This window comes from Microcystis sp. M061S2 (assembly GCF_020245605.1).
Classification (GTDB): Bacteria; Cyanobacteriota; Cyanobacteriia; order Cyanobacteriales; family Microcystaceae; genus Microcystis.
The window spans coordinates 1-57,671 of record NZ_JADBUP010000099.1; the positions used below are offsets into that span (position 1 = coordinate 1).

At 42.2% G+C, this 57,671-nt stretch carries 49 protein-coding genes, 3 pseudogenes and 1 CRISPR repeat array; of the genes and pseudogenes, 23 read left to right on the forward strand and 29 right to left on the reverse strand.

Annotation, left to right across the window (positions count from 1 at the left end; genetic code table 11):
* Positions 1 to 126, forward strand: a pseudogene (locus IM475_RS16815) (IS982 family transposase); the annotation flags it as partial.
* A gap of 13 nt (positions 127 to 139) precedes the next feature.
* Here IM475_RS16815 and IM475_RS16820 read toward each other — a convergent pair.
* Positions 140 to 403: pseudogene (locus tag IM475_RS16820) on the reverse strand (Uma2 family endonuclease); the annotation flags it as partial.
* Between the two features lie 315 nt (positions 404 to 718).
* On the opposite strand from IM475_RS16820, the gene IM475_RS16825 reads away from it, so the two are divergent.
* Positions 719 to 1,216 (forward strand): HNH endonuclease, encoded by a 498-nt coding sequence (locus tag IM475_RS16825; RefSeq protein ID WP_004163691.1) that lies wholly within the window; start codon positions 719 to 721, stop codon positions 1,214 to 1,216.
* Here IM475_RS16825 and IM475_RS16830 read toward each other — a convergent pair.
* The 3 genes from IM475_RS16830 to IM475_RS16840 all read right to left on the reverse strand — a co-directional run bounded on the left by IM475_RS16830 (position 1,213) and on the right by IM475_RS16840 (position 3,172).
* Positions 1,213 to 1,566, reverse strand: coding sequence for a hypothetical protein (locus IM475_RS16830; RefSeq protein ID WP_287728366.1), 354 nt, complete (start codon positions 1,564 to 1,566; stop codon positions 1,213 to 1,215). The genes IM475_RS16825 and IM475_RS16830 overlap by 4 nt on opposite strands.
* An 88-nt stretch (positions 1,567 to 1,654) precedes the next feature.
* The gene (gene hypD / locus IM475_RS16835) at positions 1,655 to 2,767 is read right to left on the reverse strand and encodes a hydrogenase formation protein HypD (protein WP_287728368.1); all 1,113 of its coding nucleotides are present in this window, start codon (positions 2,765 to 2,767) and stop codon (positions 1,655 to 1,657) included.
* Between the two features lie 141 nt (positions 2,768 to 2,908).
* A complete protein-coding gene (locus IM475_RS16840; RefSeq protein ID WP_004163694.1) occupies positions 2,909 to 3,172 on the reverse strand; it encodes a HypC/HybG/HupF family hydrogenase formation chaperone in 264 nt (87 codons plus the stop codon).
* 1,123 nt (positions 3,173 to 4,295) lie between these two features.
* Here IM475_RS16840 and IM475_RS16845 point away from each other — a divergent pair.
* Positions 4,296 to 4,469 carry a hypothetical protein gene (locus IM475_RS16845; RefSeq protein ID WP_002800478.1) on the forward strand — a complete coding sequence of 58 codons (174 nt, stop codon included), beginning with the start codon at positions 4,296 to 4,298 and terminating at the stop codon, positions 4,467 to 4,469.
* A gap of 166 nt (positions 4,470 to 4,635) precedes the next feature.
* Positions 4,636 to 4,953, forward strand: coding sequence for a 2Fe-2S iron-sulfur cluster-binding protein (locus IM475_RS16850; RefSeq protein ID WP_287728370.1), 318 nt, complete (start codon positions 4,636 to 4,638; stop codon positions 4,951 to 4,953).
* An 81-nt stretch (positions 4,954 to 5,034) separates the two neighbouring features.
* Here IM475_RS16850 and pyrG read toward each other — a convergent pair whose 3' ends face one another.
* Entirely contained in the window at positions 5,035 to 6,675 is a 1,641-nt protein-coding gene (gene pyrG / locus IM475_RS16855; RefSeq protein WP_287728371.1) for a glutamine hydrolyzing CTP synthase, read from the reverse strand.
* Positions 6,676 to 6,930: 255 nt separating this feature from the next.
* On the opposite strand from pyrG, the gene IM475_RS16860 reads away from it, so the two are divergent.
* Both IM475_RS16860 and IM475_RS16865 read left to right on the forward strand, forming a co-directional pair.
* Entirely contained in the window at positions 6,931 to 7,284 is a 354-nt protein-coding gene (locus IM475_RS16860; protein WP_287728372.1) for a hypothetical protein, read from the forward strand.
* Between the two features lie 230 nt (positions 7,285 to 7,514).
* On the forward strand, positions 7,515 to 8,873 hold the full coding sequence (locus IM475_RS16865; protein ID WP_287728373.1) for a serine/threonine-protein kinase: 1,359 nt from the start codon (positions 7,515 to 7,517) through the stop codon (positions 8,871 to 8,873).
* On the opposite strand, the gene IM475_RS16870 is transcribed toward IM475_RS16865, so the two are convergent.
* From IM475_RS16870 to IM475_RS16880, 3 genes and pseudogenes are all read right to left on the reverse strand, one after another.
* Positions 8,865 to 10,304, reverse strand: coding sequence for an aminotransferase class I/II-fold pyridoxal phosphate-dependent enzyme (locus IM475_RS16870; RefSeq protein ID WP_287728374.1), 1,440 nt, complete (start codon positions 10,302 to 10,304; stop codon positions 8,865 to 8,867). The genes IM475_RS16865 and IM475_RS16870 overlap by 9 nt on opposite strands.
* Positions 10,305 to 10,580: 276 nt before the next feature.
* Positions 10,581 to 10,783, reverse strand: a pseudogene (locus IM475_RS16875) (zinc ribbon domain-containing protein); the annotation flags it as partial.
* Between the two features lie 43 nt (positions 10,784 to 10,826).
* Entirely contained in the window at positions 10,827 to 11,408 is a 582-nt protein-coding gene (locus tag IM475_RS16880; RefSeq protein ID WP_287728375.1) for a hypothetical protein, read from the reverse strand.
* Positions 11,409 to 11,613: 205 nt separating this feature from the next.
* Between IM475_RS16880 and pyrH the strand changes: the two genes are divergently transcribed.
* The 9 genes from pyrH (at position 11,614) to IM475_RS16925 (ending at position 22,648) form a co-directional block, all read left to right on the forward strand.
* Positions 11,614 to 12,336: a UMP kinase gene (gene pyrH / locus IM475_RS16885; RefSeq protein WP_287658056.1), complete on the forward strand. Its 723-nt coding sequence runs from the start codon at positions 11,614 to 11,616 to the stop codon at positions 12,334 to 12,336.
* A 13-nt stretch (positions 12,337 to 12,349) separates the two neighbouring features.
* Entirely contained in the window at positions 12,350 to 12,871 is a 522-nt protein-coding gene (frr, locus tag IM475_RS16890) for a ribosome recycling factor (protein WP_002746738.1), read from the forward strand.
* Positions 12,872 to 13,218: 347 nt separating this feature from the next.
* Positions 13,219 to 13,509, forward strand: coding sequence for a nucleotidyltransferase family protein (locus IM475_RS16895; RefSeq protein ID WP_043996335.1), 291 nt, complete (start codon positions 13,219 to 13,221; stop codon positions 13,507 to 13,509).
* The gene (locus tag IM475_RS16900; RefSeq protein WP_287728377.1) at positions 13,506 to 13,844 is read left to right on the forward strand and encodes a HepT-like ribonuclease domain-containing protein; all 339 of its coding nucleotides are present in this window, start codon (positions 13,506 to 13,508) and stop codon (positions 13,842 to 13,844) included. The genes IM475_RS16895 and IM475_RS16900 overlap by 4 nt, the downstream gene beginning before the upstream one ends.
* Positions 13,845 to 14,035: 191 nt before the next feature.
* The gene (gene cbiD, locus IM475_RS16905) at positions 14,036 to 15,163 is read left to right on the forward strand and encodes a cobalt-precorrin-5B (C(1))-methyltransferase CbiD (protein WP_287728379.1); all 1,128 of its coding nucleotides are present in this window, start codon (positions 14,036 to 14,038) and stop codon (positions 15,161 to 15,163) included.
* 140 nt (positions 15,164 to 15,303) lie between these two features.
* A complete protein-coding gene (guaA, locus tag IM475_RS16910) occupies positions 15,304 to 16,929 on the forward strand; it encodes a glutamine-hydrolyzing GMP synthase (protein ID WP_287728382.1) in 1,626 nt (541 codons plus the stop codon).
* 249 nt (positions 16,930 to 17,178) lie between these two features.
* Complete coding sequence (locus IM475_RS16915; RefSeq protein WP_287728384.1) at positions 17,179 to 18,438, forward strand: DNA cytosine methyltransferase; 1,260 nt, start codon at positions 17,179 to 17,181, stop codon at positions 18,436 to 18,438.
* Between the two features lie 222 nt (positions 18,439 to 18,660).
* Positions 18,661 to 19,203: a hypothetical protein gene (locus IM475_RS16920; protein WP_287728386.1), complete on the forward strand. Its 543-nt coding sequence runs from the start codon at positions 18,661 to 18,663 to the stop codon at positions 19,201 to 19,203.
* A 382-nt stretch (positions 19,204 to 19,585) separates the two neighbouring features.
* Positions 19,586 to 22,648: a patatin-like protein gene (locus IM475_RS16925; protein ID WP_287728387.1), complete on the forward strand. Its 3,063-nt coding sequence runs from the start codon at positions 19,586 to 19,588 to the stop codon at positions 22,646 to 22,648.
* Between the two features lie 156 nt (positions 22,649 to 22,804).
* On the opposite strand, the gene IM475_RS16930 is transcribed toward IM475_RS16925, so the two are convergent.
* From IM475_RS16930 to IM475_RS16950, 5 genes are all read right to left on the reverse strand, one after another.
* Positions 22,805 to 24,424, reverse strand: coding sequence for a S8 family serine peptidase (locus IM475_RS16930; RefSeq protein WP_287728388.1), 1,620 nt, complete (start codon positions 24,422 to 24,424; stop codon positions 22,805 to 22,807).
* 44 nt (positions 24,425 to 24,468) lie between these two features.
* Positions 24,469 to 25,554 (reverse strand): calcium/proton exchanger, encoded by a 1,086-nt coding sequence (cax, locus tag IM475_RS16935; RefSeq protein WP_287728389.1) that lies wholly within the window; start codon positions 25,552 to 25,554, stop codon positions 24,469 to 24,471.
* Positions 25,551 to 26,012, reverse strand: coding sequence for a cupredoxin domain-containing protein (locus IM475_RS16940; RefSeq protein ID WP_190719633.1), 462 nt, complete (start codon positions 26,010 to 26,012; stop codon positions 25,551 to 25,553). The genes cax and IM475_RS16940 overlap by 4 nt, the downstream gene beginning before the upstream one ends.
* 251 nt (positions 26,013 to 26,263) lie before the next feature.
* A complete protein-coding gene (locus IM475_RS16945; protein WP_002757875.1) occupies positions 26,264 to 26,572 on the reverse strand; it encodes a DUF6679 family protein in 309 nt (102 codons plus the stop codon).
* A gap of 344 nt (positions 26,573 to 26,916) precedes the next feature.
* Complete coding sequence (locus tag IM475_RS16950; RefSeq protein ID WP_287728390.1) at positions 26,917 to 27,768, reverse strand: alpha/beta fold hydrolase; 852 nt, start codon at positions 27,766 to 27,768, stop codon at positions 26,917 to 26,919.
* Positions 27,769 to 28,000: 232 nt separating this feature from the next.
* Here IM475_RS16950 and IM475_RS16955 point away from each other — a divergent pair, with 232 nt between their 5' ends.
* Positions 28,001 to 28,453 carry a hypothetical protein gene (locus tag IM475_RS16955; RefSeq protein WP_287658078.1) on the forward strand — a complete coding sequence of 151 codons (453 nt, stop codon included), beginning with the start codon at positions 28,001 to 28,003 and terminating at the stop codon, positions 28,451 to 28,453.
* 192 nt (positions 28,454 to 28,645) lie between these two features.
* Positions 28,646 to 28,918 carry a lipopolysaccharide assembly protein LapA domain-containing protein gene (locus tag IM475_RS16960; protein WP_287728392.1) on the forward strand — a complete coding sequence of 91 codons (273 nt, stop codon included), beginning with the start codon at positions 28,646 to 28,648 and terminating at the stop codon, positions 28,916 to 28,918.
* Positions 28,919 to 29,015: 97 nt separating this feature from the next.
* Here the strand turns inward: IM475_RS16960 and cmr6 are convergent, their stop codons facing one another.
* The 7 genes from cmr6 to IM475_RS16995 form a co-directional block, all read right to left on the reverse strand.
* A complete protein-coding gene (gene cmr6, locus IM475_RS16965; RefSeq protein WP_287728394.1) occupies positions 29,016 to 30,986 on the reverse strand; it encodes a type III-B CRISPR module RAMP protein Cmr6 in 1,971 nt (656 codons plus the stop codon).
* Positions 30,987 to 31,049: 63 nt separating this feature from the next.
* Positions 31,050 to 31,445 (reverse strand): hypothetical protein, encoded by a 396-nt coding sequence (locus IM475_RS16970; protein WP_287728396.1) that lies wholly within the window; start codon positions 31,443 to 31,445, stop codon positions 31,050 to 31,052.
* Positions 31,446 to 31,465: 20 nt separating this feature from the next.
* Positions 31,466 to 32,029, reverse strand: a complete 564-nt coding sequence (locus IM475_RS16975; protein WP_287728398.1) for a Uma2 family endonuclease — start codon at positions 32,027 to 32,029, stop codon at positions 31,466 to 31,468.
* A 9-nt stretch (positions 32,030 to 32,038) separates the two neighbouring features.
* A complete protein-coding gene (cmr4, locus tag IM475_RS16980) occupies positions 32,039 to 32,818 on the reverse strand; it encodes a type III-B CRISPR module RAMP protein Cmr4 (RefSeq protein ID WP_287728399.1) in 780 nt (259 codons plus the stop codon).
* 58 nt (positions 32,819 to 32,876) lie between these two features.
* Positions 32,877 to 34,016 carry a type III-B CRISPR module-associated Cmr3 family protein gene (locus IM475_RS16985; RefSeq protein ID WP_287728400.1) on the reverse strand — a complete coding sequence of 380 codons (1,140 nt, stop codon included), beginning with the start codon at positions 34,014 to 34,016 and terminating at the stop codon, positions 32,877 to 32,879.
* Positions 34,016 to 37,027, reverse strand: coding sequence for a type III-B CRISPR-associated protein Cas10/Cmr2 (gene cas10 / locus IM475_RS16990; RefSeq protein WP_287728401.1), 3,012 nt, complete (start codon positions 37,025 to 37,027; stop codon positions 34,016 to 34,018). The genes IM475_RS16985 and cas10 overlap by 1 nt, the downstream gene beginning before the upstream one ends.
* Before the next feature lie 119 nt (positions 37,028 to 37,146).
* The gene (locus IM475_RS16995; RefSeq protein WP_287728402.1) at positions 37,147 to 38,400 is read right to left on the reverse strand and encodes a helix-turn-helix transcriptional regulator; all 1,254 of its coding nucleotides are present in this window, start codon (positions 38,398 to 38,400) and stop codon (positions 37,147 to 37,149) included.
* 320 nt (positions 38,401 to 38,720) lie between these two features.
* Positions 38,721 to 39,858: a CRISPR direct-repeat array (repeat unit 36 nt; unit sequence CTCTCTACTCGCTAGAGAAATTAATTGAATGGAAAC).
* Positions 39,859 to 40,045: 187 nt separating this feature from the next.
* On the opposite strand from IM475_RS16995, the gene IM475_RS17000 reads away from it, so the two are divergent.
* Entirely contained in the window at positions 40,046 to 41,065 is a 1,020-nt protein-coding gene (locus tag IM475_RS17000; protein ID WP_287728403.1) for a methyltransferase, read from the forward strand.
* 44 nt (positions 41,066 to 41,109) lie between these two features.
* Here IM475_RS17000 and IM475_RS17005 read toward each other — a convergent pair whose 3' ends face one another.
* Both IM475_RS17005 and IM475_RS17010 read right to left on the reverse strand, forming a co-directional pair.
* The gene (locus tag IM475_RS17005; protein ID WP_287728404.1) at positions 41,110 to 42,543 is read right to left on the reverse strand and encodes a phosphoglucomutase/phosphomannomutase family protein; all 1,434 of its coding nucleotides are present in this window, start codon (positions 42,541 to 42,543) and stop codon (positions 41,110 to 41,112) included.
* A 67-nt stretch (positions 42,544 to 42,610) separates the two neighbouring features.
* Positions 42,611 to 42,955, reverse strand: coding sequence for a hypothetical protein (locus tag IM475_RS17010; RefSeq protein WP_287728405.1), 345 nt, complete (start codon positions 42,953 to 42,955; stop codon positions 42,611 to 42,613).
* 457 nt (positions 42,956 to 43,412) lie between these two features.
* Between IM475_RS17010 and IM475_RS17015 the strand changes: the two genes are divergently transcribed.
* Complete coding sequence (locus tag IM475_RS17015; RefSeq protein ID WP_287728407.1) at positions 43,413 to 44,246, forward strand: photosystem II manganese-stabilizing polypeptide; 834 nt, start codon at positions 43,413 to 43,415, stop codon at positions 44,244 to 44,246.
* Between the two features lie 227 nt (positions 44,247 to 44,473).
* Here IM475_RS17015 and IM475_RS17020 read toward each other — a convergent pair whose 3' ends face one another.
* The 3 genes from IM475_RS17020 to IM475_RS17030 form a co-directional block, all read right to left on the reverse strand.
* Positions 44,474 to 45,256, reverse strand: a complete 783-nt coding sequence (locus IM475_RS17020; RefSeq protein ID WP_287728408.1) for a DUF3226 domain-containing protein — start codon at positions 45,254 to 45,256, stop codon at positions 44,474 to 44,476.
* The gene (locus IM475_RS17025) at positions 45,253 to 46,437 is read right to left on the reverse strand and encodes an AAA family ATPase (protein ID WP_287728409.1); all 1,185 of its coding nucleotides are present in this window, start codon (positions 46,435 to 46,437) and stop codon (positions 45,253 to 45,255) included. Before IM475_RS17025 ends, IM475_RS17020 begins: the two co-directional genes overlap by 4 nt.
* 244 nt (positions 46,438 to 46,681) lie before the next feature.
* Positions 46,682 to 47,809 carry a type I restriction endonuclease gene (locus IM475_RS17030; protein WP_287728410.1) on the reverse strand — a complete coding sequence of 376 codons (1,128 nt, stop codon included), beginning with the start codon at positions 47,807 to 47,809 and terminating at the stop codon, positions 46,682 to 46,684.
* Positions 47,810 to 48,008: 199 nt separating this feature from the next.
* Between IM475_RS17030 and IM475_RS17035 the strand changes: the two genes are divergently transcribed.
* Together IM475_RS17035 and IM475_RS17040 are read left to right on the forward strand one after the other, a co-directional pair.
* Complete coding sequence (locus IM475_RS17035) at positions 48,009 to 48,458, forward strand: DUF29 domain-containing protein (RefSeq protein ID WP_287728411.1); 450 nt, start codon at positions 48,009 to 48,011, stop codon at positions 48,456 to 48,458.
* A gap of 12 nt (positions 48,459 to 48,470) precedes the next feature.
* On the forward strand, positions 48,471 to 49,220 hold the full coding sequence (locus tag IM475_RS17040) for an amino acid ABC transporter ATP-binding protein (RefSeq protein WP_002784428.1): 750 nt from the start codon (positions 48,471 to 48,473) through the stop codon (positions 49,218 to 49,220).
* An 18-nt stretch (positions 49,221 to 49,238) separates the two neighbouring features.
* On the opposite strand, the gene IM475_RS17045 is transcribed toward IM475_RS17040, so the two are convergent.
* From IM475_RS17045 to IM475_RS17060, 4 genes are all read right to left on the reverse strand, one after another.
* A complete protein-coding gene (locus IM475_RS17045) occupies positions 49,239 to 50,804 on the reverse strand; it encodes a cation:proton antiporter (RefSeq protein WP_287728412.1) in 1,566 nt (521 codons plus the stop codon).
* Between the two features lie 57 nt (positions 50,805 to 50,861).
* Positions 50,862 to 54,164 carry an efflux RND transporter permease subunit gene (locus tag IM475_RS17050; protein WP_287728413.1) on the reverse strand — a complete coding sequence of 1,101 codons (3,303 nt, stop codon included), beginning with the start codon at positions 54,162 to 54,164 and terminating at the stop codon, positions 50,862 to 50,864.
* A 6-nt stretch (positions 54,165 to 54,170) separates the two neighbouring features.
* Positions 54,171 to 55,370 carry a hypothetical protein gene (locus IM475_RS17055; protein ID WP_287728414.1) on the reverse strand — a complete coding sequence of 400 codons (1,200 nt, stop codon included), beginning with the start codon at positions 55,368 to 55,370 and terminating at the stop codon, positions 54,171 to 54,173.
* Between the two features lie 248 nt (positions 55,371 to 55,618).
* Positions 55,619 to 56,752 (reverse strand): glycosyltransferase, encoded by a 1,134-nt coding sequence (locus IM475_RS17060; RefSeq protein WP_287728416.1) that lies wholly within the window; start codon positions 56,750 to 56,752, stop codon positions 55,619 to 55,621.
* A gap of 292 nt (positions 56,753 to 57,044) precedes the next feature.
* Here IM475_RS17060 and IM475_RS17065 point away from each other — a divergent pair, with 292 nt between their 5' ends.
* Positions 57,045 to 57,224 (forward strand): hypothetical protein, encoded by a 180-nt coding sequence (locus tag IM475_RS17065; RefSeq protein WP_002798263.1) that lies wholly within the window; start codon positions 57,045 to 57,047, stop codon positions 57,222 to 57,224.
* A 75-nt stretch (positions 57,225 to 57,299) separates the two neighbouring features.
* Positions 57,300 to 57,647, forward strand: a complete 348-nt coding sequence (locus IM475_RS17070; RefSeq protein WP_287659277.1) for a DUF4359 domain-containing protein — start codon at positions 57,300 to 57,302, stop codon at positions 57,645 to 57,647.
* The last annotated feature ends 24 nt before the right edge of the window (positions 57,648 to 57,671 follow it).

Consider the following 57,671-nt stretch of genomic DNA (forward strand, 5'->3'; position numbering starts at 1 on the left):
GAACATTCCCGCCACCGCAGCCCTGTTAATTTTTGCGTTAATCTTCTCTGTGGTTTGATTGCTTACTGTCACCAGCCGAAAAAACCCTCCTTGAAGATGGAATGGGCTTTACCCCCCGCTGCTTAACCCGAACTGGGGTTTGATACCATAACCAACCGCGGTGGTCGGGAATAATTTCTTGATAGCATTGATTTTGGTCTAACGCCCAACCTCGCAGGGAAGTGGCATCAAAGGGATTATAAACGAAGTATTGGGAACAGCGAAAAGTCCGCTCATAGAGGTCTTTTTTGGTAGTTAAATCGATTTTTGCGGTGCTTTCTGACATTAATTCCACGATCACATCGGGATAACGTCCGTTTTCGTTCCAAACCACCCATCCTTGTCGTTTATAACTACCATCGATAATCTTTATTAGAGTTCTTGCATAATTAATTTTCGAGAGTTCATTATAACTAGCCTAGACATTAGTAGCTTTGAATCGGCGATAACCTGTGTGCGCTGGTATAGTTATCGCCAGTTGGATGAAGTATGAGGGGATTTGGCATCATCCCCAGAGCACAGACTACTGTTCCCCACAAATAGCCTTAACAGTGCTGTCTTTTCACTGTTTACTGATCACTGAAAAAAGCTCCCCACTTCCCCAACACTGAATAATAGGTTCCCATCTCAGTGATCTGTGCTACCATGCGGGGTAAATTCAAGCGATCTCCAGACACCTATGAGCAAGGTTCTCGTGTTGAATGCCTCCTACGAACCGCTAAATATTACCAGTTGGCGGCGAGCGATCGTTTTATTGTTGAAAGGAAAAGCTGAATCCCTAGAACATAACGGAAAAGTGGTTTGTCGTGACTTACCCCTACCTTCTGTTATCCGTCTTAGGCAATACGTCCGTGTTCCCTACAAGGAAATTCCTTTAACCCGTCGTAATATTCTGGAACGAGACCATCACACCTGTCAATACTGTCTCTACCGAGGTGAACAATTAACCATCGATCATGTGATTCCCCGTTCTCGCGGAGGGGGTGATACCTGGGAGAATTTAGTGGCGGCTTGTGTGCGTTGTAATGTGCATAAGGGCAATCGTACACCAAAAGAGGCCAATATGTCCCTACGCGCCCAGCCGCGTCGTCCCTACAGCAGTCTCCACTTTGAGCTATTAAAGCACACCAGGGAGAATCACAATCAGGAATGGCGTAAATATGTCATCGGCATTTAGGGTGAAAAGGGCATGGTGAAACCAAGACCAAAATTGATTCCCATGCCATTATTATTAGTCTGGGTGCGAGGATTGGCAACTCCCGTGCCTAGATAAACCGCACAACCGCGACAGGGGGTATTGACTCGGTAGCGCACCGCCATGGGATCATTGGGATCAGTGATAGTTACTCCCTGATGGTTTAAATCTTTAATTAGATTGGTAACGGGTTTGAAAAAATCGGCGCTGGGGGGTTGACTTGGTTGCAGTTCTAGGGTTTGTTCTTGGGAAGCAAGAACGATTTCCGAAGCGATAATTAGCAGCACAGAGGTAGTTAAGCCAAATAAACCCAGATTATTTTTGATCTTCATTTTTTTTTATCACCGAGAGATTGTTAATTTCTTCTGGTGAGAATTCTAGCGTTTTCTCACCAGAAAGGAACCTAATCAGTAAAAAAATTTACTGATTTCTACCATACTTATAATAAGCGGCACAAGCACCTTCACTAGAAACCATACAAGTGCCGATGGGATGTTCGGGAGTACAAGCAGTCCCAAATACTTTACATTCCCAGGGTTTTAAAACACCTTTAAGAATTTCGCCACACTGACAAGCTTTGTGATCTTTAACGCGCTGATTGGGTAAAGTAAATTTCTTCTCCGCATCAAAATTACTGTACTCATCTCGCAGTTTTAAACCTCCTTGAGCGATTTCTCCTAAACCTCGCCATTCAAACTGATCCCGCAGTTCAAAAACTTGGTCGATTGCCGATAAAGCGACTCTATTTCCTTGATTTTGTACCACTCGATCATACTGATTTTCGATCTCACATCTCTGCTCATCTAATTGTTTTAATACCATCCAAATTGATTGGAGAATATCCAAAGGTTCAAACCCAGAAACTACCACAGGTTTATGATATTCTTGGGCAATAACTTGATAGGGTTCTGTGCCAATTACCATGCTAACATGACCAGGACCAACAAAACCGTCTAACTGTAAATCTGGGTTATCTAACAAAGCTTTCAGAGCGGGAATAATCACCACATGATTAGAAAATAAACTAAAATTAGTGATACCATCTCTTTGGGCTTCTAAAACAGTTAAAGCTGTGCTAGGAACGGTTGTTTCAAAACCTAATGCTAGAAATATTACTTCTTTATCGAGATTTTCTCTGGCAATTTTTAAGGCATCGCGAGGAGAATAAACCATGCGAATATCATCACCTTTTGCTCGTGCTTGTAGCAGACTTAAATGGGAACCGGGGACACGCATAGTATCGCCAAAAGTTGTCAGAATTACGTTCGGTTGTTTTGCGAGAAAAATTGCATCATCTAAACGACCTCGCGGCATCACACAAACGGGACATCCAGGACCGTGAATTAATTCGATAGTTTCGGGAAGTATTGCCTCGATACCGTATCTAAAAATTGAGTGGGTATGACCTCCACAAACCTCCATAATTTTAGTAACTTTTTCCCGCTTTTCAGAGATTCTTATCGATAATTGTTCAATTTGTTGAATTAATCCTGCCGCTTTAACTGGATCACGAAATTCATCAACGTATTTCATAACAAGCTTTCTCTCTATAAGTGGTTGGACAAAAGTAAAGTTAATTGTGGAGCCGGTCGTCGGTTGTCAGTAATAATTGCCGTAATTTACATTTCTTAAGATAGACAACAGAATTAATTTATGGGTGACTACTTAAGAACATTAATTATGATTAAATTCTTCCTCTAATTTCGATAATTGTGTTAATAAATTTAGGGTTTCTTGAGCCTCATCTTCATCAATTCGATTCATGGCAAAACCCACATGAACTAATACCCAATCCCCTACACAAGTATTAGCAGGATGGTCTTCATCAACAATGCAAGTGATATTTACTTCTCTTTTTACACCCCCCACATCGACGAGAGCGAGATGATGGTTTTCATCAATAATTGCTGTAATTTGTCCTGGTATGCCTAAACACATAGTTTTTACCTTGAAAAATCTAGTTTTTGTTAATTATGGTCCGATTTTTTGGGTAGAGATTGCAGTAATATCAACTGAGAATCAGGTCATACTTCATCCCTCTAAGAAAGGCTATACAGTCAAAGGTTATCCTTTTTACTTTTTCCTTTCCTCTTTCCCCTTTTTACTCGGTCTTACCTGCCATTCTGGACTATTGCCCTCAAGAACAGCTTTTTTTCCCGTATCTTTTTTAAGATTTCCCCTGTCCCGGACCGTGGACAATATCCCAGCAAGGGTAAAACTTTTGTATTAGGGACTACATCGCTTTACTAAATTGTCCGTCAAAAGTTGATAGAGGAGCCTAGTCTCATAAAATAGCAAGCGACACAGCCCATCCTTACCCAATGCCTTAAAACTTGGTAACTCTTTCTTTTTTTCGATTCTTTGACCATTTTCCTGGTCGTAAGGTGATTTCTGATCAAGAAGATACCTGATAGATTAAAATAGGGGAAATGGCGAGTAGAAAAGAAAAAAATGGTGTCTATGCCAGAAGATACAGCCTTAACCCCCTCTCAAATCGAAGACTTACGTTTTGCAGCTAAAAAGATGACGGGGGCTTCTCGGCGAGCCTTTCAAGGGAGGATTTGTCAAAAGTATTTTGAAGGAAATGCCAGAAAAACGGAAAAAATCTTGGGTTGGGGGCGAAGAGCAGTCCAATTGGGATTAGAAGAACAAAGAAGCGGCATAATATGTGTTGGGCGACATTCAACTCATAGTGGAGCGAAAAAATGGAAGAGAAACAAACCGAAGCTTCCGAGTCTTTAAGAAAAATAGCCGAGTCATACGCACAACAAAATCCAACATTTAATAACCCCATTGCTTATACTCGACATGAGTGGAAAAGGTCAATAAAGTTGAAGTTAGTCAAGTTTAATTAGTGGAATTTATCTGCTAATATTTGTCTTTTATTTACTTGTCAAAAAACCATCATTAGAACTTGAAAATAAAGTTAGGTTAGCGGAAGGTGTTCGCTAACTATTTTCCCCTTATTTTTTAAGTTGATTAGATTAGGTAAACTCTTTGTCAGAAATCACCTTATGATTTTTATTTTGTTAGCCATTATTCTTCCTTTATTTTGTCAAGAATGTCTCAGAAGAACAAAATCGCTTTAATTTTCATTGAATTGGGATTAATTAGCGCTATTGCTTTAAGCTTAGTTCTTCCAGAGGAGAAATTAATCCTTGCTTTATCTTTGCCTAGTGCTTTAGTCGGAGCGGGGTTAGCTCAATGGTCATCTTCTTCTAAGGACAATCAATGACTTTATGGCAAAGGGTGGCGAGCCGGTGGTCAAAAAGGACCACGATGGAATTATTAGGGTCGTTGTCAGTTTAAAAATTAATTGATCGCCATCGGAGTGATCGATTTTTTGGGGGGGGTATCTAGAATGATAAAATAGGTGAAGTTCAAAGCATCATTCATTAGCTATGACCACAACCTACAAAGTAGAAATTTCTCATTTAGGAAAAATACAAACGATCGAAGTTAGGAAAGATCAAACTATACTACAGGCGGCCTACGATGCGGGGATTGACTTACCCAGTTCTTGCAATGCGGGCGTATGTACTACCTGCGCCGCTCAACTTTCCCAGGGTAGCGTTGAACAAGGTGAGGGCATGGGATTATCCCCCGACCTGCAAAAAGAAGGCTATGCTTTGTTATGTGTGGCCTATCCTCGCTCGGATATTAAACTGGAATCTAGCAAGGAAGAAGTAGTTTATCAACGTCAATTCGGAAAACCCTAGGCCAAACTGGGGTTAAGATGAGAAATTTTCGGGGGTTTCCCCCCAAAAAACCAGATTTTGAGCCAATAGAACCGGCAAACCCTAACTGATAGCCGAATGCTGACTACTAAGGGAGAACTTTTCCTCTCTACCCTTAAGGGCTGCTTTCATGAAACCATAAAAGAGAGGATGAGCTTTATTGGGACGAGAGCGAAATTCAGGGTGAAATTGGGTAGCAATAAAGAAAGGATGTTTTGGTAGTTCGATAATTTCCACCAAACGACCATCAGGAGAAGTGCCACTCACCAGATAACCGGTCTCGAAAAAGAGACTACGATAGGCATTATTGAACTCGTAACGGTGACGATGGCGCTCATAGATAACCTCTTGACCGTAGAGGGAGAAAGCCAGACTATCGGGATTTAAACGGCAGGGATAGAGACCTAAGCGCATTGTTCCCCCTAAATCCACCACATCTGCCTGTTCTGGCAGTAAATTAATCACCGGATTGGGTGTATCCTCTTCAAATTCGGAACTATTGGCCCTTTCTAATCGGGCCACATTGCGACCCCATTCGATAATCGAACACTGCATCCCTAAACAGAGACCCAAGAAAGGAATATTATTGACCCTAGCATACTCGATCGCCTTAATTTTGCCATCCACACCCCTAATACCAAAACCACCTGGTACCACAATACCGTCAACACCGCTTAAATGAGCTTCGGCCGAATCGTTATCCACATCTTCGGCACTTACCCAACGCAATTCTATCTCGCTATTAAGGGCAATGGCAGCGTGTTTGAGGGCCTCCACCACCGAGAGATAAGCATCCCCCAACTGCACATATTTACCGACGATAGCTATCTCTAATTTTTGACCGGGGGATTGCATCTGTCGGATGAGATTTTCCCACTCCTCCAGATGGGGGTATCGGGGACCGAGGTTTAATAATTCTAGGGTTTGTTGCGCTAATCCCTCTTTTTCCAGATTGAGGGGAACTTCGTAGATACTGCTGGCATCCTGAGCAGTAATCACCGATTCCACCGGCACATCACAGAAAGCTGAGAGTTTTTCTTTTAACCCCGGTTGTAGGGGTAGATGACAACGACAGACTAACACATCCGGTTGAATACCGATCGATCTTAATTCCTTGACCGAGTGTTGCGTCGGTTTCGTTTTCATCTCCTTCGCGGCCGGAATCCAAGGAATTAGGGTAACGTGCATATAAACCACGTTATTTCGACCCACATCCTTCCTAAATTGCCTAATTGCTTCTAAAAAGGGCAAAGATTCGATATCCCCCACCGTACCACCAATTTCTGTGATGACAATATCGGGGTTGGTATCTTTGGCCACCCGGAGAATCCTTTCCTTGATTTCGTTGGTAATATGGGGAATTACCTGCACGGTTCCCCCCATATAAGCACCACGGCGCTCTTTATTCAATACCGCTTGATAAATCGAGCCAGTAGTCACACTATTGAGACGGGAGAGTTCCGTATCGGTAAAACGTTCGTAGTGGCCAAGGTCGAGGTCGGTTTCGGCCCCATCATCGGTGACAAATACCTCTCCGTGTTGAAAAGGACTCATCGTACCCGGATCCACGTTGATATAGGGGTCTAATTTCAGAATTGAGACGGAATAATCCCGACTTTTCAACAATCTTCCCAAACTAGCGGCGACAATTCCTTTCCCAATACTGGAGACGACTCCCCCAGTGACAAAGACAAATTTACTCATAAAATTTTTCCTGCGATCGATTATACCTAGCAAGGGGTGAGAGTTTTCGGGATGCGGTTGACCCTGAGAGAAGCCGAAGGGCGGTGTCATTTTCCCAGATTTCATTATAACCGGAGGATCTATACCCCGATCCTCGTTTTAGCTCCCTCTCGAAAATCTATTGCACCACAGCCTTTAGTCACCTTCATCCCAATCATCTAAATTTTCCGCTACAATCGAGAGTACTAAGACTCAGGCAATTGTAAAGTAATATTAATGATAGATTTTAATACCCTCGCTGAATTTTCCCGCAACTATTGCGTCTCGATTTGTGCCTTTTTAGTACCCGCTAACTTAGTAACCACCGTTTTAACAGTTCTTTTTCTCTATTTCGGTCGTCCTACCCGTCAAATCTTCCCCATTGCTTCCCTAGCTTTGTTGTTCGCTATCACCATGTTTCTCCACGTCGCCACCTGGTTGATGATTGGTGTGGTTATGGCCCCCACTTTTATCCTCTTTGGACTGGGTTTAACCTGTTTTCTGATCAATCTTCAAGCCATCAGCGATCGCCAAAGCTTGGAACAGTTATTACACACCGGGGTTAATCGTCTGGCACGCTCATTCAACTAAAGAAAAGCGCCGAGACTTCCCACTCCACCATGAAGATAACCGCTAGATCTGGCTGAATTTTTTTCAGCCAAAGACTTGACAAACTCCAAAATTTCTGCTAACCTTGTAGTATAATGGGAATCCGTGTCGGCCTACGAACGCTCTTTTTAACTCTTTCTTAAGAATAAAAATTTTAACCCGAATTGCCGGTAGTAGCTAAACTAAGAGCAGTACCACGGGAAACGGTGATTATGGAAGTTATTTGCACGCGTCCCCACTGTCCGAGACCGCGTAATCAGTGCCTAGACCTAGACGATAGCAATCGCTTAACCTCGATCGAGCAGAAATATTGTACTACTTGCGGGATGCCATTAATTTTAGGGGGACGTTATTTGCCAGAACGTCTATTGGGACAAGGAGGATTTGGGTCGGCATTTTTAGCAGTAGATCGTTATAGTCCCAAAAAAGCTAAATGTGTACTCAAACAATTTCAACCCTCCGGTAATTTAAGTCCCCAAGCTTTAGAAAAAGCGAAAAATTTATTTTTTCAAGAAGCGCACGTTTTAGAAGATTTAGGACGAGAACATCCTCAAATACCCGATCTCTATGCTTTTTTCCCTTTAAAAGTCAAGAATCAATTAACGGGAGAAGAAGAGCAATTTTTCTATCTAGCCCAGGAATATATCGACGGTAAAAACTTAGAAGAAATTCTCCAACAGCAACAAAAACCCTTTCAAGAAAGTGAAGTTAAAAACATTCTCAAAGAATTACTTCTTATCCTCAAATTTATCCATGAAAATGGTTCCATTCACCGGGATATAAAACCATCTAACATCATGCTATCCAAAAATGGCCGCCTCTATTTACTCGATTTTGGGGCAGTAAAACAGGCTACTAATAATCCCAATAATACACAAGAGAAATCCACAACAATTTACTCAGCTGGATTTGCTCCTCCCGAACAACAATTAGGCAATCAGGTATCAGCAGCCACAGATTTATATGCCCTAGCAGCTACCTGTGTTATACTCTTAACTAATCGTGATCCTGATGATATATACGATCCGCAAAAACAGGTCTGGAATTGGCAAAATTATGCCCCTAATATCAGTGCAGATTTAGCCCAAGTATTCAATAAAATGTTACTAGCAAATCCCCAGGATAGATTTCAATCCTGTGGAGAAGTTTTAACCGCTTTAAATCCTCCTCCCCCACCTTCCCCAATTCCCCCATCTTCCCCATCTTCTCCAGTGATGAGAAAAACTTCCCGCTTTTCTCTTGGGGAAACTTTCGCTAATGCTGCCTTTACAGGGTTTGAGGGGACATTATTAGTAATTGCCTTCAATAGTTTAGTCCCCTCGGTAGGAATTGTCATCGCCTTTATGATCTTAGGTGGCTTAGTTTTGGCATTATTTAAAAAAGTAATTGAAGGGAAAGATATACCAATTATCGCAGCAATTACCCTCACCCTCCTCTTCTTTCTTTCGCGACTGCAAGGAAGCCTAAATTTTCCTGAAATTGCTATCATTGCCGTGATGGCTGCCATCGGGGCCATTGCTATTACCGCCTTTTTCCGGTTAATATATCAGATAATTTTGCGATTATTTTAAAACCCTAAAAGTTGCAAAATTATCATCACTACCGCCGGTAATCGTGCCACCGAGGTCTAAAATAGTTTGCAGATAGTCGAGGATTTCCTGAGAAATTAACTCTCCCGGCATCAAAACGGGAATACCGGGGGGATAGGGACAGATAACATCGGCACTAAGACGATCGAGGGCATTTTTCCGGGATACTATCTCTGTAGGGGCAAAAAAAGCCTTTCTAGGAGAAATAGCCAGATTTCCCGTGACTGGAGCAGGAGTCAGGGCTAAACTGGTAGAGGAAGGGGATTGAAGGGATTGAAAAGCAGTAATGAGGCGATTAATGTGTTCGCGATGGTTGCCGATGGAGATAATAAAAGTAATTTGGCTTAAAGTCGGTAATTCTGCGGTGACGGCGTATTTTTCTCGCAAAATATCGTCTATTTCGTAACCAGTTAAGCCAAAATCTTTGACGATTACCGTTAAACGAGTGCGATCGAACCAGTGACAACCCGGGATAGAATGGGGAAAGTCTAAAACAGAGATATTAGGGATTTTATTGAGTTCTTTTCGGGCCGAAGCGGCTAAATCGAGGGTTTTAGTCAGTAAATCTAGTCCTTGCGTCGCCATTTGCTTTCTAGCACTATCAAGGGAAGCGAGAAGCAAATAACTAGGGCTAGTGGTTTGAACTAATTGTAAGGCTCGATCGACTTTTTCGGAACTAATGCGATCGCTTTTTAAGTGTAACATCGATGCTTGAGTTAAGGCCCCTAAAACCTTATGGGTGGACTGAATAGCCATATCAGCGCCGAGAGACAGGGCAGCCGGAGGTAAATCGGGATGAAAGGCAAAATGCGCCCCGTGAGCCTCATCGACGAGCAGCGGGATAGAATAATGATCGGTAATCTGGGCGATAGTTTTTAAGTCACAGCAAACCCCTTGATAGGTGGGAGAGACTACCATCACCGCTTTAGCGTCGGGATGGAGTTTCAGGGCATTTTCGAGGGATTGGGGGGTTATATTTAAATTTAGATCGATAGTGGGATTATATTCGGGATTGATAAAGATAGGCTGCGCCCCAGAGAGAATTAAGCCCGAAATTGCCGATTTATGAATATTTCTCGCCAAAATAATTTTATCTCCCTCGCCGCAAGTGGCTAAAATCGCCGCAATAATGCCACAACTGGAGCCATTGACTAAAAACCAGCTTTTATCTGCCCCAAATGTCTCGGCTGCTAAAATTTGCGCTTCTTTAATCACCCCCGTCGGGGCAAACAAATTATCAAGGTCGGGTAATTCGGGTAAATCGGCTTTAAAGACGCTTTTTCCCAGTAAATTACTTAAATCTTCCCCGATTCCTTCCCCCTGCTTATGCCCTGGTGCGTAAAATGGTACATCTAAACTATTGACTTTTTTTTGCAGTTGTGCTAATAGGGGAGCGGATTCTGGCGAAGGCATTTTGGGAAGGAATTATGAATTATGAATTATGAATTATGAAGTGGGGGGCGAGGAGGCCAGGAGCAGGGAGAATAAATAAAAGCTGATACTAAATCCGGTTATTAAAAACTGATTATTTATTCTCCGTTTTGCATGAGTGCATGAGTAGAAAACGGGTTTCTCCGAGAAACCCGTTTTCTGTGCGTTACTCAACGGATTTAGTATGACTCTCCAAAAGGAAAACTTCCTACCTCACCATTAAGATAACTGCTCTAACATCTCTAGGGACATTTAAGGCTTTTTGGTCCCTATGTCCTGGCAACGGTCAGACTTTTGGCTTGTTGGTTCCCATCGAGAAATTAACCGAAAATCCCGACCATATTAAGCGGATTTCGCCGATAGCATATCTCTAAAAGAACGCCATCCTAAGTCTGATATAGCAAGGGATAGCTTACGGTTTTAATCATTCCTGATGTGTTTAAATCTTCTAGAACTATCGTAGTGAAAAAGCCCTAGAAATCTGGCAATCTTCATCGATTCCAATTAGGCGAGCGATTCTCCCACTTCTAAGAGGGGACAAAAGGGAAAATAGGGAGAAACCGTCCAACGATAGAATTTTTTGCTGCTGGTGGACTGAAGATTAAAACGCAGGGAAACAAAGGGGAAAAAGGGAGATACGGAACAATTCCAACTGAAAGCCGGCTTAGAAGTGGTATTATCGCCCTGCAAAGACCAAGCAGGGTATTGAAAAACCTCGCGGACGAGGGATTTTCCTTCATCGGTAACTTGGGCGCAGCTGCGACTAATGCCCGAAACCAAACAGAGACTATTACTGACACAATTGTCATTAGAAGCCACGATCAGCAGCTCTTCCCCGGTGGTGGTTAGTTCAAAAGCGATAAAATCTCCAGCTTGCCAACGACTAAGGACTTGTCCCTGGGCATTCTGGTAGATAGCGCTGCAGTTTTCGGGATCGAGAAGACGATTACTATCGGGATCTAAGTAACCGCAAACCTTGCCCATCAGAAGGGTTCCATCCTGAAACCCATACACCCAATCAAAGGTATCGATGTTAGCGGCCCCTTGATTGCTTTTGTTGACCAATAGTAATCGATCGTTGACCACGGTTATTAATTCTCAATCAAACTAAGCTTCCCTTAATAACAAAGGTATCACTAAATACTAATTTCCCAAGGAAAAGATTTATTAAGTTTAACTTCTCGTCCCTCTGGGAGAGTGGACTGGTCAGCTTAAATCAAGGCCAAAACCTGCTATCTTATGGGGAGACAAAAATTATCTAGATATTGTTTTAGCGAGTGGTAGTAAGGGCATGGCGTACAAGCGGGTATTATTAAAACTGAGTGGGGAGGCCCTGATGGGCAATCTCGGCTATGGGATCGACCCGATGGTGGTTTCCGCTATCGCCCAGGAAATCTCCGAAGTGGTTGCTCAAGGCATCCAATTGGCGATCGTGGTCGGTGGGGGCAATATTTTTCGGGGGGTGAAAGCCGCCTCGGCCGGCATGGATCGGGCCACGGCCGATTATATTGGTATGATAGCAACAGTCATGAACGCCATGACCTTGCAGGATGCCCTAGAACGAGCGCAAGTACCGACTAGGGTATTAACGGCGATTGCGATGCAGGAATTAGCTGAACCCTACATCCGCCGGCGAGCAATCCGTCATCTGGAAAAAGGTCGGGTGGTGGTTTTCGGTGCGGGATCGGGTAATCCTTTCTTTACCACCGATACCACGGCAGCCCTACGCGCTGCCGAAATTGATGCGGAAGTGGTGTTTAAAGCGACGAAAGTGGATGGGGTTTATGATTCCGATCCCTCTCACAATCCTAACGCGCGACGCTTTCAAAGTCTCACCTACGGTCATGTGCTGACCCATGATCTGCGGGTGATGGACGGGACTGCGATCGCTCTGTGCAAGGAAAATAATATCCCGATAGTCGTTTTCGATCTGTCGGTAGCAGGTAATATTGTTCGCGCTGTCAAAGGTGAACCCGTTGGAACATTGGTAGGAGGATTCTGTGAAGTTAGCTGAAGTTCAAGACCATATGCAGAAAACCGTCGAATCAACCCAGAGAGCTTTTAATACGATTCGTACCGGCCGGGCAAATGCTTCTCTTTTAGATCGGATCGTGGTGGAGTATTATGGCATGGAAACTCCCCTCAAGTCCCTGGCGACGATTAGCACTCCCGACGCAACCACGATCGCTATTCAACCCTTCGATCGTACCAGTATGGGGGCGATCGAAAAGGCGATTTCTCTCTCAGACGTGGGTTTAACCCCCAGTAATGACGGTCAGACCATTCGTTTGAATATCCCTCCCCTCACTAGCGATCGCCGCAAGGAATTGGTCAAACTAGCGGCGAAATTGGCCGAAGAGGGAAAGGTGGCTGTCCGCAATATTCGCCGGGATGCGATCGATGCTATCCGTAAACAGGAGAAAAGTCACGAGATTTCTGAGGATGAATCCAGGGATTTACAGGATCAAGTGCAGAAATCCACCGATAAATTTATCGCCAAAATCGAGGATTTATTAACGACAAAAGAAAAAGATATCATGACGGTTTAAGTTTTTTTCTCCTCAGGGATAGAACAGGCTTTTTGTCTGTTCTATTTAGGTTTTTATCTCTATTTAAAAGGTATAGAGGAGTGAGAAGGTTTGGGGATGAAGTCTTTCAGTATTGCGGCATCTCAGGTTATCGAAAATTCTGGTTTAAAACCCCCTAGTTTTATGATGGGGTAGTGTGCTTTTGCTTACACTGATTTTTGATTTTTGGGAGTCATATAAGACAAGACAGTAATTCCTGGTAAAGGTCATCGAGCAAAGAATTTATAGATTAGTAAGAAAGAGTCCATTTTTCTCTAAAAATAGGAAAAACTCATCTTGCTTAAAAAAATATTCGGGAAATTATGAAAATGAAACGCTATCAACTTCTTCAAGAAAAACGAGAGAATATTATAAAAATTGCTCGAAAACATGGAGCATTTAATATTCTAATATTTGGATCAGTTGCCAGAGGAGAAGACGGTAATGACAGTGATATTGACTTTTTAGTAGAAATGGAACAAGGGCGCAACTTATTAGATAGAATTGGTTTAATTCAAGACTTAGAAGATTATTTAGGCTGTAAGGTTGATGTGGCTACTATTAACAGTTTACGAGATTGTTTTCGGGAAAGAATCATGAAAGAGGTGATTCCTTTATGAATGATGACTTAATTTATTTAGGTGATATTTTAGACAGAATTGAACGAATCGAATCTTATACACAGGAGGGAAAAGACAGATTCTATCAATCTTTATTAATTCAAGATGCTGTGATTCGCTGTTTTGAAGTCATTGGAGAAGCTGTTAAACAACTCTCTCCTGAGATTAGAAAAAAATATCCTGAAATTACTTGGCGTAAAATTGCAGGGTTTCGAGATATTTTAATCCATAGCTACACGGGAATCAATGTAGATGAAGTTTGGGGAGTTGTTAAAGATAATTTACCTAAATTAAAACAACAAATTCAGCAAATTATTGCTAATGAAAATAATTAAAATCAGTTGACAACATGGAGGTAATATCTAAGCGATTAGGCATTTTTTGGGTCAAGCATCAAACCCATTCAGCCACTATCCTTAAAAAGATAGCGTGGTGAGGATGTCAAAGAATGATCAAAAATAGCAGCGGTTGCCCCCTAGTTCTATAATCAGATCACGGCTAATTTGATTGGCTATCGATCCTATTCATGTCTATCTCCCCACCCCGTTCAGGTTACACTTTACCGGTTTTTGCCTGTGCCAGTGCGATCGCATCTCTCCAGCATCTCCACGGCGAAAATGAGCTAAATTCCGTTACTTTTAATCTTTTAGAACCGCCAGAAGCCGTTACAATTGCCATCGAACAAGTTGCCCGACTCAACCCCGATGCTGCCCTAGCCATCACCCGCAGCGATCCGGGGGATAATTTAGATTTAACTAGAAATACCCCTATATGGGCGTTAGTAGAAAGAAAAACGGGTAATCAAGAGATAGAGATTCAAGGCGGCGAAGGAATCGGCCTACAGGTTGATAATAGCGGAAAATCAGCTATTTATAGTTATGCCCAGCGTCTGCTGCAAGAAAACCTCAGACCCCTCTTACTGCCCCAAGAAAGCATCAAAGTGACGATTATCCTGCCGGAAGGCAAAAAATTGGCCACAAGGACTTCTAACGCCGCTTTTGGCGTGGTAGAGGGATTATCTTTGTTGGGTACCACTGGCATTTCCCAACCCCTGAGCGCCCCCGGACAGTTGGAAATCTTTCGCGAGCAATTAAAAATTTTATCTCTTCGTTTTGATCGCTTGGTGTTTTGTATCGGGGAAAATGGCTTAGATTTAGCCCCTCAAATGGGTATTAATCCTGATATTTTGGTAAAAACAGCCAATTGGATCGGGCCGATGTTATTAGAGGCACAATTACAGGGAATCTCTGAAATTCTTTTGTTTGGTTATCACGGTAAATTAATTAAACTTGCCGGGGGAATCTTTCAGACTCACCATCATCTCGCCGATGGTCGTCGGGAAATTCTCACCGCCTACGCCGCTAAAATGGGTTTAGCTACCCCCCATCTCCAGCAAATTTTTGACAGTAGCACCAGCGAAAACGGTCTGGAATATCTGCGTCAATTAGACCGGCAAACGGGAGATAATTGGGTGGAACGCATCTATGGAGAAATGGCTAATACTATCGATCGCCGTTGCCAAGAATACGTTTATAACCACAGTAACGGTCATCTTGGGGTCGGTTGTATTTTATTCGATCGCTCTCGTTCTTTGATCAGCAAAAGCGAAAATGGCCTTAAATTTTTGCAAAATCTACAAGTTACCCCCCAGTGACCGTGCTATGATCGTGGGAATATTTAGTCTTAAAAAATGAAACTAATAAGGCTAGACTATTGTAGCTTATTTTCAGAACAATAGCCGATTTAGTTTACAAATCTTTAACCTTTTCCTGCCAGTTTCTTTTTTTGATCGCAGTGACAACTCAAACCCCCCTTCCCACCCCCCAAGAGACTTTGCCCTCAGAGTCCTTCACTAATAGCCTTAATCGTCAAATAATCATCATTCTTGACTTTGGCTCCCAGTATTCTGAATTAATCGCCCGCAGAATCCGGGAAACGAACGTTTACTCCGAAGTTCTCTCCTATCGTACCAGTGCCGAACAATTGGCCCAAATCAACCCGAAAGGAATAATTCTTTCGGGCGGTCCCAATTCCGTCTATGATCCTGGAGCGCCCCACTGTGATCCCGAAATTTGGAATTTAGGTGTACCCGTCCTCGGAGTTTGCTACGGGATGCAGTTGATGGTACAGCAGTTAGGGGGCAGGGTAGAACGGGCAAAACGGGCCGAATACGGCAAAGCATCCCTATTTATCAACGATCCTACCGATTTATTAACCAATGTCGAGGACGGTTCCACCGCTTGGATGAGTCACGGGGATTCCTGCGTGGAATTGCCTGCGGGTTTTGAAATTCTCGCTCATACCGATAATACCGATTGTGCGGCCATTGCCGATCACCAGAAAAAACTCTTTGGAGTGCAGTTTCACCCGGAAGTTGTCCATTCTGTGGGAGGAATCGCCTTAATTCGCAATTTCGTCTATCATATCTGCAAATGCGAACCCACTTGGACCACGGAAGCTTTTGTCGAGGAATCGATCCGAGAAATTAGGGCAAAAGTGGGCGATAAGCGAGTTTTATTGGCTTTATCCGGCGGTGTGGACTCCTCTACCTTAGCATTCCTGTTGCATCGAGCGATCGGTGATCAACTAACCTGTATGTTTATCGATCAGGGATTCATGCGTAAGGGTGAACCAGAACGATTAATGCAGATATTTAACGAGCAATTCCATATCGGAGTCCAGTATGTCAACGCTAGAAAACGATTTTTAGCGCAAGTTGCCGGTGTCACCGATCCCGAAGAAAAGCGCCGTCGTATCGGCCATGAATTTATTCAGGTGTTTGAAGAAGAATCAAATCGTTTGGGACCCTTTGATTATCTGGCCCAAGGAACTTTATATCCCGATGTGATTGAGTCGGCCGATAGTAATGTGGATCCCAAAACCGGGGAAAGAGTCGCGGTTAAAATTAAAAGTCATCATAACGTTGGTGGACTGCCGAAAAATCTCCGGTTTAAATTAGTCGAACCCCTGCGAAAATTATTTAAGGATGAGGTGAGAAAATTAGGTCGATCGATCGGTCTTCCGGAAGAAATTGTTCGTCGTCAACCTTTCCCCGGCCCTGGTTTAGCAATTCGCATTTTAGGGGAAGTCACCGCAGATAAATTAAATATTTTGCGCGATGCAGATTGGGTAGTGCGCGACGAGATTAATAAGCAGGGAATGTATCACGATTTCTGGCAAGCTTTCGCGGTTTTATTGCCTGTCCGCAGTGTGGGAGTAATGGGAGATCAACGCACCTACGCTTATCCTATTGTCCTACGTTTAGTCAGCAGTGAAGACGGAATGACTGCCGATTGGTCGCGGGTTCCCTATGATTTATTGGAGACAATTTCTAATCGCATTGTCAATGAAGTTAAGGGAGTTAACCGCGTGGTTTATGATATTACTTCTAAGCCGCCCGGAACTATAGAATGGGAGTAGTATTTAATTATTGATTGATTGTTATTCCCGTCCAAATACTGGGGCGGGATTTTTTATAAGCTATTACTATTGAAGTAAAGATAATTGAACAAATGATCCAAAAATTGATGAAAAAGAATTGCTCAAATAATTGCTTAATAATATAGCACAATTGCCTTTATTTACCAGACTGTTAATAAAACGTAAAGCCTTAATTTTATCAGAAATACAGTATAATAAAAGGCAGACAATAGAGAGCTAATCATCAAAGTGAAACATAGACCAATTGCGATCGATTTATTTGCCGGCTGCGGTGGGATGTCCCTTGGTCTAGAAGCGGCGGGATTTGATATTGCTGTAGCGGTGGAGTTTGATGCAGTCCATTCCTTGGTTCATCATTTTAACTTTCCCTATTGTCAAACTATTTGCCGGGATATAGCCAAAGTAACAAGTAGAGAAATATGGGAATTATTAAAACTAAAAGGCTATGCCACCGATGTTAGTTTAATTGCTGGTGGTCCCCCCTGCCAAGGTTTTTCACTGATTGGTAAACGACAAATAGATGATCCTAGAAATTCTCTAGTATTTGAATATCTGCGAATTGTAGGGGAAATTAAACCCAAGTATTTTATTTTTGAAAATGTCCCCGGCATGGCTACGGGTAAACATAAACAATTTTTAGAGGAGTTAATTTCTGAATTTGAAGCTATTGGCTATACAATCAATCAGCCAATTAAAATCCTCGATGCCAGTGAATACGGCGCACCACAAAAGCGCAGAAGATTAATCTTAATTGGTAGTCGAAAAGACGTGACGATGGCTAAATATCCTTTGACAAAGACCGTCGATTTAAACTCAGCCAAAAAATCAGCTTTTACCAGCGTCTATGATGCGATTTCAGATTTAGAATTAATACCGGCTTTTATCGATACTGATTTAGGCATACTCGCATCAAAATTAGATTATAGTGGTAAGAGAAAAAAATATTCAGTGCAGCCAAAAGATATTTTTAAACTTTGCCATCAAAGAACAGTAGATACAAAAATCTATGGACATATAGGCTCAGTTCATACCCAAAGATCAATTGATAGATTTATCGTAACCGAACCGGGTACAGTGGAACCAAAAAGTCGCTTTTTCAAGCTTTCTCCTACTGGTTTATGTAACACTCTCCGGGCCGGAACTAATAGTGACAAAGGGGCCTATACTGCTCCTAGACCCATTCACTATTCTATTCCTCGTTGTATTACTGTACGAGAAGCCGCCAGATTACATACATTCCCCGATTGGTTTCAGTTTCACCGCACAATATGGCATGGTTTTCGTGAGATTGGTAACGCAGTTATTCCGCTATTATCGAAAGAACTTGGCTCTTCTGTGATGGTAGCAATGAATATTAATCCAGCCAATTTCAACCGAGTTATTTTAGAAAAAATGCCCGAAGACTTATTGCTATATAATGTGTCTCAGGCATCAAACTATTGGGGAATACCTGACGATGTTATCCCTAAAAGAAAACGTCTCATTTGAGGTTATAATGGAAGCGAGATACGACCAAATCATCGCCCATATTTTTCACAATAACTACACGAAAGGCTCAAGACGAGTAGGTTTCAATAGAAATGAACTTGTCTCAGCAAGTAACGCTCTCGGATTTGATAGAATTAAAAATCTTGGAGATATACCATATTCGTTTAGATTCAGTCGGAGTGGATAATTATTGGTTCAGGCGTTGGACTATACGAGTTTAGGTTGGCATCTCCTGCCAAAATAATTCCGACAAATAATAGACAAAAAATAAAAATACCAGATACAACCCCAGAGATTGTCAAGAAATATGCGCCTGGAACAGATGAACAGGCTTTATTGACAAAGGTACGATACAACAGATTGATAGATATTTTTTCAGGTTTAACTTGTTATTCAATACAAAATCATTTAAGAACAACGGTGGAAAATATTGGACAAATTGAAATAGATGAGATTTATGTTGGCGTAAGTAAAAAGGGGGCGCACTATGTAATTCCTTGTCAGGCAAAATCGCCTGGAGATAAATTTGGAATTGTACAGGTAATGCAGGATATTGAGTTCTGTAAACAAAGATACCCTCATGCTTTATGCAAACCAATAGCACTGCAATTTCTGTCTGAAATCGATCTGGCAATACTTGAGCTTGTTGTAGAAGATGATGATAATGTTTTTCGTCTCTCAGTTGTTGATGAAAAGCATTACCAGCTTACAAACAAAGATGGAATTTCTGACCTAGAAATCACTTCTTATTGTCAGCAAGAGTGAATCTACAGCGTTTATCGAAGTAAATATATTACTTTTTCTTATTCGGGAACCGTCCACCAATCGTAATCATAGCAACGATTTCCATATCTGGGGATTTTTACCAGTCAAGAACCTGATTAGCTGTGCAGTTTTTCGCTTTTTCCCACTGCACCGCTTTAGTTGGTTTTCTGACTTCTGTTTCCCCGCAACCTCAAATACCAGGATAAATGTAAAGATTTATTAAAATATAGTCTAGGATACAACGTTTGTGGCGGGGTGGTGTGTATCCTTTTATATTGGGAAATGTGGTAGAGCGTCCCAACCCTGATCGCAAAAACCGCCACAAACGACTCCCAACTGTATCTGTCCCTTTTAGAGCACCAAATAATCGTGGAGACTTGCTATGACTGCAACACCTGCTCAAAACACACAATCTTCGTCAGCCACTTGCTTGAAAAAACCAGATTTTCGTAGGGAAACTCGCTTAGGATTAGTACTTTATGGTGGGGTTTCTCTAGCAGTTTACATGAATGGTGTTTGTCGAGAATTTTATAACGCAACAAGGGGTCGGGGGATTTATAAATTAATTAAAGCACTGACAGATTCAGATATTGTTGTTGATATTGTATCGGGAACTTCAGCGGGAGGAATTAATGGAGTTCTCTTGAGCTATGCAGTTGCTAATAGCTACGAAAAAATTGTAGTTGACTTTAAAGAATTTGGAGATATTTGGCGAGAAAGTGGGGATATAAATAAATTACTGCGTCCGATCAAAAAAGAAAATAATCAGACCAATGTCAACTCTCTTTTAAACGGCGAGGGATACTATCAGGAAGAACTTTTTAAAGCTTTTGAAAAAGCTGGAAATAACCAACAATCTGCTCCTGATGGAGAATGGTATTCAGAGTTTAACGAATTAGATTTGTTTATCACTGGCACTGATGTTTTAGGAAGAATCTATAAAACCTTTGACAACACTGGAAAAGTCATCGAAATCAAAGATAATCGTTGCGTTTTTCATCTTAAATATCGAGAAGATCAAGATTTTGGAGATCCTTTTTCTACGACAGATAAAGATACTCAACAAGCCTTAGCTAAACTCTGTCGAATCACCTCTTGTTTTCCCCTGGCTTTTCCCGTAGTACCTGTCGAAATCAAGTCTGATAATAAGGTAGATAACCAACTACAAGAATGGGGAAAGCTTTTGAGAAATCGCATCCTTCCGCAAGAACCTCCAAAAGAGGGATATAAAATCTATTTTGTTGATGGGGGAGTTCTAGATAATCGTCCTTTTAGTTATACCACTGAAGCCATTTATTATCGTACAGCAGATCGTCCTGTCAATCGTCAATTATTTTATCTCGATCCCAATCCGGAAAGCTTTGTTGACAGTACCAAATTTAAAGAAATGGAGCAACCTACTGTTTGGGAAGTCATCACGGGTTCTCTAATCGGTTTACCCAGCTATGAAAGTATTGGCAAAGATCTTCAACAAATCAAAGGTATTAACGACAAAATTCGTCGCTATAATTTGTTATTAAAAAGTGTTGATGAAGAAGTATCTGAACAAACAACAGAAGCCAAAAATCGTTATTGGAGGTGTCGTTTAGTCAGTTTAAGAGATAGTGTTCTCTCCGTAATTTTTGACAATCAATATTTTGTTGGAAAAGAACAAGAACAGGAAGAACTATTAGAAAAAAGTGCCAGTTTATTGACCCAATTTATTAATAATTCTGAGGAAATTAAAAAGCGAGAGGAAACTTTAAACTCCCTAGCTCAAGATGTTGAAAATCTAGATATTCAATATGCTATTAGAAAACATAACTTTCTCTTGTCCCAAATTTACTCTCTGATATCTGATGCTATTACTAAAGATACAGATGATATTACCAAATATACAGAGTTGAAAAATTTAGCCAATAAAATCACTTGGCTGCTAGAGTTGCTCAAAGTCATTGATCAGGTTATCAAAGAAGTGATAAAATCCGAACCTGTTCGCCAAAAATTTTATCAACTCATTACAGAAGATGAAGAGGACAATAATCAACAATCTGTAAATTTGAAGCGCAAAAAAATATATGATTATCTATTGACGTTGTTGCGTCTTATCTTAGATAGTCAAGATTTAGCCGATGTCACCGTAGAAAATCTCAAAGAGCTAAATTTTGACAAAATCCATTCTATCGGGGACAATTTACGGAAGAAGGTTAAAGATGTAGCTCTAGATCAAGATTGGGAAGCATTAACTATAACCAAAGGTGAAACAATATTAGAAAAAATAGAACAAGCTTCGGCGAAGTTGTTAACTGAACAATCGGAGAATGTAGAACCAGCAATTGGCAAATTTGAGAAATTTCAGCTAATTGATCAAGTAATATATCCCTATCAATATTTGTCCGATGTCCAAAACAACAGTCCAATTAAACTTGTTCGTATTTCTCCCAATGATGCTGATAAAGGATTTGGCAAAGATAAGGGACTTGAAGAAAAATTAGCTGGAGATCAATTTCGTGCTTTTGGAGGCTTTTTTAAGAAATCTTGGCGTTCTAATGATATACTTTGGGGACGGTTAGATGGAGTCAACCGTATTGTTGATGGGTTATTAACTTCAGAATCCTTAAAAGCCTTCTCTGGAGTTGTAAGTCGCCAAATTAAACTAGAACAATTCTCAGGAACTCAGGAAGAGAAAATTCAAGAATACGTCAAGCGACTTGTTGATGAATCTTTTCCCACAGAAACACAAACAGAAAAAAATGAGCTAATTCAAGACTTAATTAAATTTGCTCAACCTAATACAACCCTTGCAAAAGAAGAATTAGAAGAATTCTTAAATAAGCTTGTCAGTTTAGGACATAGTGCTATTCTTAAGGAAAATTTAGGGAATGTATTCAAAGACGCAATTTCTGAACAATTGGAATGGAATCAACAAAAAATTGACTCAACTCCTGAGCCAAACTACAAATATGTTGGTGGCTATTTTGACAAAGCAGTAACTCCCTTAGCTGCTGCAGAACTTGCTCAACGTTTCCTGGAAGATTTAAAAGGGAAAGAAAAAGAATACTTCCTGGGTGAATATGGAGTTGGTTCAGAAACAATAGTGAAAGATATACCTTCTAATATTCTCAAAAGTTTAGGCACTCGGTCAGCGATAATTTTGAGTGATATCATAGAATCTAGTAAGACTGGTAAACGACTGCTTAGACTTCAATCTTATCAGCTTCTCAAACAAATTCTGAATATATACTATTTCCTGTCCCAAAGAAGTAGTCCAAGCAGCTATAAAACACAAGCCTCTCCCCTCATCTCTGCTTTGAAATCATTGCTTCTTTTTATTATTGGATTTGGAGTAATAGCCTATCTACTAAATGTATTACCAAGATGGGCTGTGTTGACCATTGCAACCTTAGCATTACTCTGGATAATAAAAAGCTTATTGGGACTATTATTCGGGAAGACCTCTAAATAACCGCTGGCAGCTGTGCCAAGGAAAAATCAAAGTCCTGTAGGAGTTGCCATGGGGGAGAGAATCTGGTTATTAAAAAGTGATTATCTATTCCCTCTTTTGCATGAGTGCCTGTTGCATGAGCGCCTCTCCTCACTTACTATCTTACTATCATTTTTATTATTCAGGAACCGTCCACCAAGCAAGAGCAAAAGCTTGTTCTTTCTCGTTAACTTGTTGACGATATTGAACCCGAATTTTATAGTTTCCAGAGATGGGTACAGGACAAAACATATGCTCTAAACTATCACTATCACTCAGGGAAGCACAGGTGTATTTAGCATTATTATCCTCTTGGGCAGGTAAAAGATAAACATCTAAATTATTCAGGCCGCGATCCCGGAAACTTTCATCGAGATCATAGAGATTATTGCGATTAGTATCGATTAGTTCTACCAAACGATCCCAAGCCAAAGTTATCGAAACAAAACTATTAGCTTTTAAGGGCTTCTCTAGGGCATAATCTTGATAACTATTAGCGGTAACTGTAGCGTAATCCCAACCAATAGGAGGAATAGATTCTGCGGCAGACCATTGACCATTACTAAACTGTTGGTAGGCGCGAAAAGTGTTAAGATGTCCCGTCCCCATCTGCATATCTAAAGGAATTTTCGGGTCTTTATAAGCATCGGACTCTAACCAAGTTTTTTGGTCCTTAGTTAAGACTGTCCGTCTCATACCTAACCGTAACCCATCCCCCGTATCTTTAATTTTATCGGCAGCATTAAGCATCACTGCTTTCATCACTTGATGATGACGAGAATCGAGACTCCAATGGGGATTTTTTTGATTAATTTGTTGATCGCCGTATTCTTGTAAAAGCGCCACGGATGCTGTAATATGAGGAGCGGCGAAACTGGTGCCACTAACAGTATTTAATTTACCTTTGAGATCATAAAGCTCTATTTTATTGCCGGGGGCAACTAAATTAATTGACCGTCGCAAACCATCATTAATTTCCCGTTTAATTACACTGCGGCCAATACCCACCGGTAAAGCACTAATATTAGCAAAATCAACTTTAGTAAATTTTCCTTCTCTTTTCGCTGTATAAGCGGTAGTAATGCCGTTAAAATGATCGGTGGGAATGGGAATTCCTCCCTTACCTTGATTACCAGCAATTACATAAAGAACATCATCAACTCGCGATGACCAATCAACACATTGAGTTAATAAAGCTTGACCATCTAATTTTGGTTCCTGTCGCTGATCTCTTTGCAAAGATTCCCCAAAACTAAAGTTAATCGCCCGCACATCACCGCTATTTTGTCGGGCAATATTTTGACTAGCAAGACATTCTTCCGGTTGTCCGCCGCGTCGCAAAGAACCCACCGCCCCCGAATATAATCTCGCTTTTGGGGCCACTCCGGGGATTTTTTTATCATCACTGACCATCACCGTTGCCACCATAGCGGCGTGATTATCTAGATAGGTGTTGGGTTTGGCAATTTGATCGCGAAAAAAAACACCGGCTAATTTATAGGGAGGTCGCCAAGCTGCCACTTTATCATAACCGAACTGAGCCGGTCGGCCGATTTCCACTTGACCGATGGCAATTTTTCGCCCTAATAAATTATAGGGTTCCGCCCGCAGGCGATCGGCATAAATTCCCTGTTCACCGATGGAATTAGAAAGAACTAGGGAAGGAAGGAGAATTATCGTTACTACTAACCCGACGACAAACCAAAACCCTCTTTTCATCATCAGCAATCCTGCGGCAGTAAGGTGATATCGATCCATTCTAAGACAGAAATCTCAGAAAATACCTAAATCTCTTTTTTTTGCTAGGTGGGATGGTAATAAAAAGCCACTGCCAAGATTAAATAGGTGGCTAGTAATAAGGTTCCATCTAACCAATTGGAACGACCGGTAAAGCTGATTAAATTAGTGACAATCACCGCTACAATTAAAGCGACAACGTTAAAGGGATTAAAATTTAAATCCATCGGTTGCTGCCAAAATTGACCGATAAAAACTAATAAAGGTGCCACGAATAAAGCCACCAATAAACTATCACCCATCGCCACGGAAACCGTTAAATCCATCTGATTTTTTAGGGCTAATTGAGTGACGGTAACTATTCCAGAAACATCGCTAATTAAAGGAATGAAAATCACCCCGATAAAGAGAGGAGTGAGATTAAATCCTTCCATCACCGATTCCACTACATTAACAAATAAATCCGACTCATAAGCTACAGCTACAGTGGAAGTAAGCAGCACAAGTAACCAAATCCAGACTTGAGCTTTTTCTTCCTCACTAACCTGATTGTCGGGGGTATTTTCGTTACTTAATCCCACTTCGTAGAGATAGCTATGGGTTTTGAGGGAAAATAATAAAGTTAACCCGTAAACTATTAATAAAACCGTAGCGGTGACTAGGGAAAGACTGAGAATATCGGCAACTTCCACCACCTTAGAAGTATATATTACCAAAGTTGGTAAAGCGATCGCTATTACTGCTAAAGTCATGGAAGAACCATTTACCCGCGCTAAAATCGGTTTAAATTCTTGCTCTTTGTAGCGAATTCCTCCCGTGAGCATTCCCATGCCCATAAATAATAATAAATCACTGAGAATACTGCCGGTAATACTGGCTTGTACGATGTCCACCAAGCCTTTTTTTAGGGCAATTAAGGCAATAACTAAAGTGGTAGTATTGCCGAAGATAGCATTAACTAATCCTCCCAAAGTTGGCCCGGTGACTACGGCAACTCTTTCCACAGCCGTACTTAACCAAATTGACAGGGGAATGATCGATAAAGCGGCAGTGATAAAAATAGCTTGATCTCCCCAATTAAGACGACCAGCGATCACCGATAGAGGAATAAATAATAGGAAAGCAAAGGAGACAATTTTTCTTAAATTCATGGGTTATTAATGGCGATTTCTCCCACCATTCCCGCCTCGGCATGACCTGGAATAGTACAGATTAATTTATACTTACCGGTTTTGAGAGGAACTATCACCCATTCTGCCTGTGCATTAGGTTTTAATTCTAGTTCGTGAATCGCCCCTTTAATCTCCACTTTTCCCGCTTCAACTTTCTGGGTCCAACTAGCATCGGCGAAGTCTTTAGCGGTAAAATAATGTTTAGTGGGACTGGGATTATCGAGAATTAATTTGTATTTTTGTCCGGCAATAAAGTCTAATTGACTAGGAAAGAATTTTAATTCTCCTTGCCCGGAGCCTAGACTAATTTTAACTTCTAGAGGGGCGGAGCCGGCGAAGGCCGGAAAAGTCACTAACCAACAACTAATTAAAACTATTACTACTGCCACAAATTTTTGATAGATATACTTGGCAGCGAAGTAGGGATTAGAATTCATTTTGCTCCTCCAGCTTATAATAGAGAAAATCTGGCGGCTTTTAAGTAGCTAGACACAATCAATTACACATATCTAACTACTTCTTGCCTTTTGCCTATCCTAACCAAGAAATTAATTTTGCACGACTACTTAGGATAACTTTACAACAAGTGGTGATTCTGACCGGCTCTCTTCCCTTCTATCCCTTAAAAGTCCCTTGGCCATGGTTAAAACCTCGGGACTTCTAGCCACTGTCATTTAAATCGACAAAACTAATCTAAGCTATCGGGAGAATGGGGATAAAGTTGTTCTGCTTCCGGACAATCTTCCGAGACATTAATATCAGGATTCGTCCGCGACACCGAGGCCAGTTTTCTGCTCACCGCACCAATACTTTCTAAACGCACCATTTCTTCCCAAGAAGAAATTTCGTCTTCTTCTTCTGTTTCGTAGCGAATGGTGACGAGATCGCTTTCTAGATCGACAATACGAGCATTATCAATCCATCTTTGCTGATCGCGCAAGAAAATGCAGACTTCCTGACCATCCATACAGAATTGATAAATCTTGCGGTGTAACATAAATTGCTCCTAAACAGCTTCTTTTGTTGAATTCAACTAACGGGAAGTGACAAAATGCCAATCTCAGCAATAGCTCAAAAATTCCCGTGGATAACACAAAAGGGAGAAAAATTCCGCTAGTAGTGGCAAGAATGGGTAAGAAAAGTCAGGTTTCCGGTTTGGGGCTACGTTCTTCAAAGACATCGATTCGATTAATAGACGGCCTCGGCGATCACTAAAAAATCGCCCTTATAGAGTCATTGTTACATAAATTTTCACCTGATAACAGCATCTGTGGATGGAATGGGGAGATGGGGAGATGGGGAGATGGGGGAATTTCAACTAAAACCCTAAAACTCCAACACCTAACACCGATGCTGATTTAAAATAGCCATCATCTTTTGGGCCACCGCTGCTGTTTGTTCGAGCATGGCAAAATGACCACAACCGGATAACTCAATCACGTTGCCGCCAGTTTCAAACAAGGGATGAAAACTCGCCAGATGGTTAACGTACTTAACTTCCATAATCGTATCCTCTTTCCCCGCCAGAAAATAGACCGGCTGCGCGAGACGGGAGACAATCTGTGGTAAGAGATGAACTTCGCTGATAGTGGTGGTTTCCAAAAGTGACCCTAGGGCCGCTTGGTAATCGGCCCGGACAAAATCAATCACTCGCTGTTTGCCCCATTTTTTACTTAGGGGTTGCTTGACCATCATCCGCGAGAATAAAACATCAATCAAGGGAACACCGGGCAACCAAGGCGGTCTTCTCTGTAAAATCTGTCTTCCGGCTTCCCGAAATCGCTCAAATTCCTCCTTTAGATAGATGCCACCGCCGGCATTCATACAGATTACCCCTTTAATGCGTTCAGGACAGATATCCGCGGCCCACAAAGCAACACTACCACCGAGGGAATGACCAACTAACCAAGCAGCATCGAGGTTTAAGCGGTTAAGAAGGGTAATAACGTCTTGGGAGTAGGATTCAAGGTTATAACTGCTAGGAGGACTGTTAGAGGTGATGTTTTGGGAGTCGCCAAAGCCCCGGAGATCATAAACTAGACAGGGATAATCTGGGGAGAGAATATCTACCAAAGGCTGCCAGTAGTGACGACTCAGCAGCCAACCGTGTATAAAGACTAGAACCGGTTTATCCCCTCGGGGCGAAAATAACTCGTAACTGTGGGATACTCCCGATATGTCGATGGTAGGCATATAATCAATCTCAACCTAAGTTAAACCGTTGATAGGGGTTACTAGGGAAACTTCTAGAGAAAAATAGGTGTATTTAGCCTTGTTTACAGAGCAGAATCAGGGAAGCTTGGGATATTCCCCTGATAGCTGATGACTAACCGCTATAGACAATTTCAAAAGCTTCTACTTAAAGTATAAAACACTGGAGATACCTCTCTAAAATAGGATAAAAACCCTAGACCAGGATTCATCTATGAAATGCGATCGCTTTTTGACTCTTTCCCTAGTGTTAAGTCTGGGATTAGTTTTTCCCCCTTCTTTACCCGCTCAAAATCCCCCCGCTACCACCTTTCAACCGGGTCCTTGGCAACCTGTTGCTAGGGTGAATATGAGTCGTCCCGTGCAGATCAAAATTATCAATCAAACCGATATTGACCTCAATTATGACCTATCGGCCAATATTAATTCCTCTCCCCAATTATTATCTCCAGGTGCGGAGACAACCCTAAGAGGTTTGGTAATTCCAGCATATATTCTGATTAATCGGGCTAATGCCGCCGCGGATCGCTATTCTTCTAGTTTAATCTATGCCGTAGAGGTCAATGATGATAATTTAGTCACGATTACTGTCACCAAAGTTCCGGGGAGTACCCCCGGTTATACCACCTTTAACATCAATCAACAGGGTGCTATTTATATTTACTAGCTCTAGCTTAGGGCGATCAGGCCACAATTATATTATCGCGATCGAGATTTATTCGAGATCGATCGACAATTGTAACGTTTTAGTCAATTAACGGTAATTTCCGCCCCACGGAGGTTAAATTAATAGGAGTATAACTCGTAAATTAGCCTACAAAAGGTTAAAAAATCTCCTACAAACCTGGCGAGGACAAGCATGAATACAATCACTAATTTTTTAGCTAGTGCTATTGTCGGTGGTTGGATTATGACTATGGCAGTTTTTGCTATCCAAAATATCCAACCAGTTTCTTTAAAGTTTCTACAATTTGAGTCAATTAAGGTACCCATCGGCATTTTATTGGCTTTTTCTTTGGGAATAGGATTTTTTATCGCCGCAATTATTCCCGCTTTTTTCAGAAAGTCGAAAAAATCTCCTCGCAGTCGCTTTTCTTCCCCAGAATCGGGGTTAGACGAGTTTGATTTTTAAATAGGACTGTCTGAATAATAGCAAATCCGTTTTTAATAGTCTGGTTAACTCCCAAGCGAACTTTAAAAACCCACTTCCCACTTCCCACAGCCTAGGGTTATAAAGGGAAGATTTGAGCGAAATTTTCAGAAATAGTTTTAGCTTTCAATTCACTGACGAAATTTTTACGAGGAGCTGCCGTCGCTCCGAATACAGTAACTATTTGGTAATCTCCTAAATCAGCAATCCACACAGGAGAAGGTTTAGCTCCACCACTGACTTTACCACAGAGATTACCATCATATTCTCTTTGACCATTTTTACTGGTAATTTTCAAAGTATCACTGTGAAGAATCGCTAAAGCATGGGGTTTACCTCTTTGTTCATTTCCTGCACAGACAAAAATTTGACAGTTACTATCGGCTGCATCAATCCATTGATTTTGTGAAACTTGATCTACTGTTCTGAGATTATTAGTATTGATATTGGTTTCACTAATGTTATCCAAAATACCATAAAAATCTCGCAATCTTTGCTGAAATTGTTGTTTAAAACCCTGCAGATCATTGGGAATTGCCCAAAAATCTTCTTCACTGTCAATATACAATGTCGAACCACGAAACCAGGGGGCGTGTTCACGACTTTTGCGAGAATAACTAGGTCGTCTTGCACCTTGACCAATACCACCCATATCAGCTAAAAACCAAGTCAAATGTTTAGCTAATTTTTTGACAGCTTCTTCTTTATCTTTTGGGGTTTCAGAAGATAAAGATAAAACTAAAGTTCCCTGTTGTTCACCACAGGGATCATTTTTACCCTGAGCATTGGTTCGAGGTTCTTTTTGGCTAACTTTACCATCAAGAATATTCACTTGTAGATAACCGTATTTTTTAGGATTAATACCGCCAAATAATTCAGATTCAATGTTTTGAACTTCGTTAATAGGTAAAACTCCAGATGCCAAAACACGAAACCAGTATCGCAGCATCGATTTAAAGGCTGTCGGACGAACTTCTGCGACGGGTGCGCTCCGCATTTGCCATTCATTGCGTCGCTCATTCCATTGCCATTGGGTGAATCGTTGATAACCATGAATTAATTGACCTTCTAGCTCGAAATCCAAGCGATAAAACCCCGAATCATGGCTATTTTTATTTTTATTATTATCAGAATGACTCTTATCATTAATTTGTTTTAATTCACCGTAACCACTATTTACTTGTGAACCTATGCCAAGCTGTAAACCTTTTTTAAGCCATTGTTTTACCTGTTCCAGTATCTTTTCATCCCCACAGTTACTAGCTAAACGTAAACCAATTAAAAAAGTGGGTTCTTTGAGAGATAAAAAAGGATTAGGGTTAGGAGAATATTGCGTAGAATCATCTTTCCATGACCAAATATTATTAGCGATGTCCATTTCTAATCCACCATTTTTAGTCGGTAAAGGATAGGCATCAAAAAAGATAACTTTACCCGTTTTATTTTTTTTCTCTTTGGCGTTTATATCACCAAAATAGAGAGTGGTTTTTTCCGCAGCTTCTTTCCATTCCAGATTATTTTCCGCCATGATTTCTCGGATGGCTTGGTTTCTGGCAACACCGCGCAAGGTACTAGATGGAATATAGGGCATTCCGAGGGCATCAAAAGCAGGTAAAAGAATACTTTCCGGTCCACGATGACCACTGACACGAATACGCCAAGTGGATTTGACTTGAAAAGTGATTCCGTCTTTCGCTAACAGTTGGGTACGTTGATTGAGTTGCTCAAGACGCTGAGTATAGTTAGCATTTTCTTGGGCTGTTTGCAGAATTTGGGTTTTAGTCGCATCTTTGTGTGGATAGTCGGCAGCACGCATCCAACGGAGATATTCGACAAAACTGGCTGATTGGTCGGGTTGAGGTTCGTTTTCGGGGTCTAACCACGGTGAGGGTGGAGGAGGATTGTTATTGCCGCCACCACCGTTATTATTGCCGCCGCCACCCCTAGGAGGCTGTCTGGGGGGCTGGTTGTTATTTGTAGGTTTTATAGCTTGATTTTTTAGGGTGGGTTTTTGAGGGGGATTAGGACGTTGTAAGGGGCTATGGGACATAATAATTATAATTTCCTTTCTAGTTCAATGAATTATAAAAACTGTGGTGACAATTTACCTGAGTTAGTCCCCACTTTTCACATCGGAATAGATGGCATTAGCCCAGAAGCTAAATTCTTGGGCGATTTCCAAGCCTAAACCCGTTAGTCCTAGATAATCATCAGTGGAAAGTTTTTTTAATGTGTCTAATCCTTGTGGGTTGGCTATATTCCGGTTGTTCGAGATTTCTTCAAGACACTCAAAGTATATTTTAACAACTTCTCGCTTACCTTCTTTGTCTTTACTAATAGCAGTTTCTTCGGCTTTTAGGCGCATCATTCCCCAAGTAGAAAGATAGGTATAAAGTTCAATAGCTTGTTTTTTTTGTTCTTTGCGGCGACTATTATCAGCAGTGGCTGAGGACAATTCTTGCAAGGCAGTGAATACGGGATTGCTAATCGTTCTAGGGTCGAATGTCATGGTTATTTTGGCTCCAAAAGTTAAAAAATATTACCTGACCAAAGGGTATCAAGAGAGATAACAATATCGGGAAATGCGGCAGCGGATAAAGTTCCTGTACTAAATTTTTCTTGATATTGATAATCAGAATTTATCGGTTGACGGAAAACATAAATCTCTCGATTTTTGATGGCAACTACCCAATATTCTGCAATACCAGCTTGGGCATAGATATGTTTTTTTTCGGTTAAGTCTTTACTGAGAGTTGAGTCAGAAATTTCGATTAACCAAAAAATTTCATCAGCATAGGGATGATGATCTCGATAGCGAGAACGAGGGGGAAAAACTACAGCGATATCGGGTTCAGGTTCTGAGTTTTCTAAGGTAATGGATCCAACTTCTCTTACCCATGCTTTATCCTTGAGACGTTGACGGAGAAAATTAGCTAATCCTTCTCCACTGTCTTTATGTAAAGGGCCTTCTGGACTCATTTCGAGAATATCTCCATTCAGTAATTCTACACGCCGATCGATTAAAATTCCCGCCGCAATCATGCGGTGATAATCGACCACTGACCATTTAGCTAAGGCAAGATTAGCTGTCATAAATTACCTCTACCATTGTTGCACAAAACCACGTCCTAAACTTTCCTGTCCGCCGATTTGTAGAATGTCATTATCTGCTAATAACTGTTTAAAATCAGCTTGGGATTGTTGTCTGGTTCCATTAGCTTGAGAGGTAATACCCCAAGGAAAATACATTAAGGTGTCGGGGGGAATAGCTTCTTCATAACGAAATCCTCCATCGACGGATTTATGCTCATCTAATTTAATTTTAACTTGTCTCCATAAACTCATTTGAATTAGAGTCGTGCAATGCTGATCGGGTAATACTAAGACTTTATTAATGCCACTGCTGACAGAGTTTTTGGGAATAAAACTTGGCCAATTTGACCAGTCTTTTAGATCATCGACCTTGAGAATGGCATCCTTGAGATAAACGTTGGTGTTGGCCTTTTTAAAACTACAGCTATATTCGGGGGGAATTGTCAGACTAGGATTAGTTAATCTTGTCCAACGACGAAGAAGTAAAGGAGAAGTGATCCAGACGACACCATGACTAAGGGAAGGGACGGGCAACCAGAGAATCGAACCATCTCCTATCCAGATGTCTCCCTGTTCCAAGTTTTCTGCACCTTTATCGATTTCATTACCGAATAACTTAAATTTTAGGTTTTCTTCGGTAGCTAAAGAACGGATTTTCCCGCGAATTGTACTGGAGGGAACATAGGGTAGAGTGGTATGGGATTCACGAGCAATACCCACTAGATTCCCCTCTTGAGTGGTTCCTCCGGTATGTAGGGGAGAAAGTAGATAAAAGTGGATTAAGTTCATGATTAATCATTCTCCTTTATAGTTGATTCAAAGTAATTCTGAGTAGCCTAATTTGCCCCTATTCGCTTGTCCAAAAACAGCGATCAAATTTGATCCAAAGTAATTCTGAGTAGCCTAATTTGCGCCAGCGTTGGTGATATTCGGGACTATTGGGCTGATCTTGAAATAGGCGATCAGGTTGATTTAAATAGTATTGACTACCGGCGGGGGCCGCGAAGACTTGGGGGGCGGGAATGCTAGTATTTTCTTTTGATTGAATGCGGCAACTGATGGGGATAGCTCGAGCGGTTGCGACACTGACTAGATTGCCCGGTTTCTGATTACTATTAACAGTATGGGCGAGTTTCCATTCCCAGGGCCAAGAGCGACAAATGGCTTGATTATTATCGTGACGGCGTTCAAAAATACCGGGGGTAACGAGATAGGCGATCGCTTTATTTATTTGTTTAAAGTTCTCCTCGGATTTTTGTTTTAACTCTTGCCATTGTTGACCTAAATTATCGCATTTTTCCAGTATAACTCGGTGTCCTTCTCCTCCTAACCGCAAAGTTGTGGGAGTGGGAATATTAACATCAATTCCGATCGCTATACTCCAACCGGGTAGCATTCGGATCGCTTTTTCGACAAAGTATCCATCGGCATCTTCTACCTGTTTACTTCCCGGTTTCATGGCATTATGGGAACGAATTTCTTCTTGCCAGGGTTTATCTTTTTCTTTGTGTTTTACTAACCATTGGCAAGGGTCGATCGCTCCTGTGTTTAAATAATCGAGAATAACTTTAAAAGGTAGATACTGACGATATTTACCTTCTTTCTCTTCTTCCGCTTCATTTTCTCGATTTTGGCAATTTTTGTTAGGTTTAGCCTTAGCTAAGGGGGCAGGTTTCGATCGATCCCAAAATATATGGTTTTCTGAAATCGTTAAATTATCACTCCAAGAAATAGGAATTAATGGGTCAGAATTGGCGAATCCTAAAGGACGGGGTAGATATAAAGTATCTCCCGCAAAAGATAGGAATGGACCGGTGATTTTAAAATAACTATTTTTAGAGCGATCTAGTAAAGCACTTAAAGCACCGGCGATCGTGTGACCGTTGGGGGGAAATGTACTTCCGGCCCAGGCTCTTTCTCCGGGACTAAAGGGTTTGGCATCGCGTAGGAGAAGAACATCTAGGGGAGTGATTGTGTACCAATACATTAAATGGAACCTCCGATCTTAATCTCTCTTTTTCGAGTCATAAAAGCCGCTAGTTTAAGCCAATTGTTGATAGTTTTATTGAGAACTTCTGGTGTGTTTTCTGTAGTTTGCCAAAGGCTATCTAGAAAGTTGACAAGTTCTTTTTGAATCTGCTCTGTTTGTTTTTCTGATAAGTTCTCCCGACGGCTACAGAAGGCTTTTGTCCAGGGAAAAATCGCTTCTTGTACTGGTGCGGGATGTTGTTCCCAAATTGTCGCAGCTTGTTCAAAGATACTGGCATCTAAATTCAATTCTAAGAGTTTTTGCCATTGATAAAAAACATCAAACTTAGCCGTAGATTTTAGGATGTTTCCGTTACCGTAGAGAACGCGCACTTGTACGGCATCTTTTTTGACTTTTTTGCCGTCAAAGTCTTTATAGGCGTGTTCCTTGGCTTTTTTCTCGGCTTCCCAGAGATTTTCTAGGGCGATAGCAAGGGGTACGGAATGATGAGCGATGACAATACCGAAACTGATAGTCGCCCGCTTTCCCATGGTAAATAGGGGACGTTTGGCGAGATTTTCGGCAGGTTTTTCGCCTTCCCATTGCCAATAGTCACCGGCGTTATTAAATTCCCCATGGGGGTCTTTTTCTCCCTTAAAACATTGCTGGATATCCCATAACCATTTATCCCATTCCCAGAGATTAGTATAGGCGAGAACATCATCACCGCCACCATAGATTAAGCGTCCTGCATAGCGTTGTTCGGTGAGGTAGGGAACGAGTTGATTAGAGAAGTCTAAAAGGGCGCGACTGAGGGCGCTATGGGTAGATGGTCCCATGCGTTTATTGAGGGTGACAAAATCGCCAAAAGCTTTTTGTACTTCTTTTTCTAGGGTATCGGTTTCGGTCGGGGGGTGATCGGCGTATTGATGAAGTGACTTAGCGATATATTCTCGATAGGGTTTCATTTTTTGGCCTTTTAACCATTCCCCCATTCCGTCACCATCTCCTGCGGCGATAACATACCAATCAGCCGGGTTATTGTGGGGATAGTTTTGGTCAATTAATTGGCTTAATTGATGGCGATAATTAGCCATTTCTTCATCGGTAATCTCTAGTTCTTCTACTAACCATCCCGCATTGAGAAATCGAGGGTGATAACGTTTATATTCTGGTTCGATGTGATCGTCAATGTAGGGGATTCCCCAGGGTTGGGTAAGTGCCGGGGGAATCTTTTTCCCGTCTTCTCTTAACCTACGCGAGATGGTGCGACAAGCGTGATGAAAATGGTCGAGATCACCGCCTGTTTTGAGATAACCGGCGACTCCCACGGTTAAATCGGGATAAGCGGCATCTAGACGCTCTTGGTCGCTATTTTTTAAGAGTTTTGGCAGGATTAGGTGTAATCCGCGTTTAACGGTTTCCGTGGCGTTGAGTTGTTCGATCCCATCGAATAATCCGGCATTTCGTTGCCAATATTCTTTGCTTGCTTTTTCGCTAATCCAATCGTTGTTACTATCGGGATGGACGACGGGGCCAAGTCCAGAAATGGTGGAACGGGGGCCGAAAGCGGTGGGAATCTGCCAATCGCGGGCATTTTTGACAGCAGCAAGGGCGGAACGGTTTTGATCGAAAGCACTACTCCACCAAGAACCAACATTAGAACTAAAGGGATGTTTTTTCCATTTCTCAAGGCGTAGTTTTCCAGCTTTTTGCAGAAATTCCCGCTCTTTTGTTAAGAATAAAGCCTTGTCGCCACTTAGATTATAAAGTTCGTTTTGTTTGTCTCGCCAGCTTTGCGCTTTTTCTGGGTCTTCGGCTTGATTTTCGACACTATTTTCGTTTTCTTGGTAAATTTCGCTACTGGTGAGGAGTTGGTCTTCTCTACCGATGGGGACTCCCACATAATAGGTTTGCCATTGGGCATTTAACCAACTGTCCCAGGTACGACTATTTTCTTTTAATTTGGGCATCCAGTGACGTTCTCCCAATTCCTCGAAAACTTGCCGACTAATTTCTTTCCATTCTTTTAATAAACTAGATTTAGCGGTTTGCATGGCCGCTGCCACCTTATCTTTGGGCAAGACGAGGATAATAATGTTGGGAAATCCGGCGGTTAGTAATTGTCGATCGCTCGGTGGGTCGATCCAGGGTTTAAAATCGGGATATTTCTCTAGTAACCATCGATCGATTAAGGGTTGTGCGTAGAGAGAGGGATAGATCAAACTATCGGGACCGTATTGTTGGGCCAGTTGCCAGCAGACTTGAGCAGATAGATAGTGCAGAATCCAAGAACCTGCCCAAAAATCGCGCATTTTGCGGCTGGCTTTGATTAGTTCTTGCACAGGGGAAAAGGTGAAACTAACGAGATAAGCGTGGGATAATTGTTTTCCTGTCGGCCATTTATTGACCACATCCTCGGAGGTGAGATCATATCCCGCTAGGGTCCCGGCGATGGCCGCCGTTAAACTGGCATGACTCCAGATCGATCCGTCCGGTATTCTGGTTTCGGCGGGCATTAAAAGCAGATTTTCGTCATCGAGTAATTTCGTCGCCGCTTGGGGGAGACAGCGCCATAACCACCAAAATAGTTCTTTAGCTTCGTTTTCTGAGATTCCTGTGCGTAATCTGTCGGGAATTTGGTTAAATAGCCGTTTTTCCTGTTCTTTTAAGTAATCTGTGCGGTTAGAAGCGATTTTCTTATGGGTTGTGTCGGCTAATTTGAGATCTAAGGGTTCTCCGGAGAGGAGGTGACGCAATTCTAGACCTGTTTGTTGATCGTAGTTAACGAATTGGGTTAAACTACCGATCGCCGATCGATCACTGGCTGAGGTGATATAGTCAGCTAGTTTGATTTGTTTGAGAATTTTTTTAGTCGATTCTTCGGGGTTATGTTTTCCCCACAACTTCATTACTTCTAAATCTCTCCAGAAGCTGTTATCACCGCGTCCTGAGTTGCTATGTAAGGCCTTGAAGACGGGATCGTGTAGTAGTCCCCAGATTTTCGCTTGCCAGTATCCTAGGGCCATAAACGCCTCAACTCCTTGCTGACCGATGTTCCCACTATATTCAATATGTCCTAGGAACCGCTAGAGATAACACGATATTTTGAAGATTTTTTCTAAAAAGCTTCAAAAGCTTATCCCGTCTAAGTTTCTGGTGGTATGAATTTTTTACTATGATTATCGTCTGTTGGGGGAGAATATCGATCGACCAACATTTGCGCCGATCGCTGGTGTTTTTCCGCCATTTCTGGGGGAGAGAGAATCTGGGCCTGTTCGAGATAGCGCTGTACCCACCAGAGAAATTCTTCCAGGGAACGGGACGGGAGAGCGATGTGGTAATCGATCGAGTTAAGGATTTTCGTCTGCGGGTCGATCTGGGGATTTGTCAACTGCTGCCGGGGGTGACGTGCTTCTCCCTCCCGGATAAAGTAACTCACAGGATGAAAAAAGCGAACTTTAACGGTAATTAGGGTTAATTGTGCCGCTAATTCCAATTTTTGCGCCGCTAAATCCCCCAAATTCAAGCCCCAGCCATTTTTAATCAGTTTGTGGGCATTATTGAGGCTGTGGCGCTGTTCTTCGAGGGAGCGAGAGGGTTCTGGGAGGATTCGACAATGACCGGCGAAACGATTGAGGCGGCCGATGGCCAGACAGCCATCGGGATAGGTTTCGTAGAGGAGATACCAGCCAATGTCACGGTAAATTAGCTGGAGGGGATAGATCGGGAAAAGCCCGGTAAATTTCTTTTGATAGGGATCGATCGGTCGGGCGATCTCGATTACCTCTCCCCGGACAATGGCCTGTTCTAGGGTGTCGATTTTCTCGTATAAAGTTTGGCGATATTTTCCCCGTTCCATCATCTCTTCGGGATCGGTATAGTTGATCGGTCGATCGAGTTGTTCCCAGACGGGATAGAGAAAGTCAGCCCGGGAGCCGAGTGTAAACCCTTGAAGACGGCGATCGAGTTGGTGATAGACCTGACGGATTCTCGGATCACCCTGATAGAGGGCCCGGGAGCGGAGTGCATCAAAGGCGATTTTAAGTTCGTCGGGACTCATAACGCCGGTGCCGAGATAATACCCCCAGCGATAGATGTGGCGATCGAGAATTTTGTAATCCCGTAGGGTCGTTATGTCTTTTCTCAGGGTGGCAATGGAGGGATATTCCGCGGGCCAACCGAGGGCGAGGGTGGCGGCGAGTTCTCTCACCCGTTCCTGTACTTCTGTTAATGCGTTGTGATCTTTCCCCGAATGGTAATTTTCCGAGGGATCGAGGGTTTGATAACCGACTCCGGGGTGTCGGACGAGGGTGGCGATCAGGAGCATAAGTCGCTGGAACTCGCGACTATCTCGTTCACGCAGTGTTCTTTCCCTAGGGGATTTGGGGTGCTGAGTCATACAGATGCAATCGGTTCAGTCAAGGGGAAAGCCGATATAAATTTACCTCACTCCGAGGGCTAGAAAATCCGATCAGGACTGGAAAAATTAGCCCCTCGATCGAGGGGTTAAATTATTGGCTTTTTAGGGTATCATCGACTAGCGACCGACAGGGGTGGGAGCAGATAACCTCGGTTTCCGGTAAAATCCCTCGATCTACCACAGGATAAGGGTTTTGTGGTTTATGGGGTTGACTGTGCGACCGTATCTAGCTATAATTAACTTATCCGTCGCAACTGGCTTCCGAACCCCAATCCTGTTCGGACGTTTGCCTACCGGCTCTCTCTACTCGCTAGAGAAATTAATTGAATGGAAACAGACGGGGTAGATTGAGTGTGCTTATAAAAGGCACTTCCCTCTCTACTCGCTAGAGAAATTAATTGAATGGAAACAAAGATTTTTTACAAATTATTAAACAATCTCACTCTCTCTCTCTACTCGCTAGAGAAATTAATTGAATGGAAACTTCATAAAGCGAATCACCGTCAGCATTTTTGATAGTCTCTCTACTCGCTAGAGAAATTAATTGAATGGAAACTTTCTTTCTCCTGTATAGAGTGTTAACGAGTCTAACAACTCTCTCTACTCGCTAGAGAAATTAATTGAATGGAAACTGGATCGCAGTCTGGGTCTGCAAACCCTGCTGGAAGATTCTCTCTACTCGCTAGAGAAATTAATTGAATGGAAACATCGCGTCGAGTAACCAGTAAGCTCCTCCATTTTCTCTCTACTCGCTAGAGAAATTAATTGAATGGAAACGTTAACAACATTTTTAGCATTCCGGAATAGTCTATCCTCTCTACTCGCTAGAGAAATTAATTGAATGGAAACCCTTTAACGGTCCAATTCATCCCGCTATATGTGCGACTCTCTACTCGCTAGAGAAATTAATTGAATGGAAACTATCGAGACTTCCAAACAGATATCTGTGCTGATTATCCTCTCTACTCGCTAGAGAAATTAATTGAATGGAAACGATTCGACTAATTCTCCAGTGGCTTTTATTCCTTTTTTCTCTCTACTCGCTAGAGAAATTAATTGAATGGAAACTGTTTGCAAACAATATCGTCACTATCGCGTTCGCAGGTACTCTCTACTCGCTAGAGAAATTAATTGAATGGAAACTGCAAATTCCAATAATTCATCGGTTGCCTGTTTGATATCTCTCTACTCGCTAGAGAAATTAATTGAATGGAAACGCGGTGTAGAATGCGTCTCCCATGCCTAGTTCAAAGATCTCTCTACTCGCTAGAGAAATTAATTGAATGGAAACAAAAAGAAACTACCAACAATCGAAATAATCGAAAGTACTCTCTACTCGCTAGAGAAATTAATTGAATGGAAACGCGCTAGAATATTCAGAATACTCACACCGGATAGCAACTCTCTACTCGCTAGAGAAATTAATTGAATGGAAACGTATAGGGATTGATTCGAGTGCATCGATAAGCCATACTCTCTACTCGCGTTTAGACATTAGCTGAATCTCCCCCAATCCCTTTCCTGTTGACCCTTGCAAAAGTGCCTCATCTCAACAGACGATTTAAATGCGCGGGCAGCTTATTCTATATGGTAATGTTTAATTGTATTCGCGTAAAAGTTGCTTATGTCCTTACCTGAACTCCCTCTTCATCTTCAATTAACCCAAATGGTTTCGGGTTACTGGCTATCTCAGGCCATCTATGCTGCGGCTAAATTAAGTCTAGCCGAGCATTTAAGCAAAGGAGCGAAATCCTGTCAAGATTTGGCCTCCCTAACTGAGACTAATCCTGCTGCTTTATACCGACTGATGCGAGCATTAGCTAGTGTGGGAATTTTTCAAGAAACTGAATCTCAACAGTTTATACTAACTCCCTTAGCCGAACATTTATCTAGTGACCATCCCCGGTCAGTAAAAGCGACAGCAATTATGTTAGGAGAAGCCCCCCATTATCAAGCCTGGGGAAATGTGTTACATAGTATTAAAACGGGACAACCATCTTTTGATGATGTCTTTGGGATGGGAGTCTTTGAATATTTTCAAACTCATCCGCTAGATGCAGAGATTTTTGAACAGTCGATGAATAGTTTTTCTTTTTCGGAGGAGAAGGCTATTTTAGCTGTGTATGATTTCTCGGAATTTCAAACCCTAGTAGATGTAGGTGGGGGATACGGTGAGATGTTGGGGACAATCTTAGAGCAATATCCCCACCTCAAAGGAATTCTTTTTGATGAAGAATATGTAATTTCCCATTGTCAACCCACTTTAGAAAAACACGGGATTCTCCATCGTTGTCAACCCGTTGGCGGTAATTTTTTTGAATCCGTACCGTCGGGAGGAGATGGCTATTTATTAAAACATATTATTCATGATTGGGATGATCGACGAGCCATTGCTATTTTGAAAAACTGTTGTCAAGCTTTAGATAGCAATGGGAAAGTTTTAGTCTTGGAAATGGTTGTTCCTGCGGGTAATAATCCTTCGGCCGCTAAAATGTTAGACATAAATATGTTAGTTATGTGTCCGGGAGGTAAGGAAAGAACCGCAGAAGAATTTGAGGAATTGTTGAGTCAAGCGGGATTAAAATTAAATCGAATTATTCCGACTCAAGAGGATATTTGCATTATTGAATGCGTTAAAAAATAATAGAATAGAAAAAGGGTTTATTCAAGAAACCCGTTTTCTATTGTTTAGATATAAGTAGCCCAAGATTTTGCCCAGGCAAGAATTTCATGAACTCGATCGAGGGTTGAAGATTCACAGTAGAGACGCAAAACCGGTTCTGTACCACTAAAGCGAATTAACAACCAACTGCCATCTTCTAAACGGAATTTATAACCGTCCATAGGATTACAATCAGTCACTTGTTTACCGGCAATTTCCCTTAAGGGTTCCTGATCCAAAGCAGTAATTAACTGATCGCGAGCTTCCATATTAGCTAGGGGTAAATCAATGCGATCATACTGAGAATAAAAACCAGTTTTATCCTGTAATTGCGCGTAAAGATCGCTTAAATCTTGGCCCGATTCTACCACCGCTTCCAAAACGTATAAAGCTGATAATAAAGCATCCCGTTCGGGAATGTGAGTACCATAACCGACACCTCCCGACTCTTCCCCACCAATTAACACAGGAGTGGTCAACATTCGATCGGCGATATACTTATAACCGATCGGGGTTTCAAAGACCGATAAACCGTATAAACTGGCTAATTTGGGGATTAAATCGGAACCGCTCACCGTTTTGACAATTTCCCCTCTCATTCCCTTTTTGCCGGCTAAATGCTCGATTAAAATCGGGATGAGATTTTGGGTGCTTAAAAAATTCCCCCGACCATCGATCGCCGCCACTCGATCGCTATCCCCATCGAAGACCAAACCTACTCGTAAAGGGGCTAAATTTGCGCTGTGAGCCAGTTTATCGATGATTTCCGTCAAATTTCTCGGTAAAGGTTCCGGAGAGCCGCCACCGAACAAAGGATCGCGATTGCCGCGTAATTCCGTGATCCCCACCCCCAAAAGACGCTCTAAACCGGTAGCCGCCGCACCGTGCATGACATCGGAATAAACTTTTAGTTGTCCCGATTCGATCGCCTCGGCAATAGCGGCAATATTAACTTTTTGGCGTAAACCCTGACAATAACCTGACCATGGCTCAAAAGTGCTTAATTTACCGGCAGCTGCCTTAAATTGCGGCGGATTAGACAATAAAGCTTCAATTTGTTGGGTAATTTCCGGCGAGACAGAACCACCAAAATAACCTTTAACCTTCAAACCGAGATATTTAGCCGGGTTATGACTGGCGGTTAAGACGATCGCACCGAGAGCATTTTCTGAGCGAGCTGCCCAACTAAAAGCGGGAGTGGGAGCGTAGGATTGGGAGAGAAGCACATCAAAACCGGCTTTTTGAAGCGATTCCGCCGCAGTTTGAGCAAAATCCTCCGCCATAAACCGCCGATCATAGCCGACGATCATCGTCCGCGAACCCGTGATCTGACCATAATTATCGGCTAAAACCTGAGCCGCCAAGGGAGCGAGCAGAGCGACTCGATCAAAAGTAAAATCGGCGGCGATAATCCCGCGCCAGCCATCGGTTCCAAATTTAATCGGGTTCACGGTGGTCATGATTTACGAACTACCCCTAAAAATCCATTTTCCCAATACTGTAACCCGCTCCGTAACCTCTGGAAACTCATTTTTCCCGATCATCGGTTTTTGCCGCCGGATCGAGCGCACCGACTTCACTGGCTAATAATTTTTCCATTAACATTTGTAACTTCATCCGTTCTATATAGGGCCATCCCCCGGTTTCCTCGATATCCCGGAGTAATCCGTATAAGTCCTTACGCGTATTGGGTAAAGATGGCTCGAACATCTGCTCGCGAATTTGCCGATGTAAATTTTCTAAAGTTCGCAGCAACATTAACAAACCGTTACAATCTCCCTGCTGTTCTTGGGCGATCGCTGTCACCGTCGTTACAAGGGAATGTAGTTGGCTATCTAATTGGCTATTATCTCCCGGCAATCGGCTATTCATCGAAATTTCTGCATCTGAAAACAGTCACACCAATCATATCAGTCATCAGCTATGAGTTACTTAGAGCCTTCTGACTTGAAAGATGCTGTGGGGTGTGGGGAAGTGGGGAAGTGGGGAAGTGGGGTGTAGGGTGTGGGGTGTGGGGTGTGGGGTGTGGGGAAGGAAACCTCTTTCATCTGTGGTGGTGAAAATTTTTTCATCGGGACTGACTCCTAAGCTAAGACGTATTTAAACTGCTTATTCTTCGATTAGCCGAATCTCCTCCAATCTCTTTACTATTGCCTATTGCCTATTGCCTATTGCCTGCTGTTTCCCGTCTCCTGTCCCCCATCTTCTCAATGGTCACGGATCTTTGATAAACTGAGTTTCGGTGAATTGGCCCGACCGATTCGATAATTCATCAGGCTATGGATCAAGGGTAGTAATTGTAAAGATTGACAAAGAGAGGTTGACATAGATGAGATTTCGTGCCTTGTTAGTTGCCTTTTTAGCCTTGTGCTTGGGGGTGTTGACAGCTTGTAGCGACGCGCCTAGTGCCGTCCTGAATAGAAACGAGCTAACCTATGATGAAATTTTAAACACGGGATTAGCTAACAAATGTCCGCAGATTTCCGAGTTCACCCGGGGTACTCTCCCCTTAGAACGCGGCGAAAGTTATGTGGTGACAGATTTATGCTTGGAACCCCAAGAATATTTTGTCAAGGGTGAACCTGTTAATAAGCGGGAAGCAGCCACTTTTATCCCGGGTAAACTCTTAACCAGAGATACCACCAGTTTAGAACAGATGACAGCGAGCTTAACCGTAGGTGAAGACGGTGTTTTAACCCTCAAGGAAGAAGACGGTATCGATTTCCAACCCATTACCGTACAATTACCCGGAGGTGAAAGAGTTCCCCTCTTCTTTACCATTAAAGGTTTCACCGGCAAAACCGAAGCCGGCTTTAACTCGATTAACAGTTCCACGGATTTTGAAGGCGACTTTAAAGTTCCCTCCTATCGTGGCGCTGGTTTCTTAGATCCCAAAGGTCGGGGTGTGGTGACGGGTTATGATAATGCTGTCGCTTTACCCGCTAGTGCTGATAGTCAAGATTTCCAGCGTGCTAACGTCAAAGCGACGGAACTGGGTAAAGGTACTATGTCTTTACAGGTAACTAAAGTTGACGCTTCTACCGGCGAGTTTGCTGGTGTTTTTGAAAGTGAACAGCCTTCCGACACCGATTTAGGCGCAAAAGATGCTGAAGAAGTGAAAATTCGCGGCATTTTCTACGGTCGTCTCGAAGCTCGTGCCTAATTAATTTTTGGCTAAATTCAGAATTTCTGGAAATTAAGGCGAATTTCTCCCTAGAGAAGTTCGCTTTTTTTTCTAAGCTTTGACAGACTTAATTTATACCAAATCCGGTTATCAAAGACTGATTATTTATTCCCCCTTTTGCATGAGTGCCTTTTGCCTATCCTGATATGTAGCCTATACTCAAAGGATTTAGTATAACTCCCCAAGTTTTCAGCAGATAAATATAATTATATCGACTCCATTTTGAGGAGTTGTTTCAGGAAAGTTAAAAGATTTTGTAGTGATGGTATTTGTGTTGCAGTTTGTTCGCTAATCCACCGATCATCGGAAATAGTTGCGGTGTTGGTTTTTCCCGGTTTAAGAATACTAGCAACTGCGGCAATAGTGGCTTTTTCTTTATCAAAAGGTTTCCAGCCAATTTGACTAATTTCTTCCTCGGAAAATTGTTGAATATATGCTTTTGCTCTGTTCATATATTCAGGATAGGCGATTTTTCCACAATCACAAAGTAGGGTATCTAAGACACCTTGATCAACATTATTAGGCAGTATATATAATCCGACTCTTGGTCTATTTTCTTGAATAGTTCCCGTAGCAGCTACTACCCTGGGAAAGTCGGGAAAATATTCCCGAAAACCCTGATGATATTTACGAGCAACTTCTGCCGGGTTATCTTTATCCGCATCGGCAATAACGGCAAAAGCTGATAATTCATTGTTATAATCCATATCGGCAAGTTTATTGGTTAAATTTTTAATTAATTCACTGCCACCCCCAGCATAAATTGCCACGGATAAAGTCTCAGTATAAAGAATAGATGGCATATCGAGTCTGATGTAAAGTTTTCCAGTTTTAGGAGGAGGATATTTCGGAATAAATTTTTTCCAAATTGGTTCTAGATTTGAGAGTTCTTCACATTTAGAAAACCCCAGAAGTTTACACATAACTTTCACCAGAAAAGCTTGATCATGATTACCTTCCACTCCAATCAATATATGTTCTCGACTCACCAACGAACCTCCTGTCCTAAGTCTTCTCGTAAACTTTTTAATCGAGTCCAATCATGTCTAACTACTCTAGTATAATTTTCCTTTGGTTCGAGACGATAAAGCACCAAATCTGATTCTCGTTCAGTAACTTCTAACAGAGCATCAACAGCTTCTAGACTGTGGGTAGTAGCAAACAGTTGTACATTCATTTTTTGACACCATTTAACTAACCAATTAAAAGAACTTTGCAGTGCCTCTGTATGAATAGCTGATTCTAATTCATCAATGAATAAAATTCCACCTTTAACACTGGCAAGTTTGAGGGCAATATGAAGTAAGCGACGCACCCCGTCACCAAAGGTACTAACGGGTACAAGTCCCAATTTTTCGTGTTGAATATAAATGTTAAATCTGGAAGATAAAGAATGAGGAGGTAAGAGAATTTCTAAATCAGAAATATTACTGTCCATTTGACGCAGTAAATCGATAACATCTGTTTTAAAATTGGCAAATCTCACTTCTGAAAGTAATCGAAATTGACCAATATCAGAACGATGAGAAGCGGGACTAACCAGAGAAGTTAGTAAGCTAGGTTCTTTTTTTCCCGATAGTCTAGAGAGAGGGCTATTTTCCCAAAGTTGATAGTTTTCTTTCAGGGGATTTTGGGGATAATTAATTAAACTTATTAATTGTTCTTCAGCAAGAAATACTGTTATCGATAAGTTGATACCTTTTCTTGTTTCCCATAAATCTTCATTATTATCGATTAAATCTTCGTTTTCTTCGCTAATTATCTGATTAATATGAAGCTTGTCTTCGGGACTGTCAATTAAAATAATTCCTTCGAGTTCTTCATAAATTGCCTCGATTTTCTGAACTTTAAAGGAGCCATTTCCTGTGATTGATATAACCCCGTGATTAAGTTTTTCTTGCTCAATCATTGCATCGTGGGTAAATAACCACTGTAGGGAATCTAGATAAGGAGTCCGAGAAACTCTGTACTCTTGTTCTCTTTGTCTAGCAGTATTTAGCCAAACTTTTAGATCTAAGGGATGACAGTAAATAGATAACGCTTCGAGAACGCTGGTTTTTCCCGAATTATTAATTCCCACAAGCAGGTTAATCTGTCCGAGATTCTTTAGCTCAAGCTCTCGCAGTCCTCTAAACTGGTGAATGGTAATGTTTTCTAGGCTTTTAGTCATAAACTTAGTTTAGCTGAAAAGGGTGACAAAAAACTAAGTCATCTACTCAAATGTATTGAAGTTTTAATGAACTTCTAGTTATCAGCTTTTTCCTATCTCCTGTTTCCCGTCTCCTTTTCATGACCACTTACTTAACCGTAACTTCCTATACCTAGATAAAATTTTACAACCATAATCAGCGATTACTAAAAATTATATCATTAAAAACCCCTATCGGTCATTAAAGAGATAGGGGCTAATTATTTTAGATACTTTCCGTTTTTTCTGACTTGCTTTTATAAATATCTTGAGTCAGATAGCGGATACGAGATTTCAGAAATTCAGCGACTCCATAAATTTCATCAAGACTGTCTATATTGGTGGTTGCTTCTTTACCAGTTTCCACGTTATCGGGAATACTGATTGATTTCTTGCCAGTTCTTTCATGGAAGCGCAGACGACAGACTGTTTTGGTTACTTTTCCATCTAAGTTGATACCAAAATAACTTCTAGTGTCTTTGAATTGAATGCGTGCGGTATTGATTTCTTCCCGTAGAATTGATTTAATAATGTAAAATCCTTCCAGTTCTTCGAGGGTCGTATTAATTCCATCTTCCCCTGTTTCTTCTGGTAGAGTATCTTCTGCTGCTGATGTATCAGGAGGATTTGTTTCAGGTTCTTTTCCTAAAACTTCCTCAAATTTTTCTTTGATGATATCATTGATATACTCTTTGAGAGAACGCTTAATAATTTCTTTGAATTTTTCGACAACCGATGCAGTTCTCACCCCAGAATACACATGACTAACAAAAAACTTAACAAATTCGGGGGAAGGATCACTTAATTGCTGGGCAATCACTTTTTTAACTTCTTTTGTGTGCAATAAATTGCGAGCAACCTCTTCTAGTTCGTCAGAATTAAAGCTAGATTTAGAAAATCGTTTTAATTCGTTAACGGAAGAGTCGTCAAAGTCGAGAATGTTAAACTCAAAAAATGGCTTATCGTCCATGATATTATCCTTGACGGTATCCGTATAAAACCGATAGATAATCCCATTAGTTAAAACTCCAAAGTTAGCTCCAGTTGCGATAAAATATCGATGCAGTTGGGAACTATGTTTAGGATGCTCAAGATTTTGATGACAGCTTTTACATTCCATCAAAATAATCGGTTGATTGTCCAAACAAATAGCATAATCTACTTTTTCCCCTTTTAATCCAGTTAAATCGGCACTATATTCGGGGTGAACTTCCATGGGATTGAACACATCGTAACCCCATGCTTGCAAAAAAGGCATAATAAAAGCTGTTTTGGTTGCCTGTTCGTTTTGGATTTGAGAACGAGAGGTTTCAACTTTTTGGGCAATTGCTTTGAGTTTATCGATTAAATCCATGATAGCCTCATTATCTAGGATGTGTGGGTTCTCAGCCTAACCATAATTTAACCTTTTTTTACCTCAGGGTCAAGCATTTTTGACTGTCATCATCATTAATTCACAAATATTTACACTAATCCCGTGCCATCCGGATATTTTGTGCTATCATTTCTAGGAATGGGTTATTTTTAATAATGTCCCCATTTGATCAAAGACAATGCTTGCTTTAGAACAGCTTTATGAACGGGAGTATGATCGCTGGTTAAGTGAGACGATCGAGTTATTAAAAAATCGTCAGTTTGATCGGGTAGATTGCGAACATTTGATCGAGGAGTTGGCAACTTTAGGACGGAGCGAAAAAACTGCTGTTAAAAGTTTAAGTTTACAAATAATAATCCATCTGTTACTCTATCAATTTTGGACAACAGAAAGAGAAAGAAATAGTAATCATTGGGCGGCAGAGATTATAACTTTTCGAGTACAATTAGAAGATAAGCTCACTACCAATTTAAGCAAATTTATAGAACTAGAGTTAGACAATATCTATGAAAACGCCCGCTTAATTGCCGAAAAAAAGACAGGATTAAAAAATTTACCGATAATTTGCCCCTACTCTCTGACACAAATTCTTGAGAAACAGTGGTTTCCCGATACAGACAATCAATAAACTCTCAAAAATATGGACTCTCACAACAGTGAACCGATTATAATTGCCGAAGCTGTGGAAAAATGGTATGATAACCGCTTTCATGCTTTGCGGGGAGTCAATCTCACCGTTAATAAACAGGAAGTTGTCGTGATTATGGGGCCGTCCGGTTCGGGAAAATCCACCTTTATTCGCACTTTTAACGGGTTGGAATCCTATCAAAAAGGCCGCATTATTATTGACGGGATAACTGTTTCCCACAACCTGAAAAATATCGAGGCAATCCGTCAGGAAGTCGGCATGGTTTTTCAACAATTTAACCTCTTTCCCCATCTGACGGTATTAGATAATGTCACCCTTGGTCCGATGTGGGTGCGCGGTTGGAAAAAAGCGCAAGCGGAGGAAATAGCGAGAAAACTCCTCGAAAAAGTTGGTATTCTCGAACAAGCGCTTAAATATCCCCCTCAGTTATCGGGAGGACAACAGCAGCGGGTGGCAATCGTTCGCGCTTTGGCCATGCAGCCGAAGGTGATGTTATTCGATGAACCCACCTCAGCTTTAGACCCAGAAATGGTGCGAGAAGTCTTGGAAACGATGCAAAGTTTAGCCAAATCGGGGATGACCATGGTTTGTGTCACCCACGAGGTAGGATTCGCGCGAGAAGTGGCCGATCGAGTGGTATTTATGGATCAGGGTTTAATTTTGGAAATTGCCCCCCCAGCAGAATTTTTTAATAATCCCCAATCTGATCGAACTCAGCAATTTTTAGCAAAAATTCTTTGATTTTCCATGACTTGATCATTAAACCATCTCTTTTTCTTTTTCTACCTCCACTAAAAGGGGAACGAGATTTTCATTTAAACGACCGGCTCGAATTAATTCTGCGTAGGTATTAGCTTCGATATCGAGTAAAGTATCTTGAAATTGTTCGGCCACCACATCTTTTAATTGTGGGTGTTCCTCTAGTAATTTTTGCAACTGATCGCCCAAGGACTTTAATTGTCCTTCCACCAGAGTTTTTTTGTCGCGATAAAATTCGGGATCGATATCGGGAAAACGTTCTGGTTGTTGCAGATAATTAGACACCCTGGTTAAGGCAATCTGACGAGCAATTAAGGCCGAATATTCGGCGCGAATCGGTTGATCACCGATAAGATTGAGGGCATTTAACAGCCATTGTATGGATAATCCTTGCACCAATAAAGTAAATAAAACCACCCCAAAAACCACGTCAATAATTTCTTGACGGTAGGGGATAGACGTAGGAACACTTAACGCTAGGGCGATCGAAACCGAACCGCGCAATCCTCCCCACCATAACACCGTTCTTTCCTTGAAACTGATCCTATTACCCGTAATTAGGTTACTAATTCCCCCTAGTCCAAAAATTGAGAACAGACGGGAAACCACCATAGCGGCGATCGCTATTAAAATCCCGCTTAAGTGACTGCCGAGACTCTCAAAACGGGTTTGATCACCGATCAGTAAAAAGATGATGGAATTGACAAAAAAGGCGATAAATTCCCAAAATTCGCTAACTACTAGGCGCGTGCGGGGACTCATACCAATGCGCGAACCGAGATTACCGAGAATAATCCCGACAATTACCACCCCAATCACACCAGATCCGCCTAATTTTTCCGTGACGAGATAGGTTCCGTATGCAGAAACTAGGGTGAGAGACTGTTCCACGAAAGGCAGATCAAAGCGTTGGGTAAGGTAGGAAATGCCGAAACCGATCACGCAACCCACACCGATGCCAATCCCCACAAAGGTGCAGAAACGAGCGATCGTCACGGGTATGGAAAAGGTATCGACTCCCAAGGGAATCCCCACCAAGAGGACGAAAGCGACCACAGCGACCCCATCATTAAAGAGACTTTCCCCTTCCATCAGGATCGTTAGTTTTTTACTGGCCCCCAATTCTTTAAATAGGGCAATTACAGAGACGGGATCGGTGGCAGCTAGGGCAGCACCCAAGAGAAAAGCGATCGATAGGGGTAAATTAGCAAAGATATGTAGGGGATAGGCGACTCCCAAAACGGAGATAATCACCCCGATAACGGCAAAAAGGACGATAGTAACCCAATATTCCTTTAATTTAGCCCAAGGAATATTCCAAGCGGCTTCAAAAAGGAGGGGAGGCAGAAAAATTTCCAGAATTAATTCTGGGGAAAGATTAACTAGACGCAAATCTAAAAAAGCTAAACCCATACCGACAATAACTAACAGCAGGGTGTAGGGAATTTTGCGGAGGAAGGCAACGGTTCTCGATAAAGTGGCGACACTCAAGGAAATGGTCAAAACTAGCAGGAATTGCTCTAAATTATGAGCGATCGCCTCGTTAGCAGTAGATTCTAGACTCATTATTTTCAGTTATCAGTTATCAGTTATCAGTTATCACTGAAAAAGTCTCCTAACACCCTAGTCATTCGGGGACTGAGGAGAGATTTTCAAAGAGGAAATGGCCCCTTCTTCTATGGAGGTTTCTGATGTATTTCTTTCCCCACCCAGAGAAGGAGTTTTACTATTGCCAGAACCGCCATCTTTGGGGGGTTTCGAGGAGAGGAATCGGGCCTCGAACTGTTTGATCAGCACATACAACACCGGGACGAGAAATAAACTCAACACCGTCGAAATCAGATAACCGCCTAAGATTGCAGTTCCCAGGGACCAACGACTCATCGCCCCGGCGCCGGAAGCGATAACCAAGGGCAAGAAACCGACTAAACCGGAAATAGCCGTCATCAGAATTGGTCTTAAGCGTTCCGTCGAGGCCCGGGCTGCCGCATCGGGAATACTTAAACCCAAAGTACGGGACTGGTTAGCGAATTCCACGATTAAAATCGCATTTTTAGCCGCTAAACCGATCAACATGACCAAAGCCACCTGAGCATAGATATTATTATTCACCGCCGGGAACAGACTACCCACTTGTAGGAAATTCGCCCGCAACAGTAAGGCCCCCATGGCACCTAGGATCGCTAGGGGAACGGTAATCATGATGATAATCGGGTCAATGTAGCTTTCGTACTGGGCCGCGAGGACGAGGAAAACCACGATAAAGGCTAATCCGAAGATAACTGGGGCAGCCCCGGCGGAAGTTTTTTCTTGGAAAGCTGTACCCGTCCAAGCGTAACCGAAACCGGGCTGCAGGACTTTCCGACAAACATCTTCCATCACTGCGATCGCCTGTCCCGTACTAAAACCGGGGGCGGGACTACCCTGAACGTTAATCGAGGGATAGAGGTTAAAGTTAGTGATAATCGGTGGATAGGTGAAGCGTTTGACGCTAACCAAACCCGATAGGGGAATATTGGCCCCGGTACGGGAACGGACGTAAAGACGGTTAATATCTTCAGGATTAGAGCGATAATCCGCTTCTGCTTGGGCAAAGACTCGATACAAGCGATCGCCTAAGACGAATTGGTTGACGAAGTTGGAACCGAGATAGGTTTGCAGGGTACCGAAAACGGCCTGCATATCGACGTTTTGGGCCTGTAGCTGGTTGCGATTGATGGAAAGTTCCAGCATCGGCGTGTCGGTGGTAAATTGGGTGAAAATTCCCGATAATTCCGGTCTTGTTCGGGCCTCGGCCATGACGTTATTAGCGTTGGCAATCAAAGCGTCCATGGGGAAAGAAGCGCGGTTTTGGATAAATAACTCGAAACCGCCGGTAGAACTTAATCCATCCACGGGGGGCGCATTAACGGCGAAAGCGCGAGCATCTGGGACTTTAGTGGCTAATTGCTGGTTAATTTTCCGCAGAACCCCGAAAACCGACTTATCTTCGCCGGGCCGTTCCGACCATTCTTTTAACTTGACAAAAAATAGCCCTTGGTTGCTACCACTTCCGGCAAAACTAAAGCCCGCCATACCGACAAAGTGTTCGATTTCTTCGATACCGTCGAGAATTTCTTCGTTAATCTGACGGATAACCTGGTCGGTGTAGCGCAAGGAAACCCCGGCGGGTGCTTGCACCAAAACGAAGGCATAACCTTGGTCTTCTTCGGGGATAAAACCCTGGGGAGTGGTGCTATAACTCCAAGCTGTGAGAAAGAGGGCGGCGATAAAGAAGGGTAACACTAAAAAACGGATGCGGATCAGAAATTCGATCGAGCGTCGATAGCCCTCTTTAACTGCGTTGAAACCCCGATTAAAGCCCTCGAAAAACAGTCCCAAGGGTCCGCGGGTGCGTTGGGGCGGTTTCATGATAATCGCCGACATGGTGGGGGAAAAACTGAGGGCGTTAAAGGTGGAGATGATAATTGAAGCGGAGATGATGACGGCAAATTGTCGATAAACGATCCCCACCGTACCGGGGAAGAAGGTGACGGGAATAAACACCGCCAATAGTACAAGAGAACTGGCGATAACCGCCGAGGTTAACTCGCCCATGGCATCAAGGGCAGCTTGAAATGGCCGCATTCCCTGCCGTAATTTTTCCGATACCGCTTCTACGATCACGATGCCGTCGTCCACCACTAAACCAGTGGCCAGAATGACGGCAAACAAGGAGAGGTTATTGAGAGAATAGCCTAAAGCCAGGGCGACGGCCATGGTTCCGATCAAAGATACGGGAATAGCGATCGCCGGAATGATCGTGGTGCGCCAATCCTGAAGGAAGATAAAAATGACGAGAATAACCAGTAAAATCGCCTCCACCAGAGTGCCAAAGGCTTCTTCTAGGGAAGCGGCGACAAAGGCGGTATTATCGAGGGTAATGGCGATATTTAACCCCGGGGGGAAACTTGGTTCTAGTTCCGCCATTTTTTCTTTGACCAGTTTGGCAGTATTCCAAGCGTTGGAACCGGGTAACTGATAGACGATATAGACAACGGCGGGGGATTTGTCGAAATAGGCGGCGGTACTGTAGCTTTCGGCTCCGATTTCTGCGCGTCCTACGTCTTTAATTCGGATTAAATCGCCATTTTCACCGACTTTGACGACAATATTTTCCGCTTCCTCCCCGGTGGCCACCCTACCAACGGCGCGAATGGCGATCTGGAATTGCTGCTCTTCGGGACTGGGATCACCGCCAATTGTCCCCGCACCCACCTGAATATTCTGTTCTCGGATCGCCTGTACTACTTGTTCCGCCGATACGCCCCTAGCGGCTAAAGCATCGGGATTAAGCCAAAAACGTAGGGCGTATTCCCTCTCCCCGATGATTGTTGTACTACCAACCCCCTCGATCCGACGAATCTCGGCATCGATGACCCGATCAACAAAGTTACTTAAAAAGACCGTATCGTAGGGATAATTGCCCTTTTCGTCCGGTTTGGCGGAAATCCCGTAGGCAAGGGTAACGCTGGGGGATTGGGTATTGGTTGTCACCCCCTGCCGGTTCACTTCTTCCGGTAAACTAGCGGCCGCGGTACTGACACGGTTTTGTACCAAGACTTGGGCAATGTTACGATCCATTTCCACCGGGAAAAAGACATTCACCGTACTTTGTCCGGTGTTGGTACTCTGGGACTGCATATAAACAATCTGTTCTGTCCCGTTAATCTGGCGATCGAGTACCGTGGTAACGTTATCCTGTACGGTTTTGGCATCGGTTCCCAAATAGTTCGCATTTACCGCTACCTGAATAAATGCCAACTGGGGCAGTTTTTCTAGGGGTAAAAAGGGAACAGCGATCGCTCCGATCAAAACGATTAAAATCGAGCAAACTGTGGTCAGAACGGGTCTTTTAATGAAGGTATCGGCAATACTAAGGATCATAGGGCGTTACTGGTTCATCTTTTCTAGGATAGTTGCGGCGGTGGGAGATTTACGAGTCAGATAATTAAATATTAATAGTTTAAAGATGGTATCTAGGATAACGGGAACCGTGGCCACAAACAAGCTAATAAATGTAATATTCTCGCGCCAACCAAAGTGCCGGAACAAAGTTTCTAAGATTACCGTCCAACCCTCCGCCGAGTGAAACCCGACAAATATATCGGTAAAGAGAATAAAGATAAAGGCTTTGGTTATATCATTTAAGCTGAGAAAATAACGACTAACATAAGCTCGCGTAATTGCCAATTGTTGACGACCAAAAATTAAGATGGCAATAAAGGCTATTAATCCAGTGATATCGGAGAGTAAGTTTTTCCAACCATCTTGACTTTCATAACCCGCTTCTTTAAATAATTCCTCGACCTGTTCTCGAAAATTTTCTTCTGATTCATGCCCTGCTTTTGCTACTCCTAAAACGTGCTTGATTTCCTTAATTTCTTGAAGTCTAGCAAATTCCCTGAGATATTTTTCGCCAATTTCCTGAGAAATATAAACTTCTGATATTTTCGCTCTATCCACACCCAAATAGTTTAAAATAGGGCTAAAGACGAAATTTTTACTAATAACCTGCACCAAGAGAGGAACTAAAATAATAATCAGGATAAAACGAATAGCAATACGTTGCTGTTGTCGCAGAGTACGGAGTTGTTTAATAACGGTTTGTTCGTATTCTGGGGTTAATTCTTGCTGGAAGTTAAAAAATTTATTACCGGTTACAGGAGAAATTGCCTGGTTATTTTTATCTCTGGAGGTATCACCAGTGAGATTGGCATTAGGCAGATTTGGGGTTTGATTATTCGGTAATGGGGGCAGCAATTCCTCTAAGTCTAGGCGATATTTACCGATAATATCCTCGATCGCCTTTAAAGTCTCTAGGATGTTATTATTTTCTGGGTTAGTTTGCGGATTAAAAAAATTACCCAGACGCACTTGAGTTAAATCGAAACGTATCTGTAATAATTCTCGCTCTAGGGTACTTTGAAAGTAATCATAAACACTTTTTCCTCCCACGGCAGCCGGGGAAATTTTTTGTCCCCCAAAATGTTTATCTTCGATCGCTTTAATTTTGAGTGCTCTCTGATAAGCTGATTCTAAGGCCACTAAAGAGCGTCTTTCTACCCATTGATTAACTCGATTCCAAGGCACGGCTATAATCCTCGCTTTTCTGTCATCACAATCACCACGGTAAGCTATCAGCGTTGGCTAGATATCTACTTTCGAGAAATATCCATAATATTACATTTTGAGCGCAGGTGATGCACTCCCACCATTGAGTAAATACAACGTTTCTCATCAAAATAAAGTGTAACCTAATTTGTTATCGACGACCGATGACCGACTCCCTAAAACGAAAACTTCCTAGCTCTCCATTAAGATAACTGCTCTAATTAAAGTTAGCAATAATTTTTAGATATTGAATGTTCCTCGACAAATAAACTATAGTTACTTTGAAAGATTTCAGGAGTAAATCTATTAGCCTGTTGCCGACAATTTTCTGGATCAATTTTATCACCGTGATCGACAAAATATTTAACTGCTTCCAGCAAGGATTGGGGATTTTGTTCCCCAAAAAGTAATCCTGTTCCCTGGGGAGAATTTTCCCGCAGATCCCGCACGGTTTCTAAAGCACCTCCGGCGGCAAATGCAATCACGGGAGTACCACAAGCTTGCGCTTCCACTAAAGCAATACCAAAATCCTCACAAGCAGCATAAATAAACGCTTTTGCTTTCGACATATATTCTGCTACCATTCGATCGGACACGGAACCTAAAATCTGAATATTATCCTTGGCTAACTGACGAATTAAAGCCATTTGTGGACCATCTCCAATAACCACTAGGGGTAATCCCAATTGATTAAACGCTTCCACAATTAAAGAGACTTTTTTATAACTAACCAAACGAGAGACTACTAAATAAAAATCTTCTTTTTTCTCTTGGTAGGGAAAACGCTCGATTTGTACGGGAGGATAAATAACTTTTGCCTCCCGTCGATAACAGCGCCAAATTCGTCTAGCGGTGTGGTGGGAATTAGCCAGAAAATAGTCCACACGATTAGCAGAAATCACATCCCACTGACGCAACCCATGCAAGAGATAACGGGTGAAAATACCGGGTAATCCCTGTCCTAACTTACTATTAGCCAGATAGTCAAAAGTTAAATCCCAAGCATAACGCATCGGAGTGTGACAATAACAAATGTGCACCTGATCCGGTCGAATTAAAACCCCTTTAGCCACACAATGGGAGGAGGATAAGATTACATCATAATCCTCTAAATTTAACTGCTCGATCGCTAGGGGAAGAAAAGGTAAGTATTTTTGTACGCCATTTCTCGCTTTCGGGAAGTTTTGCAGAAAAGTTGTCCCGATCGAGCGACCATAGAGATAACTATCGGGATTAGTGGACTCAAAATCGACCAAAGCGTATAAATCCGCCTCTAGACATTGTAAAATCTCCTTAACCACTAATTCCGATCCCCCCGTCGCCTTTGGGGTTAACCACTCGTGAACCAGAGCATACTTCATAGGATAATCAATAATCTCAGCCGTAATTATAGCAGTAAGGATCGGCAGTTTAAGAGTTCACTTACTGGTTTTCTCTTCCCCAAAATTACCGACACATATCCGATCACGGTAAAAAACACCAGAAAGAAATTATTAAAATTTTCCAGAAAAATTGCAAAGTTTAGTAAAAATTACTAGCAAGATCAGATTAGCGACTCCATAATGGGGATCAAGGAAAAAATAGGCTTAAACCCATTGGGATCAAGAAAAACTAGCTTTATATACAGAAGATAACTAATTAATGAGGTTTGCTATGATCACCCTGCAACAAGTACGCTGTCCTAATTGTGGAAATTTTGCCGAAAGACAGCATATTTTAGAACACCATCTCGTTAGCACCGCCTGTTCTCACTGTGATTATCTGTTAATTAGTTGCAGTCTCACGGGAAATGTACTAGAGTGCTATGCACCCGGTATTGGTTTAAGAAGTTAACACCGCTCCCTAGCCGGATCGAAAATGTCTTGTCAAAATAGAGTGGAGAAGACAAAATCAAGGAGCTAAGTAGCTATGGGGGGTAATTTCTTCAAGGGAGCGATCTCATTGGGGGTGGTAGCGGGGATTATGGGATTTACCAATCCACCCCAAGAACTTTACAGCGAATACGCCTCGGAAAAACTTCTCGCTCATGCCGACAAAATCGCTTGCGAGAAAATCAGTCTCTGTGACTCGATCGATTCTTTACCAGTGGCAGCCAGAAATGTGATCAAAAATCAAATCTTAAAACCAGCGATCGAAACCTCTAGTCAACGGCAAAATTTAGGTGTGTTCAGCATTTACACCACAGAGGCACCGGGGGTAGCTAAAATTAGAACTCTTGGCGCTTTTGGACACTTCTTGACTTTCTCGGAGACTTAGGTGAGATTGCTGCCAGCTTAACCG

What these genes read in the sequence shown, in the direction of transcription:
- IM475_RS16825 (WP_004163691.1), top strand. Translation starts at nt 719, where the DNA reads ATGAGCAAGGTTCTCGTGTTGAATGCCTCCTACGAACCGCTAAATATT.
- IM475_RS16830 (WP_287728366.1), bottom strand. Translation starts at nt 1,566, where the DNA reads ATGAAGATCAAAAATAATCTGGGTTTATTTGGCTTAACTACCTCTGTG.
- hypD (WP_287728368.1), bottom strand. Translation starts at nt 2,767, where the DNA reads ATGAAATACGTTGATGAATTTCGTGATCCAGTTAAAGCGGCAGGATTA.
- IM475_RS16840 (WP_004163694.1), bottom strand. Translation starts at nt 3,172, where the DNA reads ATGTGTTTAGGCATACCAGGACAAATTACAGCAATTATTGATGAAAAC.
- IM475_RS16845 (WP_002800478.1), top strand. Translation starts at nt 4,296, where the DNA reads ATGTCTCAGAAGAACAAAATCGCTTTAATTTTCATTGAATTGGGATTA.
- IM475_RS16850 (WP_287728370.1), top strand. Translation starts at nt 4,636, where the DNA reads ATGACCACAACCTACAAAGTAGAAATTTCTCATTTAGGAAAAATACAA.
- pyrG (WP_287728371.1), bottom strand. Translation starts at nt 6,675, where the DNA reads ATGAGTAAATTTGTCTTTGTCACTGGGGGAGTCGTCTCCAGTATTGGG.
- IM475_RS16860 (WP_287728372.1), top strand. Translation starts at nt 6,931, where the DNA reads ATGATAGATTTTAATACCCTCGCTGAATTTTCCCGCAACTATTGCGTC.
- IM475_RS16865 (WP_287728373.1), top strand. Translation starts at nt 7,515, where the DNA reads ATGGAAGTTATTTGCACGCGTCCCCACTGTCCGAGACCGCGTAATCAG.
- IM475_RS16870 (WP_287728374.1), bottom strand. Translation starts at nt 10,304, where the DNA reads ATGCCTTCGCCAGAATCCGCTCCCCTATTAGCACAACTGCAAAAAAAA.
- pyrH (WP_287658056.1), top strand. Translation starts at nt 11,614, where the DNA reads ATGGCGTACAAGCGGGTATTATTAAAACTGAGTGGGGAGGCCCTGATG.
- frr (WP_002746738.1), top strand. Translation starts at nt 12,350, where the DNA reads ATGCAGAAAACCGTCGAATCAACCCAGAGAGCTTTTAATACGATTCGT.
- IM475_RS16895 (WP_043996335.1), top strand. Translation starts at nt 13,219, where the DNA reads ATGAAACGCTATCAACTTCTTCAAGAAAAACGAGAGAATATTATAAAA.
- IM475_RS16900 (WP_287728377.1), top strand. Translation starts at nt 13,506, where the DNA reads ATGAATGATGACTTAATTTATTTAGGTGATATTTTAGACAGAATTGAA.
- cbiD (WP_287728379.1), top strand. Translation starts at nt 14,036, where the DNA reads ATGTCTATCTCCCCACCCCGTTCAGGTTACACTTTACCGGTTTTTGCC.
- IM475_RS16925 (WP_287728387.1), top strand. Translation starts at nt 19,586, where the DNA reads ATGACTGCAACACCTGCTCAAAACACACAATCTTCGTCAGCCACTTGC.
- IM475_RS16930 (WP_287728388.1), bottom strand. Translation starts at nt 24,424, where the DNA reads ATGGATCGATATCACCTTACTGCCGCAGGATTGCTGATGATGAAAAGA.
- cax (WP_287728389.1), bottom strand. Translation starts at nt 25,554, where the DNA reads ATGAATTTAAGAAAAATTGTCTCCTTTGCTTTCCTATTATTTATTCCT.
- IM475_RS16940 (WP_190719633.1), bottom strand. Translation starts at nt 26,012, where the DNA reads ATGAATTCTAATCCCTACTTCGCTGCCAAGTATATCTATCAAAAATTT.
- IM475_RS16945 (WP_002757875.1), bottom strand. Translation starts at nt 26,572, where the DNA reads ATGTTACACCGCAAGATTTATCAATTCTGTATGGATGGTCAGGAAGTC.
- IM475_RS16950 (WP_287728390.1), bottom strand. Translation starts at nt 27,768, where the DNA reads ATGCCTACCATCGACATATCGGGAGTATCCCACAGTTACGAGTTATTT.
- IM475_RS16955 (WP_287658078.1), top strand. Translation starts at nt 28,001, where the DNA reads ATGAAATGCGATCGCTTTTTGACTCTTTCCCTAGTGTTAAGTCTGGGA.
- IM475_RS16960 (WP_287728392.1), top strand. Translation starts at nt 28,646, where the DNA reads ATGAATACAATCACTAATTTTTTAGCTAGTGCTATTGTCGGTGGTTGG.
- cmr6 (WP_287728394.1), bottom strand. Translation starts at nt 30,986, where the DNA reads ATGTCCCATAGCCCCTTACAACGTCCTAATCCCCCTCAAAAACCCACC.
- IM475_RS16970 (WP_287728396.1), bottom strand. Translation starts at nt 31,445, where the DNA reads ATGACATTCGACCCTAGAACGATTAGCAATCCCGTATTCACTGCCTTG.
- IM475_RS16975 (WP_287728398.1), bottom strand. Translation starts at nt 32,029, where the DNA reads ATGACAGCTAATCTTGCCTTAGCTAAATGGTCAGTGGTCGATTATCAC.
- cmr4 (WP_287728399.1), bottom strand. Translation starts at nt 32,818, where the DNA reads ATGAACTTAATCCACTTTTATCTACTTTCTCCCCTACATACCGGAGGA.
- IM475_RS16985 (WP_287728400.1), bottom strand. Translation starts at nt 34,016, where the DNA reads ATGTATTGGTACACAATCACTCCCCTAGATGTTCTTCTCCTACGCGAT.
- cas10 (WP_287728401.1), bottom strand. Translation starts at nt 37,027, where the DNA reads ATGGCCCTAGGATACTGGCAAGCGAAAATCTGGGGACTACTACACGAT.
- IM475_RS16995 (WP_287728402.1), bottom strand. Translation starts at nt 38,400, where the DNA reads ATGACTCAGCACCCCAAATCCCCTAGGGAAAGAACACTGCGTGAACGA.
- IM475_RS17000 (WP_287728403.1), top strand. Translation starts at nt 40,046, where the DNA reads ATGTCCTTACCTGAACTCCCTCTTCATCTTCAATTAACCCAAATGGTT.
- IM475_RS17005 (WP_287728404.1), bottom strand. Translation starts at nt 42,543, where the DNA reads ATGACCACCGTGAACCCGATTAAATTTGGAACCGATGGCTGGCGCGGG.
- IM475_RS17010 (WP_287728405.1), bottom strand. Translation starts at nt 42,955, where the DNA reads ATGAATAGCCGATTGCCGGGAGATAATAGCCAATTAGATAGCCAACTA.
- IM475_RS17015 (WP_287728407.1), top strand. Translation starts at nt 43,413, where the DNA reads ATGAGATTTCGTGCCTTGTTAGTTGCCTTTTTAGCCTTGTGCTTGGGG.
- IM475_RS17025 (WP_287728409.1), bottom strand. Translation starts at nt 46,437, where the DNA reads ATGACTAAAAGCCTAGAAAACATTACCATTCACCAGTTTAGAGGACTG.
- IM475_RS17030 (WP_287728410.1), bottom strand. Translation starts at nt 47,809, where the DNA reads ATGGATTTAATCGATAAACTCAAAGCAATTGCCCAAAAAGTTGAAACC.
- IM475_RS17035 (WP_287728411.1), top strand. Translation starts at nt 48,009, where the DNA reads ATGCTTGCTTTAGAACAGCTTTATGAACGGGAGTATGATCGCTGGTTA.
- IM475_RS17040 (WP_002784428.1), top strand. Translation starts at nt 48,471, where the DNA reads ATGGACTCTCACAACAGTGAACCGATTATAATTGCCGAAGCTGTGGAA.
- IM475_RS17045 (WP_287728412.1), bottom strand. Translation starts at nt 50,804, where the DNA reads ATGAGTCTAGAATCTACTGCTAACGAGGCGATCGCTCATAATTTAGAG.
- IM475_RS17050 (WP_287728413.1), bottom strand. Translation starts at nt 54,164, where the DNA reads ATGATCCTTAGTATTGCCGATACCTTCATTAAAAGACCCGTTCTGACC.
- IM475_RS17060 (WP_287728416.1), bottom strand. Translation starts at nt 56,752, where the DNA reads ATGAAGTATGCTCTGGTTCACGAGTGGTTAACCCCAAAGGCGACGGGG.
- IM475_RS17065 (WP_002798263.1), top strand. Translation starts at nt 57,045, where the DNA reads ATGATCACCCTGCAACAAGTACGCTGTCCTAATTGTGGAAATTTTGCC.
- IM475_RS17070 (WP_287659277.1), top strand. Translation starts at nt 57,300, where the DNA reads ATGGGGGGTAATTTCTTCAAGGGAGCGATCTCATTGGGGGTGGTAGCG.